We start from the raw sequence: 57,671 nt of genomic DNA, 5'->3' as shown, positions 1-57,671 counted from the left end.
TCAATGACATGTGAGTTTCTTTTCCCAAAAAAGTATCTCAGCAACCTTTATAGTGACGCTCATACATCGCAGGGCTTCCGTCGGAGTCTTTCTCGTGAATTTACTGTAGAGAAAATAGTTTCTTGCCTCTCTGCGAATAGTCGAAGCAAATTACGGCGAAGTCTTAAAGAGTTACAACTTCAATTTGGCCAAATTAATGTGACCATCGCTGAAGGTTTAAATCAAAAACTTTCATTTCTAGAGCAACTAAAAAAGCTTCACATCAAGCGATGGGGAGACTCTGATAATGGCAGCGGGTTTGAAAATGAAATATTCAAAGATACGCTAAAGAGCCTTTTAAAAAATGAAAGCAAGCTCTGTGAAATAGCAAAAGTTACAGCAGGAGACGCTTTACTCGGTTATACGCTCAACTTAATTCAAAAAGACACAGTCTTTTTTTACTGCTCTGGAATAAACCTTGATCTTGCAACAAAACATATAAGGCCCGGGTACGTTCTGCATCTTGCTTTAATGGAGTATTATGCTCAACAAGGTCTAAGTTGGTATGACTTTATGGGGGGAGCCAGTCAATACAAAAAAACATTATCTAATGACACAGTTGTATTTCACTCTCTACAAGTTCCAACGAAGACATTTAAAGGTATTCTTACACGATTGAAAAATTATCTGACTAATTTAAAAGTAATTACCTCAGAGTTCGTAAAATCTTGGCGGGGTTACCTCCCACTATAACCCCCTCAGGTACGTCATCAACAACTACAGAACCTGCTGCGACAATGCTCCCCTTCCCTACATTAGCCATGATTAGAGCGCCATTCCCTAACCAACAATTTTCACCTATTTCGATTTTTGTGAACGTGCCACCTTGGTCTTTTATCGGCTTGGTGGGATCATCGAAGTTATGCTGTCCTTTCCCGCTCATGATATGAACGCCGCTGCCGAGCAACGTGTTTTTGCCTAATACACATTTACCAATATTGCATTGAGGGCCAATGTACACTCCTTCATTAATGCTGGTGTCTTGCTGAGAAAACAAAGTTCCAAAGGAAATCAACGCGTCTGGGGAGCACTTTGTAAACACAAAGCGATAAAAACCGCTGCGCAAATAGCTGCCTAACTTGCCGGGTAAAAGCGACAAAAACTGACTGTAGCTCGCTATCAACGAATCTTTATTTGCAATCATCGACAACAACAGATAAGACACTGTTACAGGACTTATTAATAACGCTAGCAATAAAAAAGCAATAAGTTTAATAATTTGCTTCATATTTCTTCCAATGCATGTTTAAGGGGCTGCAACTGTTGCTGCCAACTGTAAGTACTACGTAGCGCATCAAAAGCTCGCTCTGCTTTTTGGCGGGCAGTGTCGGTTTCGTTTACGCACAAAACGCACGCATCTATAAACGCATCTTTGTCATCAGCAATGAACATAGTACTTTCATTAGCATAACTTATCCCCTCTGCACCCATGCTGGTGGTTACCACAGGCAACTTACATGCAGCAGCTTGTAAGACTTTGTTTTGGACACCTCTGGCTAATCGAAAAGGCGCCACAAATGCGGTGGCTTTATGAAAATGTGGCAGCATATCATCAACAAATCCAGTAACCTCGATAGCGTCGCCGTTCTCAGCTAACTGTTGTATTTCTTTTATTGGATTCATACCCCCCACAGTGAAAGTAGCATTGGGTAAACGTTGCTTTATTGTCGGCCAACAACATTCTACAAACCACATTACCGCGTCTACGTTTGGTTTGTAATCCATTACACCGGTAAACAAAAAGTTCATCTTATTTGTGGGCGCTGATGGAGGGAAAAAGGCAGAAAAATCTAAACCATTCCCAAGTACTTTAACCGGCTTCAAAGCACTCACTGACTTTTCGAATAGTCGGGTTTCTTCTTTCGCAATAAGAAATGTATCTTCAAACTCTTTGTTTGCTCTCGCTTCAAGTTTTCTAACTTGCTTACTCTCGCGACGGTATACTGCGCTCATGGGGAATGAACTAGACTCAGCGTATTGTCGCCATTTGTCAGAGTCTACGTCCATCATATCCATAAAAAGGGCACACGAACGACGTTTGTAATGAGCAGAGTTAAAAACGTAATAACCTAGGCTCGAAGCGCTAAGTAACAGCGCGTCACAACTACCACTCAGCCGCGCATCAACCTCTACCTGAAGCTCTTTGCTATAAAAAGCCCCAACACTAATGGCTTGCCCATTAAGTAGTGCCCAACTATAGCGCTTAATTTTGCTAGGAAGCGGAAAAACGGTTACCGAAATATTCAGCTTTTCACTAAGCGCATTAGCATCAACTTCGTCCTGTTCGCATTCACCTAAACTAAGCACTTCAACGCTATAGCCAAGTTGAGTTAAAAACTCAATTTGATGATAAGTACGAAGCTTTTCTCCCTTGTTAGGCGGGTAAGGCACTCGTTGTGCTACTACAGTAATATTGCGCGGCGTCGCCATCGTTTAGTCCATTAGCAAAATTTATATAATTCAACACTATAGTACGTTGAAGGTTGTAACTCGTCAAAACTACAAAATATAGATGTATTACTCCACTAATGCTCACAATTTCTTGGGCTAACCTTAATTTCCTGAAATAGTTACCTTGCCCAATTGCAAGGCGGCTTTGCGTGAGCGTCAAAAGTTAGCTAAGTAGTATAAAAAGGCAAACACATTGGCATTACATAACAAGTAATATAAAGTATCGACGAGTCATTACATACCAGTCATGGACGATAAATAAGTAACACAATGCAGCATTTTGTTTTTAGTTTACGTAACGCGAGTTCGCATACTCAACGCGGTTTTTTCAGCGTGGGAGTTCCCTGCCCAGAAGGAAAGTTTTCAGTAACTGACTCACTTGAGTTAATTGATGAAAATGATGAACATGTGAACGCTTCATTGGAAATAAGGCACTTGTGGCACGACGGCTCAATAAAATGGTTGTACATCACTGGAATAACGTCTTTACCCTCCAATTCAACGGCAAATTATTCTCTCCAGCTAACAACAGCTTCCCTGGCTCATTTCACTAACCCAGTGAAACATGTTGATTCGAAAAAACAGATAAAAATACTATTATCAAATGGCAAAACGATATCAATTGAGCGCAATAAGCCAGGCTCGATTGACATTAACAGCGAAATGTCAACGTGGTTAACTCACTATAACAACAATAAATATGATGCATTGCAATTCGTGAGTATTAGCGAGTTTAGTTATGAGGTATTGCGAAGTCATCGCCAGAATGCAGCAGTAAGAATCAAGCATAAAGGGCAGTTTCAAATTCTGGACAAAGTGCTAGATATTAAATTCCAAAGCACAATTTTTTTAGCTGATGGTGACGTGTTAAATAACGTAAGCATCACAAACCCTGCTGCATCCCTTCACCCAAATGGCCAGTGGGATTTAGGCGACCCTTCATCTGTTTACATCAATGAGTTGTCACTCGCTGTAAGTAAACAAGCCAATACTATAAGACTAAACGAAAAAAAGACTGTTGTTGCCACCGATGGAGATACCTTAGTTCATCAGGCTTCTAGCGGAAAGGTGAATTGGCAAAGCCCCGTTCACGTCAACGCTACAAACCAAGTTAACTTAACCCACAAAGGCGTTAAAGTTTTTTGTAATGACGAATTAGAATACGAAGCGGACCAATGCCAACCGTATGCCACGTTCGAATTAGAGGGAAACTCCTGTTTAGTACTTGAGGTAAAAGAGTTCTGGCAACATTTTCCTTCAATGATGACCGCCAGCAATGATAGCACGTTTGTGAGTTTGTTAGGCGCGAAGAATAGCGAACCACAAGAGTTACAGCCCGGAGAGCAACTGACTCGCAGCGTAACATTATCTAACACTCCAATTACAGCTTTCGAAGTAACACTCTGCAAAGACTGGCTTCAGTATTCTTCTTGCCTTCCTTTTGCGCCCTTTAATGTTCCTAAAAAACTTCAGCAACTGGTAGATAAAGGCGTAGATGGTGAAAGTTCATTTTTTCACAAGCGCGACGCCATTGATGAGTACGGATGGAGACATTTTGGCGAGTTGTATGCCGACCATGAAAAAGCATTAGCCCCTGATACTCTTTTTTTCGTGTCGCATTACAATAATCAATACGACCCTCTTTGTGGAATGCTTTATCAGTGGGCGGTAACCGGCGATCAGCGCTGGAAAACGCTGGCCGACAATTTAGCTAAGCATGTGGCAAATATAGATGTGTATCATACTACGTTAGATAAACCTGAATACTCTGGCGGATTGTTTTGGCATACCGACCATTACGTGCCGGCCCATACAGCTACGCACAGAACCTACTCCAAAAATCAGCCCATTGGAGTATACGAAGATCATGCGGGCGGTGGTGGCCCTGGTGGGCAGCATTGTTACACCAATGGTTTATTGCATCACTACTTGTTAACAGGCTGTGATACATCTAAACAAGCATTACTTAAAATTTGCAGCTGGATAGAGAGTTATTACGAAGGAGACGGCACGCTATTAAATGCGCTACTATCGATAAAAAATGCTGGCACGGAAGGCTTAAAAAATGTAAAGACAGGCCAATACCCTCTCGATAGAGGTACCGGTAACTATCTACAGGCCCTTATGGACAGGTACGCTCTACTTGATGATATAAGCGACATTAAGAAGTGCGCCCATATTATAAAATACACAGTATCTCCAAATGAATGTATTGCGCAGCGACGGCTACACAATGTTGAAGCCACCTGGTTTTATACTGTTTTTTTTCAAGCGGTGTGCCGTTTCATTACAATTAAAGAACAACTTAAGCAAACCGACAACGACTATGCCTATGCAGTAAGTGCCTTAACGCATTACGTAAACCACATGCTTGTTCACGAATATCCTTATTTAGACAAGCCCGAAATTTTAGAATTTCCAAACGAAACCTGGACAGGCCAAGACTTACGCAAACTCTGCTTGTTTGCTTTCGCAAAACCCTATATGCCAACATTCGCTCAGGCAATCGAACAAAAAAAACAAAGCCTTCAGCACCAAATTATCGACAGGCTAAGCAATACCGAAGAAAACCAAACCACACGCGTTTTATGTCTAATGATGCAAAATATGAATTTTGATGCCTACGAAAGCGCAGCTGCACCCAAAACAGAACTATTAAAAGAACTTTCACGAAAGCCTCATGAAAAAGAACAAGGTGCGTTAAATAACAGTAGTAGAAAGTTTCCAGTAAAAACTGCAAACCTCACTACTTTCATTTTGCATACACTTCGAAATTTTTCATTAAGCCAAGAGCGCAGCCAAGCTGTTAAACGATTCCCGAAATTACAGCAGTGGTTGGGTAAGCCATGATTGCCACAGCAACCAATTTAAAATAATGAGTAGCAATGTGAACAGCCCTATAAGCAACAGTGCAAGCAACACCAACATGCACAAAGTAGTCAGCTTTATTATTCCTCATAAAGGTCGCGAGACTATGCTGCTACAAACTCTAGAGAGTATAAAACAGCAAACGTTAGACGCTGACAAGTTTGAAGTGATAATTGTTAGTCAAAACGAAAATGTATCCCAAGGCTTAGCCGAGTACGAGCAGTATTTCTCGCTTATAGTAATACACAACGACGACGCCAATAGTATATCCCACTCAAGAAATCTTGGCGCTTACAGAGCTACAGGCACCTATTTAGCCTTTCTTGATGCAGATGTGGAAATAAACAAAGACTGGGCTGCAAAAATGATATCGGATATCGAAATAAGGCCTGGTACAGCGCTTTTATTTGGAACCCAAGTTAACAGTCAAGAACCAAAACCGATGGAAGTAATCCGAACCGCTTTAGCTTCTGCCACTTCAGGCGGGTTTACTGAGTCGGCCCCAGGTGCCAATTTGTTTTTACGAAAAAAAACATTTATCGAAAGTTCAGGTTTTCCAGAACACTTAAGAACTTGTGAAGACATTTACTTCACAAGTGAAATAACTAAGCTTGGGAAAATTTTTCATTACTCAGAAGCCTGCTTTGTGCATCTAGGCGAAGATCAAGATTTTGCCTCAATGTTTAAAAAAGAAATATGGCGTGGGCAATCTAATATTGCATCAACAAGCGGCAGGCCCATCCCCCTTCGTGAGTTACCTAGTTTTATTGTACCTTTTGCCGTAACTCTAGGATTGATAATTTTATTGCTTAGCCTACTGTATTCACGAACTAACTTCGCTATTATATTTAGTCTAATTGCAGGAGCACCTCTTTTGGCGTACACGCTTCGACTTAAAAAATTAGTAGGCAACGACGTATCGTTTTTTAATTGCCTGCGTTTTTATCTTGTGTACTTCCCAGCGAGAGCCATAGGAACATTACTAGGAGCACGCGGCGCGGTAACCACCAACACGCATAAATAATAATGAAAATATTGCAGTTTATTTGTTCTACAGGGTTTTATGGCGCAGAGCGCTGGGTATTAGCACTTTCTAAACATATGCCAAGCGATGTAACTAGCGAGTTGGCAGTAACCTTAGAGCCGGGTACGGAAGACTTAGAGCTGGTTAAGCAATTCCAATCTATTGGTAAAACTCATCACGTTCCTATGCAGGGCCGGTTTGATTTAGGTGCAGTAAAAAGGCTCGCCGCGCTAATAAAAGACAATGATATCGACATTATCCACACTCATGGCTACAAGTCGGATATTTTAGGGGTGATGGCCGCTAAAAAAGCCGGTATCCCTTGCGTGGTAACGCCACATGGGTTCGAAAATGCGGCAGACTTGAAGCTTCGACTTTTTATTTGGGCGGGATGCCAAGCCATGCGATTTGCCGATAAAGTGGTTCCTCTATCAAAGCAGTTATTGGCTGATGTAAAAAAATTCAACATTGCCGAGGACAAACTGTCCTATATTCAAAACGGTGTAGACCTTTCTGAGGTTGAAGCAGTACGAGTAACTAAAACCCCGAAACCACAAGGTAGTGTGAAAACTATTGGCTTTGTGGGCCAAATGATCAGCCGCAAAAACATTACCGCCATACTCGACTGTTTCGACGCTCTATATAAAAAACGACAAGACATTCGTCTAGTGTTTCTTGGTGATGGCGAAGACCGCCCTAAACTAGAATCCTATGCTCATACTCTCAGTAGCTCCGGTGCTATCTCATTCTTGGGTTTTAGAAACGATAGGTTAGAACAGCTACGCGATTTTGATATGTTTGTTATGACTTCTACTCTGGAAGGCATACCGCGCTGTTTAATGGAAGCGTGCGCAATGGAAATTCCAGTGTCGGCCTACGATATTGCGGGTATCGATCAACTCATTACTCATCGAGAAAGTGGTTTACTTACCCCTTTGCACGATAGCGAACAGTTACAAAAAGACTGGGAAACACTACTAGACGATACCCGCTATGCCCAGCAACTAGCACAAAATGCGCGTACCTTTGTACAAGAGAATTTTTCGGCTCAGCGTATGGCTGACGAATACTATGAATTATTTTCTATTATGCTGAATGAGAAACGCAATGGGTAAACCCAACGTTTTATTTGTTCTTACTATAGATACAGAAGAAGAATGGCGGTGGGACGAAGAGTTTCCACAGCATAACTGTTCGGTACAAAACGTAAAAAAGCTACCTGCATTCCAAACCTTTTGTGAAACGTTAGGCATAAGGCCCACCTATTTTGTCGACTACGCTGTAGCGAACGACGAACAAGGTAGCGCTATCCTTCGCGAATTTGTGAATAGAAAGAAAGCAGAAGTAGGTGCCCATTTGCATCCATGGTGCAACCCACCGTATTTCGGTAAAACTACCGAAGCCGAAAGCCACGTAATAAACTTACCAGAAGAGCAAGTAGTACAAAAGTTAGACGAACTGCACCGCGTTATAAATAAAAAAATAGGGGTAACGCCTCGTTCATTTAGAAGCGGGCGCTGGGGTATGAAAGGTAAAACTCTTGAACTGCTGGCCTCAAGAGGCATAACTGTAGACAGCAGTGTATACCCCTTTTACGAAAATGAATTTTTTCACTGCAAAGGTGCTCCGGTTACTCCTTACTACCCGAGTTTTGAGAATGCCTTGGTACCAGGTGAACAACAAAATATTATGGAATTGCCGGTAACGGCAGGGTTTAATGTGGCTGATTTCAGCAAAGCGGATAAAATCCATTCTAGGTTATCAAAACCGCCATTTTCAACACTAAGAGCTGTAGGCCTTCTTTGGCACACTAAAATTCTTAAGAAAATATATTTAAGCCCTGAGCTATCTGATACAAAAAGTATGATTGAGCTAAGTGATACCTGTTTGGATAAGCAACACAATGTAATTCACATGTACTTACATAGTTCTAGCTTAATTGATGGTGTTACCGGGCTTTTAAACGTAGACAATGCCTATGAGCTAATTTGCTCTCGCATCTCACGGTTTCTTGCACACCTAGAAGTAAGAGCAAACGTTTCGTATTGCACCATCTCTGAGGCGGCAACGCGACTTACGGCAAAAGAGGGTGCTGTTACAACACAGCTATCGCAAGGACAGCATTGTGAATAATAACAGCGATGAGCAAATAGTTATCCAAGTTGCTACTCTATCAGATGTTGCAGAGTGGGATACTTATGTGAGTGCGCACAAACTAGCCTCTGCATATCATAAATTTTCATGGCTAAATGCTGTAAAACACTCCTACGGGCACGAGCCATTAGGGCTATTAGCAACAAACCAAAGTTCAAAAAAAATAGTGGGCGTATTGCCAGCAGTATTAATGAAAACGCCTTTTTTAGGCAAACAAATATGCGCTTTGCCATATTGTGATGTGGGGTATGCGCTGGCAGATAACGACGATATAGCACTTGAACTGCAACAATTTTTAACTCAGCAGCTTTCTGCAACTGGCGGTAAAGCGCTCGAAATACGTAACATAAAAACTGAGCCACAATCACCTAGTAGTTTAGAAAATCAAAAAGTAAGAATGCTACTTCCATTACCAAATAGCAGTGAAAAATTGCTAGCAGGATTCAAATCTAAACTTCGCAGCCAAATAAGAAAGGCAGAGAAAAACAGGCTTATCGTTTCGCTTGGTACTAATCAGACATTAATTAACGACTTTTATACGGTATACACCAAGAACATGCGCGATTTGGGTTCACCCGTGCATGCAAAAAAATGGTTCGAACAAATAGTCGGTGCTTACGAAGAAAGCTGTATAATTAGCGTAGTTTATAAAGACAACACCCCCATTGGCGGTGGCCTAGTATTAAAAAACGCTGCTAGTGCGTCTATTCCATGGGCGTCTACCCTTCGCGAATACAATAAATTGGCCCCTAACATGTTGCTTTATTGGTCGCTATTAGAACACTGTGCAGATTCAGGCATAAACACGTTCGATTTCGGCCGCTCTACCTATGAAGAAGGCACTTACAAATTTAAAAAGCAGTGGGGCGCACAGCCTCAGTTGCTGCATTGGCAAAAGTTTGATCAACACGGTGCACTTATAAAAGAGCAGCTAGCAGCCACGTCGCCAAGTAAACTGCGCCCCATCGCTGAAAATATGTGGAAAAAGCTTCCTCTTACAATTACCGTAGCCGTTGGTTCGACAATCAGACCGCATATCAGCTTATAGGGAATTAGAAAACATGTGTGGTATCGCAGGTTTTAGTTTATTTAATTACAACGAAGGTGGTGAAGAAGCACTTCACGCTATGCACCACGCTATTTTGCATCGCGGTCCTGATGCCAGCGGCATCTACCTAGATGATCACATCGGGTTATGCCATCGCCGTTTGAGTATTCTCGACTTATCTGAGGCGGGTAACCAGCCTATGTATTCTGCCGACAATAATTTAGTTATTGTTTTTAATGGCGAAATATACAATTTCTTAGAACTACGAGCAGAGCTTGAGCAACAAGGCGTTGCCTTTAAAAGCCATACCGATACTGAAGTTATTCTAGAACTTTACGCTCGTGAAGGCGTTAAATGCCTTCAAAAACTGAACGGAATGTTTGCCTTTGCCCTGTGGGACAAAACAAAACAAGAGCTATTTATCGCCCGCGACCGTTTAGGCAAAAAGCCCGTTTATTATTTTTCTGACAACGGGCGCTTTGCGTTTGGTTCAGAAATTAAGGCAATACTTGCACTAAAAGATATTCCGCGAGAAATTCGGTTAGACGCGGTTTACGATTTTTTTGCTTATCAGTACGTGCCTGACCCAAAAAGTATATTTAAACACATACACAAACTCCCCCCCGCCCATTATCTTGTTTTAAACAAAGACGGTTTTAACATTCATGAATATTGGGATTTAAGCTTTAAGAATATTTCCTCAGCCAGCGAAGAAGCAAACAAGGTTCAGCTAAAAGCATTACTCGAAAAAGTGACCAAACAACGTATGATTAGTGATGTACCTTTAGGTGCCTTTTTGAGTGGCGGTGTAGATAGCTCGGGCGTTGTGGCGATGATGAGTGAGACAAGCGAAACACCGGTTAAAACCTGTACCATTGGATTTGATAATAAAGAGTTTAACGAAGCAGATTTCGCACGTGAAATAGCTGAGAAATACGAGACAGAACACCATGAGTTTACCGTACATCAAAATGTTGCAGAACAATTAGAATACATTGCTAGCTTTTTTGATGAACCCTTTGCCGACCCTTCGTTAGTACCCACGTTTTTTGTGTCTGAACTGGCCAGAAAGGCCGTTACCGTGGCATTAGCCGGCGATGGCGGCGATGAAATGTTCGCGGGCTATGAAAAGTACACTACGGATGACATTGAAAACAAACTTAGAAATAAGTTTCCTGAAAGCATTAGAAAAACGATATTCCCAAGCCTTGCAAAATTAGTAGGCGTATTGCCAGGGGCTATTGGAAGAAAAGGGAAGTCGCTACTTACCAGTTTATCGCACGACCCCGCCATGGGCTTTTTCATCACAAACAGTATGATGACCGACGATATGTGGAATAAGCTGGTTAAACCCAACGTAGCCACAACGCTTAACGGTTACCACCCAAGCCAATACACGCTTGATATGTACAACAAGGCTGATGGGCCAGATCACTTAAGTAAAATTTTGTACACCGATATTAAAACCTACATGACAGGCGATATCTTGGTTAAAGTAGACAGAATGAGCATGGCTAATTCTTTAGAAGTACGAGCCCCTATTCTTGACTATCAAGTTGCAGAATTTGCCGCTACCCTCCCCTCGTCACAAAAATACCGTTATGGGGAAAAGAAGTATTTACTGAAAGAAGTGTTTAAACCGTTTATTCCCGATTCTTTGCTGTATAGAAAAAAAATGGGGTTCAGCACGCCATTGGATGAGTGGTTCAGGGGCGAGTTAAAAGCATTGTCAGAATCAAGACTGCTTCAATGTAATGAGGGTTTAAGCGAAGTATTTAATACAGCCGCTATTAGTTCTATTTGGCAGGAGCATCAAAACCGCACGAAAGACCACGGCATTGTATTGTGGAGCATGCTGATGTACCAAATGTGGTACGACCGATATGCCGTTATACAAGAGCGTACATCATAATGAAAGTAATGCACGTTACCTACGATATGCGCATTGGCGGCACTGAAATGGTTATTAAGAACATCATTGAGGGAAATGTTAATGCAAATATCGAAATGTCGATTTATTGCATAGAAGCCCCTTTAGGCCCTTGGGGTGAAGAGTTAGCGCAATCTGGAATTTGCATTACCACAAAAGAACGCAAGCCAGGTTTTGATACTTCGCTAATTAAAGCATTAAGACAACACATTAAAGAAAACAACATAGATATATTACATTGCCACCAATACACCCCTTGGGTATACGGTGCGTTAGCAGCGGCCTTTACAAAAACAAAGGTTATTTTCACAGAGCATGGGCGCTTTTACCCCGACAGTACAAGCTGGAAAAGAAAGCTCGTTAATCCGATATTACTCTCTTTCACATCGAAGGTAACCGCCATTTCAAAGGCGACAAGTGAAGCATTGACTACCTATGAGTTCATTCCTAGTCGTAAGATTGACGTGATTTACAACGGCATTAAACCAGTAATGGTAAAGCAGAACGAAGTGCACATATTGCGCTCGCAGTTAGGGTTTAAAGAAACCGACATAATAGTAGGTACCATCGCACGGTTCGACCCGATTAAAAATCAGCTTATGATGATTAACGCATTTGCGGACGCCGCGAAAGACCAAAATGACCTTTATCTACTGCTGGTGGGTGATGGTGAAATGCGTGAAGCCTTGCAGCAAGAGGTAGATAAATTAGGTATTAACAATAAGGTTATTTTTACTGGCTATATTGCTAAACCTGCAAACTATTTAGCGCTAATGGATGCCTTTTTACTTTCATCACTAAGTGAAGGAACCTCGATGACGTTGCTTGAAGCAATGAGCCTAGGCAAACCTTGTGTAGTAACAAGTGCAGGCGGTAACGCCGAAGTCATTACTCATAACTTTAATGGCCTAGTGACAGAAAACGAAAACAGAAATGCATTTGCAGCAGCAATATCACAATTAACACAAAGTCATGGTTTGCGAGAAAATTTTGGTAAAAATGCAATCGAGAAATTTGAATTGCAATTTAGTGCACAAAAAATGAATGAAGCATTCCGAATTCAATACAATTACCTTATGCCGTCGGTTCAGTGAGAATTTAACGTGAAAGATAAACAAAAAGTAGAGTTGGTTTTCTCTGAAGTATTCCCACCAATGCATGGTGGAAGTGGTCGTTGGTTATGGGAGGTATATTCTCGCCAAGATGCCGACAAGTATGTTGTGGTTGCCGGTAACGCAGAAGGTGATACCCTTTTTGATAGTAAAGCCGAATTAAAAATTCATAGAATTTCTTTTAATTATTCGTCGTGGTCTGATTGGGCGCTATTTTCACTGGGCGGCCTTATTTTTTATACCAAGCTTTTCCTAAAACTTAGGAAAATTATTAAGCAATACCATGTAACGGCTATTCATTGCGGGCGGTGCATTCCTGAAGGCTTTGTTGCCATGCTGTTCAAGCTTTTCAAAGGTATTCCCTATTATTGTTATATACATGGTGAGGACATAGAGAATAGTGCGACTAGCCGAAGCATGACTGCCATGCTACGACCGGTGCTAAAGCGTGCAGACTTACTCATTTGTAATAGTAAAAACTCGCACCGCCTGTTATTGCAACATTGGGATGTAAACGAAACTCAGTGCTGTATTGTTAACCCAGGTGCGAATACAAAGGCGTTTGTTCCTACTCCTCGTTGCGAAGATACCCGGGCCAAATTAGGTTGGCAGGACCGCTTTGTATTGATAACCGTATCGAGGTTAGAAGAACGGAAGGGCCATGACATGATGATAAAAGCCATGGCTGAGATTGTAAAAACCGTACCCAAAGCGTTGTACGCAGTTATTGGTAGCGGACCTTGTCAGGAATACTTAGAGCAGCTAACAATAAAACTAGGATTAAGCGATAATATTTCGTTCATGCCCAATGTGAGCGACGCTGACATGATTACCTGCTATCAGCAAGCGGATGTATTTGTGTTACCTAACCGCGATATAGGCCGAAATATCGAGGGGTTTGGCATTGTAATGATAGAGGCGCAAGCCTGCGGCATACCCGCTATAGGGGGTATGTCGGGTGGCACACCCGAAACCGTGATCCACGGTAAAACTGGATACAGTGTAGATTGCAGCACACCAAACTTGTTAGCGGAGCACGTTATAGTGCTGGCACAAGACGAAGCCAAACGAACTCAAATGGGCGAGAATGCGCGCAAACACGCAGAGCAATTTGACTGGGGGATTAAAGCACCAGAAGTCGCTGCCATGATCAAAAAAATGGAGCAAGCTCTGTGATATCTGCCCTGCTCTACTTAATCCCATTTTTAACAGGCCTTCTTATGGCGTTTCGTCATGGCCCCATCCTGATATTTATGGTGTATCAGCTGGATTACTTTTTGAATCCACAAAACAAGTGGTGGAGCAGCTACCTTCCCTTTGTTGGCGCCCAGTTCTATTTGGTACTGGCCATGATCATTGCCTTTATTATCGGGTTTGGTAAATACAATCAAAATCCGGCGTTTAAGCATCCACAATTTAAGTTTATGTGCTTAACCATATTGATGTATTGCCTGGCTTACTTTAATGCGCCGTTTACTGAATATCATTTAGAAGCTGTTGATGCATTTTTGACGATGCTTGTTGTCACTTTTTTAGTTGTGAAGCTGTGTAGTGAAAAGAAGCATGTTTATTGGATCATAGACACTTACCTTTTTAGCGCATTCTTGTTGGGTTTCTATATTTATGGGTGGGGTCGCGACAGCTCAGGTAGAGTATCAAATGTTGGCATGGTGGATGCCCCCGGTGCAAATTTTATCGCAGCGGCTTTAGCACCAACAATTATATTGTTTATAGCTAAATTAATTGCTGACAAACGGATAGTTGCCCGAGGCTTGTATGCCATAGGTTTGGTTTTTGTTTTAAATGCTCTAATTTTAATTAATAGTAGGGGTAGTTTTGTTGGGGTGGCCGCTGGTATTAGCTATTTTATGTTTATTAGCTTTAGGAATAATGCCTTCACCATAAAAGAAAAACGCGCAATATTTTTTGGTATATTACTATTTGCTGGCGCGCTTTTTAGACTTGCTGATACTACATTTATCGACAGAATGATGAGCGTAAAGGAGGAAGCAACTTTAACCGAAGAAAAGGAATCGGGTTCTACTCGCGTTTTCTTTTGGCTTGCAGCGATCGATATGGTTCAAGACCACCCATTTGGAGCTGGCGCAGGCGGTTTTCAGTACTACGCGCCAAACTATATACCCAGTGATATAAACACGGGAGAATCAAGAAACCGTGCGGTACATTCCACATGGTTCGAAACCTTGTCTGAAGCAGGGTATTTAGGCTTTATCTCTTTCTTTTTAATGATTTACTGTACATACTCATCATTTCGAAAGACACGGCTTTATCTCTGGGCCAAAAAAGATTTTGTGAACAGTGCAATCGTGCTTTCTGTTTCAAGTGGTTTTATCACTTTTGTTGTTGCAATGACGTTCATTAACCGACTAAGGGGCGAAGTATTATATTGGCTTATTGCACTTTCAATGTGTTGCGCCAATGTGTTTCTAAGAGAGGAAAGTTTTGGAAAAAACAATGCATACAGTTCAACAACAAATAAACGTATCGGGTAAGTGTTTTGGCTAGTCAATATATTAACTTTATTGATGGCTTGCGTGCCATTGCAGTAATAAGTGTACTGGTGTTTCACATTGAGCCGGCTTGGTTACCTGGTGGCTACATTGGCGTTGATATTTTTTTCACAATATCGGGCTTTCTTATTACACGAATACTTATGCAACGAAGCGATAATAGAGGGTTCTTTTTTCAATTCCTAATTGGTCGTTGCCGTCGTTTGTTTCCTGCTTATGCCGTTGCGATAGCATTTACAGTTTTTGTTGCTTCATATTTGTTGTTACCTAATGAAGTAATAGAGATTTCGAAGGCTGCTTTTACTTCAAGTGCGATTGTTTCTAACATATTTTACTACTTGAGTTCCGATTATTTTGACGCGACATTAAGTAACCTTGCGCTCTTACACACTTGGTCGCTTTCAGTCGAATGGCAGTTCTATCTGGTTTTCCCACTGTTGTTTTTTAGCCAGCACTTTAAAAAGTATATTATACGGTATTTAATTGCTTTCACTGTCATTTCAATATTCATTACTTCGTATTGGGTGACGGTCGATAAAAGTGCAGCATTCTACCTTACTCACTTTAGGGTATATGAATTCGCAATCGGAGGGTTACTAGCATGTGTTTCATCGTCTATGCTTTCCAGAATTGACGAAACTATCAGTAGCAAGTGGAAAGAATTTGTAGGCTCTGTTTCATTGCTATTACTTATAGCCATTTGTTTTGTCTATGATAAATCTACGGTTTTCCCCGGATATACCGCTGCACTTGTTAATGTATTAACTGCAATAGTTGTGTTAGTAGGTATGAGCAGTTACAAACCATTGATCTTTCGCTCATTCTTAAACACCAGACCAATGGTTTACTTTGGTCAGCTGTCATATTCATTGTACTTATTTCATTGGCCTATTATTGTTTTCAGTGATATGTATTTCTTGGGTGAGAAAAGTCTTAGCTTTTATTTTGTAGTAATCATTTCCACATTGTTACTGTCACACCTTACATTTAAAATCGTGGAGAATAGATTTAGGAAAAACACAAAACAAAATACTAGAGCCACAATTACAATCGCTGTTTCGTCAGGTATCGTGTGCTTCTCTTTTTTTCTTGCGACAAAATTCACCAATGGCTTCGACTTTAAATACACAACTGAACAATTAGAGGTGATCAACTACGAACGATGGGGAGCATTCCCTGGAGAGTGCAGTGCAACTCACGCCAAAGACGAGTACTATTTGTGTCAATTGGGAGAGTTGGAAAAAGCCCCAACAGTCATTATCTTAGGTGATTCTCACGCACAAACTTTAGTTTGGGAACTTGACCATATTTTAAAACGAGACAGCTTATCAGCCATTTTTATCACGAAAGGAGGCTGTCCTCCTTTGCTTGAAGGTGTTCCCGCTACAACAAATATTAGCAAAAGCAACTGCCTTATAGCGCAAAATAAAATTCGCGAAATAATAGAGTCTACGCCGTCGTTAAGACATGCGTTATTTGCTACCCGTTGGTCGATCTATAAAGACGCCGAGTTTGATGCATCGCCAAATTACCAAACGAGAGAGTTTAGTGTACGATTCAAAGATACTTTGCGGTATGTCAGTGACCACGGTATCGAAATAACACTTGTGCAATCAATACCAGAACCTGGTTATCCCGTACCCGAGTACCTAATCAGAAGCGCTAAACTCGGTAAACAAATTGAACCGTTTACGTTTGATAGTGCTAGTCAGTTAAAAATTGCGAAGTACAGTGAGTATTTAACAAAAGTTATCGAGCCACAAAAAATATTCTGTAATATTGAATTAGTGTGCGAAACAACAGCTCATAGCGTTCCTTTGTATTTTGATTCAAATCATCTAACAAAAACAGGCGCGAGTATGCTACTAAAGGATTTAACATTTAGGACGTTGCAATGATTGATGCAAATAGCTTTGACAAAAAACAAACCTATAGATTTGATGTTTGCATAATAGGGGGAGGCGTAGCAGGCACCATTATTGCTCGAGAACTTATCAATACAGGCTTAACGGTTGGGCTCTTCGATGCTGGAGAGAAAAACTTTACAGCAGAGTCACAGAAATTTTATGCGCCCGAAGAAAAACCAACGCACTATGAAGATACGTCCTACAATAGACTCCGTTTTTTAGGTGGTTCAAGCAACCATTGGGAAAATGGCGTGTCGCCTTTGAATCCTCATGACTTCAAAACCTGGCCAATTTCATACAACGACGTTGCTCCCTACTACCCTGAGGCAGGGGAGTATTGCAGCGTTGGGAATAAAGACTATAGCCTTGAAACATGGCTAAGCACGCTTCAAGGTGACGACAGTTTAAAACCTTCTGAAGCAGTAAAGCTATCAATTGCCAAAGGCGCAAAAATCCCTACCCGTTTCTATGCCAAATACGGTGGAGATTTAGAAGCCGCTCAAAATATTACGGTAATGGGAAATGCCAATTTAATTGATGTTGACTTTGATGGTGAAAAGATAACCAAAGCGTACTTTAAAAACTATGGTTCAGTTGAAGTTGTAGTGGAAGCGAGCACTTTCGTTATGTGTATGGGTGGAATAGAGAATGCCCGTTATATGCTTATGTTCAATGAAAAATATGACAATAGGATAGGTAACCAAGGTGGTAACGTTGGCCGTTATTTCATGGATCACCCTGTTATTCCGGCCGCCCGATTTTACCCCACGGAAAAATTTAATAGAAACCTAGTTCAATCGGTCATGCTCGATGATGTAGGTCATTCAGTCGTCGCATTCATGGAGCTTACCGAGAAGGCTCTTGAAACCAACAACCTGATAAACATAAGAATGCCATTAATGGCATCCTCTAAATTCAGTCTTGCGACCGGAACTGACTCAATGCACGTTATTGGCCGCGCCATTTCCGATCTCGAAATTCCCGATGATATGGGTAAACATCTTGGAAATATATTCTCTGACTTTGATATGGTACTTGAAGGAATATCAAGGAAGTTGTTTGACGAAAAACTATTCGACGATGCCGCAGAAAAGGTCGGATATAACATTTGGGCTATGGTGAATCAGTCACCTGAGAAAACCAACAGGGTTGTACTGGGGACTGAACGAGATGATTTAGGGCTCAAGAAGCATAAAATCGAGTGGTCGTTGAGTGAGAAAGATAGGAACAATGTTTGGGACAGCTTGAAGTTAGCCGCATTAGAGTTAAGTAAATTAGGTCTAGGTAAAATGCGTGTTATGGAAGAGTTCCAGTCACGTATTTTCTCAGAACAAGTCTTTTTTGCTCATCATCATATTGGCACTACAAGAATGGCACAATCTCATGACCAAGGCGTTGTAGACACTAACTGTAGGGTCTTCGGTACAAGTAACCTGTTTGTGGCAGGCAGTTCTATTTTCACATCTGGAGGGCACGTGCCTCCAACTCTCACAATTGCAGCCTTTGCACTTCGCTTGGTAGAACACATAAAGGATCAGTACCATGTCTAGTAAAAAGTTAGGAATTAGCGAACATACAACCCGAAGAGACATATTAAAATGGTTAGCAATGCTTCCCTTACCTGTTGTTACAAAGCTGGGCGCATTTACTAGCACTCAACCTACACTGTCAGGCGTAATTCCTAGCAATGTATTTTTGACTCACTGGCAAGCTAAATATGACGGTACGCCTCTTAGTCATGTTCAAAAAATTAAACAAACAAAAGTAGAACTAAGTAAGTGTGTACAATCAGAATATTTAAATGAAGACGTGGTGTTTGTAAAGGGCATACCTTTATCAAAAACCGAGTTAGCGGTAGCGGCATTGCTTACCTAATCATTTATTAAATATTGAGCACTTGCTCGTTTGAGCATGCTGAAACGGATAGCCAAAAAATGCATGATAAACACTTTTCTTACCGTCCAGACATTGATGGTTTAAGGGCAATTGCTGTACTTTCAGTAGTTATTTATCATGCTTTTCCGAGTCTAATTCCTGGCGGCTTTATTGGCGTCGATATCTTTTTTGTTATATCAGGTTTTTTAATCACCAGCATATTACAACGTGAACTCATTGATTCTACATTCTCAATAAGGCGCTTTTATGAGCGTAGAGTCAAACGTTTGTTCCCAGCACTAATTATGGTACTTCTTTTTGTAACAGTTTGCGGTTGGGTTTTACTACTTTCTCACGAATTTGCATCACTGGGCAAATATCTGGTGGCCAGCGTTGCTTTCTTTGCAAATATTTCATTCTGGCACGAGTCGTCGGACTATTTTAATACTGCGTCAGAACTCAAACCTCTTTTACACTTATGGTCTTTGGGCGTTGAAGAACAGTTTTATATTGTTTGGCCACTAATCCTAGCGATTGTTATTAAATTAAAGTGGCGTTTTGAGCTGGTAGCATTAGTTCTTGCTACTGGGTCATTTATACTCAGCATTGCTACTGTTAAAGAGTATCAGTCCTTCGCATTTTACTTGCCGTTTACACGATTTTGGGAGTTAGCTGCAGGCGGAATTTTAGCAGCTTTTAGTTTTTCGAAGTCAACTGTATCGATAACCCCGCAAAACAAAACTATACAAGATGCAATGTCATTATTAGGCTTAGCTCTCATAATTATGACATTAGCAGTTATAAATCACTCGTCTGTGTTTCCAGGTTGGTGGGCGGTACCGCCCACATTGGGGACGGTACTGTTAATCTGGTCTGGTCCCGAAAGCTGTGTTGCAAAGCTATTTACAACCCATAAAGTTTTCGTTTTTATCGGGTTAATCAGCTATCCACTTTATCTATGGCACTGGCCTTTACTCTCATTCGCCAGGATTGTGTATGAATCCACGCCGCCCGCAACTGTTAGCGGTATATTGGTGATTACATCAATACTTCTCGCATGGTTAACCTATCAATATATTGAAAAACCATTGAGGCACTATTCAAAAAAGCCAAACACAACAAAAAAACTACTTATTTCGCTGTGTTATGGCATGAGTATATTTTTGATTATTGGCCTACTCGCCTATACAAAGTCTATACCCGTTAGACTTCAGTCGTTGAGTAACACAATATCCACAGCTGTAGAAGACTGGGATACCGTTGAAAAAGGGGTGACAGTAATAAAAGAAGGAAGCGAAAACGGCGTTTTATTTATAGGTGATAGTTATATCCAGCAATTGTCCCCGAGGGTTTCAAAACTGTATGCAGACGCTCCAGAGTCGCTAAGACCCGTCACATTCAGTGTAAATCCTGGATGTGCGCCTATTACAGGAATCGAGAGAGTATCAATTTCATGCGCTGATGATGTTCGCAAAAGTTATGAGCTCGCAAATAAAGAGAGTTTTTCAACCGTTGTAATAGGTGGCTCTTGGTGGGGCCTTCAGAAGCGAGGTGACTACTATCTTGCGGATCAAACAAACACTAATATGCTTAATTTACAATCGGACGAAATACTTACCGAAATTCTGAAATTACTTTATCAAGATATTGAAAAACTAAAACAATCTAGAAAAAAAATCTATTTAGTTATGAATCCACCTGGTGGCGACCTAGCAAACCCTACACGTTTTATTGACCGCATAATGTTCACTCCTAAACCGGCGGTAAAAATGGTCTCTCTCAGTCAGCACCAAGAACGTGTTATATATATAAATAGCAAGCTGGCTTCCTTAGTTTCACCATTACAAATTGAATTAATTTACCCCGAAAAATGGATATGTGACGATTTGCGCTGTCACTTTACAGATAGCAATGGCATTCCCTATTATAAAGATGCAACACACTTTAGGTCGACGTTCGTAGCTACCGAAATTAAAGGGTTTGACTCTATTATCAAGCGATGAATCGTAGTGGTTTTATACCAAATTATCTTTTGCTGGCACTGCTCCTCTATTAGCTAATGGCTGTTGTCTGGACTAATTGAACTTACAACGAAGTCGTTATTATTTCTACTTGTTGAACAGCATTAAATTCGACTAGTTTTTGAGCACTCTCACACGGTATTATACCGTTTAACCTTACCGTTGCAGTATAAGAGACTTTATCTGAAGTGCCAAAGGATGCTTCACAAGTAGCAGCATAATTAACCATGTCGGAACAAGTACCACCAGATAAATCCCGAGCATCATATAATTGTCAAAATGTTCATTGAACTGTGAAATAAAAAGCGTTACTGATGAGCAAATCAATGAAATAAATAACGTTTTCTTAATTGAAAATAGATAATCAAAAGGATTTAAGTGTATTTGCTTATACAAAAGCCAAGATATGAGAATGTAATCTATTATACCTGTTGCAACAAATGCTAGTGAAATATATCTAGGTTCCATAGCGACGCAAAAAACTATGGCTACGATCAAGAAACCAAGTGTAATGGCCCGCGAATAAAACAGCTCTTTTTCAGCTCTATTCGTTATCAACGTAGGTATTGCGAAATATGTTAGAGTCTTTAATACAATCCAAACCCCCAATACTTTCGCCAAGCCTACAGACGCTCCCCATTGATCGCCAAATAAAAACATTATCAATGTTTCAGCAGCGATAGTAGCGCATATTGCAGGAGGAAGAATAAAGCCAAGTGTCATTTCACTCGCATTCTTGTACGTATCTTTCATGCACTTGTCAGCTCGTTTTTGTTCAGAGATATAAGGCAAGGCTATCTTAGATATACCATTGCAGAGTAACTCCTGAATAAACAGATGCAAACCTAACGCGCGCGAGAAAAAGGCAACAAAAGACGTACTTGCTAGTTTGCCCAAAATGAGATCAGGTATCGTTGATTCAAATCGAGTAAACATATTGATTAGAGAAGTGTAAATTCCAACCCTGGCAACACTTTTTAATCGATCGAATTTTGGTTTCCATGACATAGACTTAGGTTTAAGAACCCTACCGATCAATAAGTCCACTAAATATCCCAATGTCTGACCTACCGCTAAAGAGTAGTACGAGTAATCAAGGTTTATTAATGTTACTGATACGAAAAGCGCGATTACAGGTCCTACGTTCGTTAAGAAAAACAGGCGACCAAACGAAAATTCCCTAGAGAGCAGTGCATGCGTGCAACTCACAAATGGGGCAAAGAAAAAACTGCCTGATAAAATTACGACTAAGTACATTAACTCTTTTTGCTCATAAAATGACGCTACTAGTGGAGATAAAGTGACCGCAATAATTCCAAGGCCCCAAGAAATAATGAGAGAAAGCCCCAATGCATTAGATACTTTTTGTTCTGAAATTTCTGCTTCGCTGATTAAGTAAGTATTAGTACCGAGCATTCTAACTTCACTCGCTAACACCATAATTGATGAGGCAATAATGAAAACGCCAAGCTCGTTTGGAGATAATAAGCGAGCAAATAGTAAAACAGACAGTAAGTTAACTAATCTGTTGAAAATTTCCGATCCGGAAGAAAGAAAAAGCGCTCTTCTGACAGCCAATGTAAGCCTCGTAATGTCGTCCTGAACTACTGAAATACCAAATAGACTGATGATAAAATACGCATTTATCCAATACTATTTAGAGATGAACACAAATAATACTAGATAAACTGAATTACACCTAGCAGAGCTATCGTTCGATAATATTAAAGTTGAACCCTCGGCATAATAAATGAAATACTATCACCATACTTACTAAAAGCACTAAACAATGAAATTCACAGTAGTCATACCAACGTTCAATAGAGCGCAACTGCTTAAAAAATGTATAGACAGTATCGTTGTTCAAACCCATCCAGCAGATGAAATTATTATCATTGATGACGGCTCCGATGATGAGACCGAACAAATCATATCTAGCTTCCAAATTCGACAGATCAAATACATTCGTCAGCAAAATACCGGCCAGATGATCGCGAGATTCAATGGGATAAATATGGCATCTAACAAATGGATTGCACTTTGCGACAGTGATGACATTTGGGAACCAAATCATCTTGAAGTACTTAATAATGTCATCAAAAGTTATAGTGACCTTGATCTTGTTTATTCTAATTTTTACGAGTTTGGCTCTGCGTCAACGCTTGAAAATAAGTTACAAACCGCGCCAGCTCAATGGCTAGAAAAATCCATAGCTGCACGCGAAAATAACACATTTTTTCATCAGGACCTTTTCAAACATTTATTGTATTTCACACCGATATTTCAATCGTGTTTGGCATTTAATAAAGAGTCATATTTTGAGTTCTCTGCTTTCTCAGAAGAAATATCTAAACAGAATTTAGGGGCAGAAGACTTCTATTCAATTTTGATTTTTGCATTAAAAGGGAAAGTTGCTGGCACTTTCAAAAAAACAGTTGGGATACGGAAGCACATGGCAAATCACTCTGCCAGTGCAGCTTTTTCGATGGAAGGTGAAATAACCATTATTCAACAAATATTGAAGGAAAATAACAGACACCCAGTTGTTATTGATTGTTTAGAAGAAATCAATAATGCAATAATCCAAAGGCAACGTGCCCTATCATATCTATATTATGAGGCTCGGGATTATAAACGGTTTAATGCTGTACTTCGTGCGATACCATTTGAATTCAAAAATATGATAAAGAAATGCCACCTGCATCTGTTGTCATATTTCATCTCCGATAAACAATAAGCTTAGGCCTAGAACATGAAATTTAGATACGATATCAATGCCCTTCGTGCCTTGGCTGTAATTCTAGTTGTTCTTTATCACTTTGACATTCCTGGTTTCAAATTCGGTTATGTAGGCGTAGACATATTCTTCGTCGTGTCCGGCTTTTTAATGACAAAGATCATCGCTGAGGGGATTTCAACAAGTAGTTTCTCTTTTCCAGTATTTATGTATAAACGCGCGAAAAGGATACTGCCCGCATTGATTACAACAGTTCTAGGTACAACAGTTATCGCGTGGTTGTTGTTGCTGCCTAGTGAGTTTAAAACTTTTGCAGCACATGCAATCACCAGTACTTTATTTTTTTCAAACGAATACTATGCATTAAGCTTTGGGTATTTTGATGCAGCGCCCCATACTAAGTGGCTTTTACATACATGGTCATTATCAGTTGAGTGGCAGTTCTACCTTTTTCTACCCGTACTGCTACTTTTTTTTAAAAGCGCCAAAAAAAGCAGCGTCCTACTCACAATCTTTTTCATGACAATGATCTCATTTGGCTTTTCATTATTCTACAATCAAACGTCCAATCCCAGGCTTTACTTCGGACTTGAGACTCGGGCCTGGGAGTTACTTTTTGGGAGTCTTGCTTACTACACAAGCGCCCTTTATACCTTAAAGCAAATCAGACGTTTCCGTTTTTTATTGCTGTTAACACTTTTATTGGCATTACCAACCATTACACTTATTGATGGGTGGCCTAATCCACTAGCCTTAGTTCCCGTGGCAACTACTGGGATGTTAATTGCCATAAAATTTGATTATCAATTTTTTAGATCGAGAGGCATTTTCTTTGTGGGCCTTTGGTCTTATTCCATTTATTTATGGCATTGGCCAGTATTTGCGCTTTATAGGTATTTCGGAGCTCTCGACAGCATAGACAAAGTTCTTGGTATTTTAATCTCATGCATTTTAGGAGCTATATCATACGAACTAGTCGAAAAAAGACTTACTAATATCGCACTGTCAAGCAAACGCAACTCTCTGAACTCTATTAAAATACTATTTGCTGGAGGTTTGACGACTTCGTTTCTTTTAATCGTATTTTTTTCCAATGGCGCAGAGTTTCGGTATTCAAAAAAGGCACTCGCAGCATTAAGTGCAATTAACGATACCAACAAACATTTTGAAAAATGTACAAAAAAATTAACGTCACTTGAGCACTCTTGTATATACGAAGGAGAAACACCAACCATTACAGCCATAGTTTATGGAGACAGTCACGCTTCAGCATTAGCATCATCGGTTCATAGTGTAAATCGAGTAAGAGGAAGCACTCTAGTACTATCACTGCCAGGTTGTCCTTTGTTAAGAAATATTAAAATAAAAGGCTCTTCACAACCAAATCAGTGTGATGATTGGAATAGAAATGTAATAAACACTGTAAAAAACTCATTCAGTAGTGTCCCGATAATTGTCTCAAACAGAATATCCGTCTACATTCACAACCAAACTGATAACTCACGTAAAACAAGTGATGGACCTTTGGTATTACTAGATGGCATCAGTTTTGACGAGTCCAGCAGCCTATTCATCGAAACTTTTTACGACAATTTATTTCGAAATATTGAAGATTTATCCAAGACGAACCCAGTTTACTATGTGCTTCCCATACCAGAATTCCCGTACAGTGTTCCCAAAAAACTGGCTCTTATATTATCCTCCTCTGAGAAGCCTGTAGAAGATCTTAGAATTTCTGTTGATAGTTACAAAACTAGAAATGCAGAGTTTTTTGCTGCTCAATCTAAACATTCTTTTTCCGAAAATGTCATTTTTCTTGACCCAAGATCCTTGCTTTGCAACAAATCATTCTGCGATGGAACTCGTCAAGGCGTTCCTCTATATTCGGATAGCGATCATCTAACAGAGAGTACAAATAAACTAATAGCACCTTTGTTTCACAAATTGCTTACGAACGCAGATTGAAGGATACTATGCAGAGAATGATAAAAAGATACAGGGATAAAGAGGTAAAGGATGTTATTCAATTCATTTGAGTTTATTTTTTTATTTCTGCCGATAACAGTGCTTGTTTATTACGCTTTGGCAAAACGGGGAGCAATCGAGCTCGCGCTAATCTTTCTACTTGCAGCCTCACTATATTTTTATGGTTACTGGAATCGTGTTTACTTAGTTCTTATTGTCGCCTCGATCATTATTAATTTCTTTTTGGGCCGAAAAATTGGACTAGCAACTAACAAACGCAGAAAGACCTGGTTAGTTGCAGGTGTCGTGCTAAACCTCGGTCTATTGGGCTATTACAAATACTTTAACTTCTTCATTTCTAATATTAATGCTGTGCTGGATGTGGGCTGGAACACAGAAAAGATCATATTGCCACTAGCAATCTCCTTCTTTACGTTTCAGCAGATTTCCTACTTAGTAGATGCTTATAATAACAAATGTAAGGAATATAATTTTTTACATTACTCTTTGTTTGTTTGTTTTTTCCCGCAGCTTATTGCTGGGCCTATCGTTCATCACAAAGAGATGTTGCCTCAATTTTTCCAAAAGGAAAATTTATCGCCCAAACTCATAAACTTTGCCGTCGGCATTAGTATCTTCGCATTGGGCTTTTTCAAAAAAACCGTAATTGCCGATAATCTGTCAGTCTATGTTGGCCCCACCTTTGATACGCAGATACAGGTTGATCTCATTCAAGCATGGGGCGCTTCACTGGCTTACACGTTTCAGCTGTATTTCGACTTTTCTGGTTATTCTGATATGGCCATCGGGTGTGCACGCTTGTTTGGTATTACCTTGCCTGTGAACTTCTTTTCACCCTACAAATCTACCTCCATTGTGGAATTTTGGCGGCGTTGGCACATTACACTTTCGCGCTTTTTGCGCGACTATCTTTACATCGCACTAGGTGGTAATAAAAAAGGGTCATTTCAGCGCTATCGCAATTTGTTTTTAACCATGCTGTTAGGTGGGCTATGGCATGGTGCCGGCTGGACATTTGTGATTTGGGGTATGTTACACGGTATCTATTTAGTGATTAATCACGCCTGGCGCTGGTTGTTAAACATGCTGAAGTGGGCGCCTACCTCACGCCTTTATTTAAGCTTTAGCTGGCTAACTACCTTCATAGCGGTGGTATTTTCATGGGTCTATTTTCGCGCGCCTTCGTTACAACGCGCCAATGATATTGTACTTGCCATGCTGGGGAGCAATGGCGCAACGATTCCCTCCGGTATTGCCTATCGGCTCGGCGAACTCAGGCATACACTTGCCGAAGTTGGCGTGAATGTCGGCCAGGGCAGCGGCAGTTTGTTAATGGGCAATACAATTTGGGTATTAATAGCTGCTGCCATCGCGCTTTTATTGCCTAATGCTGCACAGATGTTTGATCGGCAAAACGGCGTACTTTTCGAAAAGCCAGGAGCGTTCTCTATGCAAAATCCTGTGCTAAATATTATCTGGCAGCCCAGCTTAAAATGGAGTGTTGGCACTGCATGCTTACTCGCGGCGGGCATACTCACGCTTGGTCAGATTTCTGAATTCCTTTACTTTCAGTTTTAACCATTATGACTATTCAACGCTATGTAAGCTTAATTGCTGGTTTCACCATACTGATTCTGACGTTAATTGCAGGGTTTAACTATGTGGTCAACCCTTATCTCATATTTAACAGCCCTCGAATCGATGGAGTAAACGCGATTAAGGCTGATATTAGCAATTACGTCAGGCAAGCAAAAACCTACCATCCTCTGAACGTACAAATAGATACATTGCTAGTCGGAAATTCACGTATTGAAATGGGGTTTAATCCAAACCACCGCTGTTTGAGTTCTTCTACCTACAATTTAGGTATTCCTGGCGCAAGTGTAGAAATGCAAGTGGCCTATGCCCTGAACGTGTTAAGGCAAAAGCCAGGTATGAAACGCGTTATCATGAGCCTGGATTTTACAGACTTTATTCATGAGCTCAATCAAGCACCGTCTTCATCATTTAGCTTTAGTGGGCAAAACAGCCTCAGCTATTTCATTGATGGGCGAGAAAACGAAGACTTCTGGTTTTATTCGTTAAAAGATAAATACATGGCGTTGCTTTCGCTTGATGCGACGACCAGTAGCCTGAAAACTCTAGTTTTACAACGAGAAACATCAGCAACCAGAATGGAAAAAGGGTTTAACCCGGCTAGAGACCTAGCCAGCAGTACAAAAATTGAGGGGCCGTATCGCATCTTTGAACATACACTTGGCATGCTAAGAGACATACTTCACAACAAAGCCTACCGAACGGTGGCTTTAGAGCAAAATACACATTATCTGGCGTTGCAGGCAATGGTCGATTATACAAAGACAAACTCGATAGAACTAAAACTGTTTATTAACCCGCTGCACAGTTCTTTTTACACGCTTATTGATGAAGCCGGTTTAAATGATGACTTAACCCGATGGAATAGCGATATTAAGCAGTTTGTTGCTAACAATCGGTTAAATTGTCATTTTTATGATTTTGGGAGAATACCGGGCAAAACAGATGAGCCGTACCCAGATCAAACACAGACTAAAGCGTTAAACTGGTTTTGGGAGCCTGCACATTACAATGAAGCGTTTGGCGACACGCTAATTGAAACGATCACTCAACCGTCGTGCAGTGCGTTGTAAGCCGCCACAGCATGATAACCCAACACCTTATTTAAGCTATCTCGCGTTCGCTTAGATTGTTTTTTATTCATCCAACCGCCGTGCACCTGATCAACGTATTCATTTACAACAAATGCCATGCTGCGAGAAAACCGCTTAGAGTTTTGCATTGCATCATAGTTGTTATTTTTAAGATAGGCTGTTAAACGCAACCACTCAGCCTGTGCCCACCAAACCGGTTCTGGCTCAACAACCTTACCGTCGTAGTTACTTCTGGCAGCAAGACTACCCTGGTTTTGGTTCCATCCGGTTTTTATCGCATAATCGTAAAGTGTCTGCGCAACATCTCTAAAACGGCTATCAAGGCCGTTATCTACTGCCGTGTGAAGCAGGTAAGCCCATTCAATTTGGTGCCCAAGCTCAATGTAACCGCCATTGTTTATGGTAAGCGGTTGATTAACTTGTTCATAGTACTCGGCAATGTAGCCTTGTGGTTGCAGTAAATCGTCTTCAACAAACTGGGCAATAAATTCGATATCCTGCCAAACACTTGGGCTTTGAGTAACATCATACAGGGCTAGCAGCGCCTCAAACAAATGCATTAGAGGGTTAATCGACCAAGCTTTGAAATAAGTTATATTGGACTTTTGCAATTGTGAAGCCCTGGCAAGGGATAGCCCAACTGACACCTCTCCTATCATCCAAGTTTTAAGGGCTGCATCTAAATAACGTTTATCCTGCGTGATACGATATGCATGTACCATCGCGAAAATTGCGAACGAGGTGCCATATTCTTTTGGTCCATAGCGTGTTTGCGGTTGATTGCGTGCAATACTGGAATACCAGTTTCCGGTAGTAGAGTCATACATATCTCGCAGCATAAGATCTGCGCTGTAGATGGCTGCGTCACGATAATGCTGCCTTTGCGTTATATCAAAGCCTTTTGCAAACAAATATACTTGCCTTGCTTGAGAGTATAGCTCTACCGTGTCAGTGGGAGTAGCGTGCCAGTCGGCATTAAAGGTTTGCACCATAAAATTCTGGTTTTGTACTGCCCAGTTAAGCCGGGGATCAATTACCTGAAGCATTTGTGCTTTGGACTGTTCAGGGCTAATCATCAGCCCCTGCCCTTTGGGTTTAGCATCACACCCCGTTAGTATTAAGCTATAGCCGCATAATAACAAAATGATAAAAGGCGTTATTCTCATCACGTATTCCTAAACCATGTAGCGGGTAAATACTGCAGTATTAGCTGCTTAAGTCTTAACAGCTGATAGTGCTTACTATAGGTGAGTAACAGTGCAAACATGCCGCTGTAGAGCACAGCAAACATCGCGAGTTCTGCTGCTGACTGAATATAGTGAGTAAGCGTAGAGTTGCTGTCGGGAAAGGGTTTGGTGTCAACTAACCATATGGGCATCATAGCAAGCCCCGTCATACTAGTAATAACTATTGCCAACATGAGCAAGGGTTTTAAATGCTGCCAGTAGCCACTAAATACCCAGCCTAACAATACAAGCGCGCTGATTAAACCTGCAACCGCACGTGCCCAGGCTAATTCAAACAGGCTTAACTGATTACTAAGCGCCCAGAGTAACGCCAACGCAACCAACGCCAGCGACAGCACGTCAAACACAAACACCAGGCGAACCTGATTTAGTGCAATAAGCGCAGCATCTAATACCTGCACAATGCACCAGTAAAAGAACAAAATCGCTAATACCGGTAGCAATTGAGCTGCTACCGACCACTTTTCACCCAGCAATAAAAAAACGAATGGTTTGGCATAGAGGGCTAGCACCGCTAATACGGGTATACTGATCGCAAACACCACGAGTAGTGAAAAGGCGACATTGTTTAAAAGCTCCGCTTTGTTATCCCTGTCGTTTTTATACACCGCCAGTAACGGTTCTATTGCAGGGTTTAACAGGTAATGAGCAGGCATCATAGCAAGGTCGCGAGCCATATGGTAATTACCCAACAACGAAGTACTGAACCATTTTGCAACGACAAATGTGTCAATTTGCGAACGCGCATAACCTAACAAATGTTTACCCAACATCCACTGTGAAAACGCCCACTGTACCCTGACCTGTTTAAGCGTAAAGAACGGCCTGCCACGCACCAGTAAATAGGAAAAGATCAGCCCAAACATGGCAACCAGCACATCGGTAATAACAAATGCCCAGTAATTACCTAACACGAGTGCAAAGGTGATCAACATAGGCAACGCAAATACACGCTCCGCCAGTGATAACCAAAATAACGGTTTAAAACGAAGCTGACGCTTGAGTAACATAAGCTTGTAAGACTTTAACGCCTGCAGCGGCAGAATGATGGCACTTGCCATAATTGCCAAACCCAACTGTGGTTTGTCGAAAAATGCAGCGATCCCGTTAGCACATACCATAATGACCAGCGCAATAATCAGTTTTAACAACAAATTAAACGACCAGGCCGTCTGCAAATCAAAATAGCCTACGCTGCGCTTTTGTACGATGTACTGTTCTCCCGCCGCGTGTGAAAGGATATCAAACAGATACAATGCCATACTTACAATGGCAATAAACCCGAAGTCCTCTGGCGTTAATATACGTGCGACGATAAAGGTGCTCAAAAGGCCAAGTGTCTTACCCAGTAACTTAGCCGCTACAGATAAAAAGGCGCTGTTTACAACCCGGCTGGCATCCGACATCCCGCTAAGCATCCGGTTTACTGGTTGTAACTAACGGAGTTAGTGCACCGAACAGCATAAAGTAAAACCACATACTGGTGCGCGCAGAATCGGTTGGGTCGCCAAACAAGCCAAATGCAAACTGACCGGCTAAAAAAGCACTAAAAATCGCCGCAGGGAGGCTGAGTAACTGCTTGCTCTGATAAAACGCCATAAACCCCGTTAGTATCAATACCACAATTAATAACGTACCCACTACGCCGAACTGATAAGCGAAACTTAAGTAAATGTTTTTTATATGCCACACTAAGTGCTCAAAGTCATAATAGAAAAACCAAAAATCGCTGCCCGTTTCAAATGAAGGGTTGTTTAGCAGCTCATTGCCACTGGCATCAACTAGCGACACCGACTCTACAATAAGCGGCACCTTGCCCACTGTCGCTTTTAGGGTAAGTGCTGCCGGAAGTGAAAACACACTATCGGGTGTAGCCGTAAGACCCATTAAATAAGAGCGGCTTTCACCCTGTGGCGAAGCGGGAAGGTTCTGGCGCACGGTATTACCGCATCCGCCCGCCCAGAACTCAAAAATAATCATATTTCTGCGGCACAGTGCCACCGCTACGCGAACATCTTCCTCGGCCTGATAAGTGATTTCGAATAAATACGCACCGTCATTATCTAAACTCAGCCGTTGAGAAAGCATAAGATCAGAGCCGGGAATAATAACCAGCGACTGATTTTGTTTATCTACTGCGAAGGTACCAATTTTATCCAGCTTGCCTGCGCCAGATAGCGCGTAATCGGTAGGCATTGCTCCTAAACCGTGCCCGAACAAGATATCGGAGGTTGACCAGCGGCCACTGTCTACTATGCCCTGCCAGTGCGACAGACGCATATCTAAATCGCGGTCAGTGGTTTCGGCGCGAATCGTAATCCGCGCGCCAGAAAATGCGGCAGCAATCAACACACTTAGCAGCAAAACAACCAGTGTCTCAATACTCAAACGCACAAAATCTGGCTTATTTTCGGTGGGTTTTCGCGCCAGAAAAAGCAGCACAAACGCTGTAAGCGCTCCACAAATCGCCAAATACACTTCTTGCATTGCTACGTTATTCGCATCTACCCACTGGCTATTCTGCAGGCTATCCACGTTTATATAAGCAAAACTAATAAACGCAACCACCAGTGCAGCTGCTCTTAACCCAAGTAACGGTGTCCGACTTACTCCACACAATACGCTAACCGCATACACTACTGCTGCTGATAACTCAGCAAAATACCCAGAATACCCGTGTAGCCTATACACTGAGTAAAAAAGCAGACTATAAGCAACAGTTAACGCCACAGCCCTTCCCCACGGAAATGCTGCGGTAGCGCTGGTACTTTTGTTATTAAGCTGTCTTTTAAACAGATTGATAAAAAACATACCGCTTAACACCGCCATAGCAATAAAACTGGCGGCATATGTGGCGCGGGTGAACCCCATCAACACGCCATACATCACGCCAACAACCGAGGCAATGGCGGCAAAGCGATAAACGGGCTGGTTAAGTAAGAAACAGGCACCTAATGTAAGTGGCAGTAGAAATAAGTACATGCCGTCAATACTCTCACCGCCTGTGTGCATACCACTTATAATGCCTGTAGTTCGATAAGCCGAGCTAAGGTTAAAGAAGGTATTAACCTTGGTATAAATATCTGCGCTAGAAAACAGCGTATCAAGCACTTGCTTTTCCCACATAATAACCACAAACATTACAAAGCCACCCAGCATAGCGGCCAGTAATAAATGCTTTAACGCTTTTTCTGGCTCATCTGCCTTTTGTTGATAAAAAATCCACGACAGTAATAATGCCCAAAGTAAGCCTTTAAAAATAACCAGCCCATTTAACGGTGAAACATAAAAGTTTGAGTACGTCGGGCCAAATGCATTTATCCAACTCGAGTCGAAAGACGTCAATAAACAGAGGGCTACCACACCACTTGCAATGTAAAAATGCCGTGTATTTTTATGACGCGTTTTATTAATTAATAAGAAATAAAACCCTGTAGCGGCAACAAAAAAATCGAGTTCGTCTAGAATGTAACGGCCAGTCCAAGGGGCTAAGTTAACCGCTATCGTTATGAATAAGAGAACGTATAGCCATAGAAACGGAAGTATTCTTAGAGCAAACAAGTACGCGACAATTGAAGCTGTCAGTGCTATTTGATAAGCAGGGAAAGTAACCATTCCATAAATCATGAATGTTAACAATAACAACGAAAATATTAGGCTTATCATATTGCGCCCATACAATGTGGCGTTAATCATGCCGAATTGAACTCATTAACTTTGGTAGCGTTACTGTGTTTGATAACATTTACTCAAAATCCACTAATAATGGCTGTTATTGCATTCTCTAACCCATCAGAATCATGCCCCTCTGCGGCAAGTACGTACATTCTCCCGCCACTGGCATTTCCTAACAATATATTCTTCAATTGATGTACTTTGGTGTTTACGGAACTCGTGAATCGCATATCGTCGACGTTATACCACCTTACAATACTGAGCTTCTCGCCATTTGAAGATACAACATGATAAACAGTGAACGTTAACCCGTTTGTGCTTATATTGGTGGTATGGCTAAGTGAATACTGCTCGGGGTCAAATAAGCGATGTAAGTCGCTTACCAGCTCGTTATCGGTTTCACTAAACCACGCCGTATAAAGCTGTACGCTACAGTTAACGTTTAAAAGGTAAATGTGTGTTTGTGAGTCTGGTTGATGTACTTTTGGAGACCAGCTTGCCATACCACAGGCTTCGTCGTTAAGCGCATTAAGGGGTATAACTTGCTCCGCAGGCGATGCTGACGGTGTGCGCGTAATGGCCGACAACCACAGTAACCCTAATATTAGTAAGCTTATTACGCCTATCAACACTGGTTGGCTTACCACTAGCTTTGCTAATTTGCCGACATCAGCTTCCTCCACTTCACCGTGAGTGTAACTGACTATGCTGCCAGTTACAGGCGTTCGCAATAACTCCCCAATACCCAACAAACATATAATAACGAACGCAAAAAAGAACCACCCATAAATTAAATGGTCAGCGCCTGCTGCGTGCTCCATGTCGGTCCAGTACGCGATAAGAATGATACCGTACACACGAACTATGTTGGCTAACACAGGGAAAATTAGGGAAATAGCAACAAAAACAGCTCTACGTTTAGCCGAAACTAAATTCAAGTAAGCATACAAACTACCAATAACAAAACTTGCAATAAAAAAGCTAACGCCAGAGCAGGCCTCGGCCACCAAAAAGCGCCCTTGCGGTATTTCTATATACAAGCCACTTCTAAAAAGCGGGACGCCCGACAAGTGCAGCAGAGCAACGGAACCGTCTGCTGCAATTTCCTGTAAGTAAGGAATTAACTGCTCGCCCACGGGAATACTAAACAGCATAAATACAAGCGGGAATAAAATAGTTCTAGCTGCCTGAGTACCAATTAATAGCCAAATAAGCGCAGGAAGTAACGTAAAAGTGGCGGCATGCAAAAAAAGCTTAATGTCACCGGCAATACCGATTACGTAAAGAAATAAGGCTGGAATTATTACAGCAAGCGATAAAGCGCTTGTTTGTATAGGCTTGCTCAGTAGTTCGTATCGCTTCAGATAAATAAGATAAAAAGCACCCGGTACAATAAAAAAGCCATGGTTAAATATTTCGTTTCCGTACCAAATTTCTACAACGGTGGTAAGGCCCTGCCAACAAAACGTTAACCATAAGCTAAGTATTGCAAAAGCTGAAATGTAAAACGCTGTATTTTTAGCGAACGAGAAGTCCGCTAAGTGTTGCTGTTTTTTATCTTGCGTTTCGCCATATTTCATCCGCAATTCCCTGCTTTTCATTATTATCGTTTTTTAAGGCTTACTTTATTTCATAAGCATCGCACATGCTTATCCAATTAAAGTCACTCAATAGTTTTTCTACCTTTCCTTCCATTTTAGAAAGGTTTATATAGTGCCGTGCTTTCGACTTCCATGGTGCATTTTCAAAGCGCGGCTGTTGTGCATCAATCTCCCAAGGATGGAAATAAAAGCTGTAAGGAGCGTTTTCGGCTTTCATGAATTCAGTAATGCGACGCTTCGACAACCAATAGGGATATAAACGGAAATATCCTCCGCCACCAATACCAACATTAACTCCCTTCTTTCTAATAGTTGGGATAGGGATTTCAATAAGGCCATTTTCACGCTCATACTTAAAACGTGGCCACTCAGGAACGCCATAGAGGTCGTGATTGATTGGGTACGTACTTGATGAATAAACAAACCCAAGGTCTTTGAGAATGTCGTACGCCCAAGTATTAGAGTCGTTGATAGAAAAACTCGGCGCTCTATATCCCTTTAATGCTACGCCGCCGATATCTTCAAGAATATCTTTGCTTTGCTTTATGTCGTCATAAAGTTCTTTTTCGCTCATAGTGGTAGCGCGCTGGTGTGCTAGACCATGACTGGCTAGCTCGTGCCCTTCACTCACTATTCGTTTTATTACGTCAGGACAGCGCTGTGCTACCCAGCCAAGCGTAAAAAAGGTAGATTTGACATTATTCGCTGCAAATAAATCTAACAGCCTTTGGGTGTTGTCACCTACTCTGAGACTAATGTTATCCCAGTCTTTTTTATCAACTACACCTTCGAAAGCAGAAACTTGAAAGTAATCTTCCACATCTACTGTCATAGCATTAAGACGATTATCTAGCTTCATGATTATCGCCCTTTGCCAAACAGTACAATCTCAACTGTACGAATTAGAATAAGGATATCTAACAGTAAACTTTGATGCTTTACGTAATAAAGATCGAACTTAAGTTTTTCCATAGAATCTTCTACGCTAGCGCCATAAGGGTAATTGAGCTGTGCCCACCCAGCTAAACCTGGTTTAACATTGTGACGTTGATTGTAATAAGGCACTTCGCGTACAAGCTGCTCTACAAATTGAGGCCTTTCTGGACGGGGGCCGATAAACGCCATTTCGCCTTTGAACACATTTAAGAGCTGTGGTAATTCGTCAACTCTATATTTTCTGATGAAGTGGCCAATGCGGGTAACACGGTCATCGTTTTTACTTGCCCACTTAGCGCCATCTTTTTCTGCATCAGGCCGCATACTTCTGAACTTAATGATTTTGAAAAGTTTACCATTTAAACCTACCCGTTCTTGTTTATAAAAAACAGATACACCTGTACGTCTTCCATCATCGCAATAAATAATGAGTGCTGTAACCAGCATGATTGGCCAAACGAAGAGAAAGATAAAAAAGGCTAATATCGCATTAAGCGTATAATCTAGCGCATCTCGCAAGTAATTCTGGCTCTGAAAGCCATTGGAATAGATAACCCAGCTCGGGTACATCAAATTTACTACAATTTGCCCTGTTTCCCTTTCCATGAAGTCTAAGAGCTCGGTAACTTCAATCCCTCTAAGCCTACAATCGAAAAGTACTTCTACCGGAAGTGTTCCTCGCCGTTGGTCGCAAGCAATAACTATTTCTTCAATTTCATTGTCTGCAATAAACTGCTGAAAGCTTTCATCCACTTTTAGGTGAATTATTTTTTCTTTCTTAATACCGTCTTCGCGGTTGTCACCCGGAATAGGAATGAAACCAACTAATTCAAACCCTATTCTGTCTACGTCTCTACGCATACGCTTTTCAATAATTGAAGCTCTTTCTCCTGCTCCGAGCACCAATATGCGTACTTTCCCAAGGCCCAACAAGCCGAGACGGTTTGTGAAATACCTGAAAACAACTAAGGTTATAATAATTGAACAAACTGATGCCGGCAGGAAATAAGAATCCATGACCAAGTCATCAAAAAATGCTCGACTTAAGACTTCGACTAAAAAATAACTCAATCCCACGCTTACGAATATGCGACGGATAATACCTCGGAATGTTTCTCTTAACTTCGCTTCATATAACCCGACAGAAAGCGAGCATAACAAAATAGAAACGGTAAGCATTCCTACATTTATAACTAGCTTTTCAACCGAAACGTCTGGCGACATTCCAATTTGCGTGAGAATAAAATGAGAAATATAGCCCATATAAGCTATGAGCAACGCTTCTGTTATTACTAGTATATTTGAGCGTTTATTTTGATTGCGCTTGTTTATTGCCACCCCTGGCCCCCTAAAACTGCGGCGTTTTTCCCATCATAAAGGGATTTATTCCAATAGACTACAATTGATATTGGCATTATAGTGACATTTCCCGTAGGGTAAACGACAAAAGCCAACTATTAACCATAATGAGTGTAGGATGATCTCTTATGTTCCGCTTTAGAACGCTAATTACATGCTGTGCCCCCATTTTATTTATTGGTCTTAACGGTTGTAGTAACACTGGGGTTTTACCTGAAGCAACTACTCGACCTTCTCTAACTACCGATGTAAACGATTACCAATACCTAATCGGCCCTGGCGATTCGTTGACAATCTTTGTTTGGCGTAACCCAGAAGTATCGGGCAACTTCATCGTTCGACCCGATGGTAAAGTAACTACATCACTAGTTGAGGATATTGATGTAGCCGGAAGAACGCCTACGATGCTTGCTAGAGAGATTGAAGAGCAACTTTCCACATACATAAATAACCCTAGGGTTACTGTCAGTGTAAACAATTTTACAGGTCCTTTAAGTGAGCAAGTTCGCGTAATTGGTGAAGCGACAAACCCCAGTGCTGTGAGTTATTCCGAACACATGACCTTACTGGACTTAATGATAGCGGTAGGCGGACTTACTGAATTCGCGGATGGAAATAATGCGAAATTAGTAAGAGTCGTTAGTGGAAAACAAGAAACCTTCGAAATAAACATTGACGATTTAATTAGAGATGGCGATATCTCGAAAAATGTCGATATGTTGCCTGGCGATATCGTGATCATCCCAGAAGCTTGGTTCTAGTTGTAAAGTAGTAAACGGAACAAATAATAAAATGCAGGACTTACAACAAACGTTAATCCAGATCCTTGATTATGTTAAAGGAGTATGGATTAAAAAGCGTTACGTGATTATTTTTTCATGGCTTATTTGCCCTGTTGGCTTTTTGTATGTGGCCAGCCTTCCCGATGTCTACTCGTCTAAAGCGCAGGTATTTGTTGATACTCGCTCGGTTTTACAGCCGCTGCTTCGTGGTCTTGCGATTCAAACCAATCCCGACCAAGAAATTCAGATGATGGCTAAAACGTTACTTAGTAGAAGCAATGTAGAAAAAATAGCCAGAGAAAGTGACCTTGATATTACTACGACAACAGAAGATGAGTTTGAATCTCTGGTAACATCACTTTCGAAAGAAATAGAGCTATCTTCAACTGGACGAGATAACATTTATAACATTTCATTTTCCAATAAAGAGCCCACAGTTGCTCAGCGTGTGGTTCAAGAAACGTTAGATTTATTTGTTGAAGGATCTTTAGGTAACAACCGGAAAGATACGGATACCGCAGGCCGCTTTTTAGATGAGCAAATTGCAGAGTACGAATCTCGCCTTACAGAAGCAGAACAGCGTTTGGCTAATTTTAAGCGGCAATACAATGATATATTGCCACTAGCGGGTTCATATTACTCAAGCTTACAAAGCTTAAATGATGAGCTAGAAGCTACACGCCTTCAAATAAAGCAAACGCAACAGCAGGCAGAAACACTTAAGAAACAAATTAGCGGAGCAAAACGAAATGACAGTTTTGGTGTAACCAATCAAGACGAACCGGTTCTCCGTACTCGCTACGATGACCGTATTCGTGCTTTAGAGGAAAAACTAGACAGGCTTACTCTTCGCTTTACTGATTTGCATCCAGACGTTGTTGAAACAAAAGCACTGTTAAAAAGCTTGGAAGAATCTAGAAACAAAGAAATAGCAGCATTTCTTAGTGCTGATGAGGGGGATCAAAACCAACCCCTTTCAGAGTTAAATCGCGAAATTAAACTTGAAGCGAGTCGCTTAGATAGCCAAATAGCTTCGTTTAAAGTTAAAGAAACGGATTTATTGCGTAAGATTTCTGAACTAGAAAGTAAAGTAGACTTAATTCCTCAGATTGAAGCAGAGTCATCTTCTTTAAACCGAGAATACGGTGTCACCAAACAGAAATACGAAGAGCTACTTTCTCGCCGTGAATCAGCGGACCTATCAAGAAGAGCTGATGTCTCGGCAGAAGACCTTCAATTCAGGATAATAGAGCCACCGTTATTGCCTAAGAGACCTTCTGGACCGAACCGTTTGATTTTTTATACTGCTGTTTTGGTTATAGGTTTTGGGTCAGGTATTGGCATTGCATTTCTAATTAGCCAACTCAATCCTATATTGATAAGACCTAAGCAGTTACTAAATGTGTCAGATTATCCAATCTGGGGCACGGTTACGCACTTGAACATTGAGCAAATTAACAAAACTAACAGAACTCGACTCATCGTATTCTTACTCTCTAGCGGTACTATTTTGGCGATGTATGGCGCATTAGTTGCGGCTGAAATTATGAACATAGACTTATTTGGAGGGCTTATTTAATGAAAAATACTATTGAGAAAGCACTTCAAAAACAAAAAGAAGCGAAAGCCGCAAAGCAAAGCGCAATAGGTGACGAAAAACTGCAAGACACTGTACAGTCAAATGTAACTGAAGACTCGAAGGTCACAATTGATATGCCGGCTGCTGCTGAACTAGAGCCGCCTGCTGAAAAAATTGTTGCTGAGGAAAAGGAGTTTACCAATAAAAAATCTCCTCTCGACGAATTTGTTATCGATTTTGCACGTCTTGATAAGAATGGGCATATTTCACTTAACGGTGAAAGGAAGCAAATTAACGAAGAGTACCGAGAAATAAAGCGTAAGCTTTTAGCAAATGCTTTTGGTTCACTAGCGAAAACCCTTCACAACCCGAACATTATTATGGTTACCAGTAGTCGCCCTTCTGAAGGGAAGACATTTACTGCAACCAACTTGGCAATGAGTATTGCATCGGAGCAGGATAAAACCGTACTTCTTGTGGACGCCGATGTACTTAAGCCTAATGTATTAAATACTTTAGGGTTAGAGCGTCGTAAAGGGCTAATGGAATACTTGACCGGGGACGTTGACGATATTTCAAATGTGCTGTACCCAACCAACATCGATAAGCTGAAAATTATCCCTGCAGGAAAATCGCACCATTTGTCTACCGAACTGCTAGCAAGTCAGAAAATGCATGACACTGTTAATGAATTTGCTAACAGATACCCAGATCGGATAGTTATTTTTGATACACCGCCTCTCATTGGTATAAACGAGAGCGCGATCCTCGCAAATTTCGCCGGCCAAGCGGTTGTGGTCGTAGAAGAAGGCAGAGCGAAAATAGGCGATATTAAAATGTCTGTGGAGCGACTGAACCCAGACATGGCGATAGGTTTTGTAGTGAACAAATCTGTACATAACGACACCGATGGAAGCGGATATTATGGGTACTATTACTCAGAGCGCAGTGAATAGGCAATATACAATGCCTACGAAGAGAATATTAAAGCTAACACTTGTTGCAGCAGCCGTTGCAACAAGTTTTCCAGCTTTCGCCAAACTCGACATCAACGCTCTAGCCACTACCGATACTATTCACCAAAGTGTAGAGACTGAAGAAAATGGTAATCGTTCACTTACAACTTTAACTATCACTCCGCAAGTAAACGCGACTTATCAAACAAGAACATTCCAAGGTCTTTGGTCTGGTACCTATACCCATCTTGAGCGCGATAATGATGATACTAGCCAACGTCAAGATTATGCAGAATACAGTTATTCGGCACAGTGGGTACCCTTTGAAAATCTATTGTCTTTTCAAGCAGCCGGAGCTTTAAACTACCAAAATACTAATTCAGCTAACTTCTTAGTGAGTGACTTTATTGCAAACTCTGACAGTTTGGCGAAAACTCGCTCTAACAGACTTTCATCTACGCTAACACTTGAGCAAGGTGATTGGATCAGAGGACAAGGCACGGCATCATACTCAGACACCGCATCAGAGCGTTCTCTAACTAACAATAACGCTTTAGACAATGACAGTTATCAACTTACTGGTAATTTAATTAATGGTGATGAAGCTAAGTACTTCATCTGGTCAGTAACCGGCACTTATCAAAATACCGAACGAGGCCAGGCGAACATTGGCGATTTTGAGTCACGAACTGGTGACGGTTACATAGACACTCGAATTTATGGCGACTGGGCAATCCGTTTAACCGCTAGGCACGAAGCAAATCAAATATCAGACAGAGACGATACTACTAGTTTAGTCAGAGAGTTCAATTCTTATGGTGCTGGTTTAACTTATCGCCAAGCAGAAAATCGATATATATCCGTAACGGCAAATAAAAGTGACTCAGATTTAGAAGAAGATGACGACGAAACCTTCATAGGTCTAGATTTGCAATGGGCGCTAAGCACCCGTACTCAAATTGCTGCCACTTACGGACGTCGTTTTTACGGGGAATCGGCTTCAGCAAGTATTGGCTATAATTCTAAATATTTGCGGACGTCGTTTAGTTATTCAGAAGATGTAACTAATACCTCTAGGCTTCTTGCCGACCCAGAGAATTTAGGCGTATTCGTTTGCCCTACAGCAACGACATCTATCGCTGACTGCTTTCAGCCTGACAGTTTAAGCTATACGCCCAATGTCGGCGAGCAACTGGTCCAACTTACGTCTCAAAACGTAGAGTTCGACGACAATATCATTTTAAGAAAAAGTTCGAATTTTCAGGCAGGCTACGATTTTTCTCGCGTTACCCTCGCTTTTTCATGGCGCTACTCTGAAGATGATTATTTAGATGAAGATAGACTAAGACGCACTTACTCATTTGGTACCAACCTAGCCTATAAAATTGGTAGCTATACAAACATAACTAGCAGTATCAATTATGCGAATGTTACAGGTCGGGGAGCACAAGAAACCTTCAGAGGCGAAAGCGATAACTGGAATGCATCTATTGGTCTAGAAAGAGAGTTTGGTCGTCGCTTGAAGGCAAGTATTGATGCTAGGTATCTTGAGCAAGAAGGTGATTTGAACACGGGGGTGACTCAGTTTGGTAACAACTACACTGACCGTCGTATAAGTGCTTCTATCACTTATACGTACGACTAACCATTTGACATCTATTGACCAGTAGGTTATCCACTTAGTATATAAGTAGCTTAGCCCTATCCCAAAAACGCCTCAAAGAGGCGTTTTTGAATTATACTCAAATTTCAGTGACCAACTTAACCATCACTCTTTCTTATCATCACTCTTAAGCCGCACGTAAGTCTTAAACTTCTTCTTCATAAGCTTATCTACGTACTGTGTCATTTTCACTTTCTGCGAGATTGCATCGTCTAAAGCATCGACTAATTCAGCCAGCATATCCAAATAATATTTGGTGTCGCGAATAACATTGCCTTTCGGCGTCATAATAGTCTGGCTTTCTGGGTGGTCGGCAAAGCCCAGATGTTCGGTGACTTCTGCGCCTGTTTTATCCGGCTCGAACATCTCGGCTTTTACTTCTTCAATCACCTCGTTTACCGCTTCAGCATCGAAGCTCTCTAGTTCTTCTAAAAAGCCATAAAGCATTACCCTGTCCATAAGGGTATTAATTTTACGAGGTATGCCACGAGAGAACATATGAATGCGTTCTAACGCTTCGTCACTAAACAACGCAGACCCGTTCCAACCGGCGTGATGCAAACGGTATTCGATATATTCTTTACACTCTTCTAAGGAAAGTGGTGCAAGATGACACGACGCCACAATACGCTGCCTAAACTGCTCCATATTAGGCGCACGCAGGATAGGCTGAAGTTCCTCCTGACCAAGTAAAAAACTTTGGATAAGCGGCTTGCCGTTCAGCTGAAAGTTACTCAGCATTCTAAGCTCTTCGATAGTTTCAAGAGGCAGATTTTGGGCTTCATCTACAAGTAATAAAGCACGGCGACCCGCTTTATTTAAGTCGTACAAGAAAATCTCTAACGCTTTGAGAATATCAGCTTTTGAACGCCCCTCAGTAGGGATATCAAATTTGGAGGCGACCATTTTTACTAGTTCGTCTGGCGAAAGCTTTGGCGTAACTATTTGCGCTGCCGCAATATCATCTTCAATTTCTTCAAGCAAGCTGTTTGCTACGGTAGTTTTACCCGTTCCAATTCCACCGGTAATAACAATAAATCCCTCGGCTTGAGAAAGGCCATACTGCAGGTAAGACATAGCACGCTTGTGCCATTTACTTGCGAAGAAAAATTCAGGGTCTGGGGTTAACTGAAACGGTTTCGAGTTAAGTCCATAGTAACTTTCGTACATACTATTTGCCGTTATTCCATTAGAAATATGTGTTCAAAACCAAGGCTTAAAGTTGCTCAAGGCTAGCGCGTTATGCTTTACCTATGCTTTTAATCCATATGGTAACCAACAACGCGCCGTTATCGAAGTATTATCTTTATAGCTTCCACTAAAGGCTTATCGCAGTTTGTTTTCAGTAATACGCTCAATGATACCCGTAGTCGATACACCATCTTCAAACGTTAGTACTTTTACCTCACCACCATTTGCCTGCACTTCAGTGCCACCTGCAATCTCTTCAATTTTGTAGTCACCGCCTTTTACCAATACATCTGGCAATAATCGAGCAATAACTCGCTGAGGCGTATCTTCTTCAAAGGGTACAACCCAATCGACTGCGCTCAAGCCTGCCAGCACCGCCATACGTCTGCTTACGTTGTTCACTGGGCGACCTGGGCCTTTTAGCTTGGTCACAGACGCATCAGTATTAACAGCAACAATTAGACGGTCACCAAGCTGTGCCGCTTCTTCAAGATAGGCAACGTGACCAGAGTGCAAAATATCAAAACAACCATTGGTCATAACTATCCGCTCTCCTCGGGCTTTAGCTGCTTGAAGCGCAATTTCTAGCTGGTCTTCATTCATCACGCCGCCATCTAAATGCACCGACTGTTCACCTAACGCCAATGCTAGCTCTGTATTGGTCACAGTTGAGGTTCCCAGTTTTCCAACAACAACGCTTGCTGCTAAATTAGCAAGCACGCAAGCTGCTTGAAGCGGTAACTTACAGGCTATAGCAACTGCTAAAGTTGATACTACCGTATCTCCTGCCCCGGTTACGTCATACACCTCTTTCGCTTTTGCTGGCAAATGAAATTCGGTGTTGTCGCCGTCAAACAATGTCATGCCGTCTTCTGAGCGCGTTACAAGAAGTGCATTTAACCCTAGCTTTTCTTTTAATTCAGAAGCTTTACTAACCAGTGCTTGTTCACTTTCAATTTCGCCCACAACACTTCGAAGTTCATCCATATTAGGAGTGATCAAAGTCGCACCAGCGTATTTACTAAAGTCACTTCCTTTGGGGTCGACAATCACACGCTTGTTCTTACTGCGCGCTTTTTCAATTAATGCTTGCGGGTTGCTTAAACAACCTTTTGCGTAGTCGCTTAAAATAACGACATCAGCATTGTCTAGCGCCTTATCGAAAGCTAATTCCAATGCTGATTTATCCGTATCTTCAAAACTCTTCTCAAAATCTAAACGCAGAAGCTGCTGATTTCTGCTCATCACCCGAAGCTTTGTAATAGTATCGAAGCCTTCAACTTCAAAGAACTCACAGTGAATGTTGTGAGTCTCTAATCGCTCTTTCAATATGTTAGCGTTTTCGTCTTTACCGCACATGCCGAGCAGGGTTACCTCTGCACCTAACGTTGCTACATTCACTGCAACGTTGGCCGCGCCGCCAGCTCTATCTTCAGAACTATTAACGTTCACTACTGGCACAGGAGCTTCTGGAGATATACGCCCTGTACCACCGCTCCAATAGCGATCTAACATAAGGTCGCCAACAATAAGCACTTTTGCTTTACTAAAATCTGGTAATATCATACTGAGAGTAACTTTTTAGACATTGAAAACATTGGCACAGAGTATAACAGCCAAGACAGGCAATACCCACCAACCAAACGCAAATCCGCTTTGGTATCTTTATATGGTCGAAAACAAGTTCGGGCAGATTTATACGGGTATTACTACCGACCCTAAACGTCGAATAGCCCAGCATAGAGGACTGTTAAAAGGTGGCGCAAAGGCCCTTAAAGGTAAGTCTCCATTAATTTTCAGGGCCGTATTTGAGATTGCCGACAAAGCAAAGGCGGCAAGACTTGAATATGCGGTTAAGCAAATGAGTCGTGCTCAGAAGAACGGCATCATTCAAAAAAAGCAGCTCAACGATTTGCCATGTATAAAGTCAGCGTTTGAGGACTAAGTGTTTGGCGACTGATTTGCCGCCAAACATCATTTAATATAAGCCCAGAAAAAAAGAATTTTAAGAGCTAGGTTCGTGAAAAACCGCCAAACTGCTTAACTAGCCTCCTAAAACACCATTGATGATCATAGCGTTACCGATGCTTAACGTAAAACCTAACGCCGCTACGCCAACATTGTGCTGATGGTCCACTTCTTGTCGAAAGTTCATCCCGAAAAGAATGATTTTTTTATTCACTAGAACCAATAAATGAAGCGCGATAGCCAAACACACACTCACAATCAACCATCCCGTTACGTTACTCACATAACCCGATGGGTTGTAAATAAGTAAGTTCTTTGCTGCTGAAACAATCATAGCCGTACCAAGCAGATTACCGCTATGCTCAATAGCGAGCGCTAACTGCCCTTTCTCTAATGCTCCCTGAAACGAGTCATTTTGATTATCACGCGCATACCTAAACTCTAAAATTCGTGTCATCACTAGTAGCATAGTCAAAACTACGGTAAAGCCGGTTACTATGGCAATCAGCGCGTTCATGTCGCTACCATCAACCCATATCATAATATTGCGCAGCACTATTGCACTGGCGACCAAGCTCGCAGCATCAACAAGTGCCACACTCACACTTCGTTCGGCTATCATTGTGTGGGTGTCTAGCTTGTTAAGCACTAATTTATCATGAGCAAAGCGCCCAAATTTCACTAGCATGATCCCCACAAAACCAAAAGTCACCATGCCAATGGCTGCCTCTTGGTACCCTACCCCTATGTGACGCCCTACTACTGAACTTAATACAATGCACAGAGACAACATGCCTCCAGCAATGCTAATCCCAAACGCAAAGTTATCTTTTACACCAAGTTCTTCGGTTACTGAGTACTTTCTAAATGCGCCAGTCAGCCATTTCATAATCATCAGTAGCACTAACGCTATTGCCACATCCATGGCGAGGTAGATCAAAAGTTCCTGCGTTAGAGGTACTAGTTTTAGTAAGGCTTCCACGTTATCTTTGCTCCTTGAACATACGAAGTTCTATGCTGGTTGTCCCTAGAAATTAAAACCGTTGAAGTAATTACGATAGGGGAAATAGCATCCATCCTTGCTAAATGGGTACAAGGATGACAGCGAACTTGTTCAGATTTATTTTAATAAATGCCTGCAGAAGTCACTGCCATTATCCAAGGCAGCAAAGAAAACAGGCAACGAATACTTTTGGTAAAACCGTGAGTATTCATTATTTTACACGATTGATTTCTCTTGAGACGCGAGCATTATGCCAATAGATAACGAAAATAGCATGACAAACCTAGAGCAAGCCGACAAATTATGGCAGCAATTGCTAGATTCACCTGCCTTAACCGAAACCGATCAAGTCATTGTAGAAAACCATCGCGAAGCACTTTTAAGCGCTTTTGCTCGCTCCGCTTTCCTAGCTGAAACATTGATACAAAAGCCCGCGTTTATTTCCAGAGTCGTTGACCCCTTGTCTAATTTAACTGATTCTGACTCGACTATTACTCACTTCAGCACTGAATTAAAAATAAAACTTGAAGCACTTAAGAGCGAAGACGAATTACTAAAGATACTCCGTGAATACCGCAATCAAGAAATGGCACGTATCACCTTCTTAGATGTGCTAAATAAACAAAATATTGAAGATTCACTTGCACAAGTTTCAGCATTGGCAGATGCGCTGATAAATAGCGCTTACCATTGGATTTACCAGCACTTAGCTCTCCGCTACGGAACGCCAAAGAGCGACAACCAAGATATGCACATGTACATTCTTGGTATGGGCAAACTCGGTGGGCAAGAACTCAACTTTTCGTCAGACATTGACTTGATATTCGCTTACCCAGAAAAAGGCGAAACTCGCGGAGGCAAGAAATCATTAGAGCATCAACAATTTTTTACCAAGTTAGCCCAAAAGCTTATTCAAGCGCTGAACAAAGTTACTAATGACGGGCAAGTCTACCGTGTTGATATGCGCTTACGTCCGTTTGGGGACTCAGGCCCCTTAGTCTTGCATTTCGCTGCGCTTGAGGACTACTATCAGGACCAGGGCAGGCACTGGGAACGCTTTGCCATGGTGAAAGCAAGGGTCATTAATGATGACAGTTCAGATAATGCTTCGTGGCTAAAAGGCATTCTTCACCCGTTTACGTTTAGACGATATTTAGACTTCACCACGCTAGATGCGCTACGCAATATGAAGAAGCTTATCGCTACCGAAATTCGCAGGCGACGTTTAAGCAACAATATTAAACTGGGTGCTGGCGGTATTCGAGAAGTTGAGTTTTTTGCCCAAAGTTTTCAGCTTATACACGGTGGTCGTGAGCCTGCTCTGCAAAGTAAGTCTTTACTTCATACCCTAGACGTTTTAAGCGAATTAGATATTGTAGAAAGCGAAGTAACAAAGCAGCTTAAACAAGACTATTTATTCTTAAGAAAAGTAGAACATACATTACAGCAAAGCCAAGACCGTCAAACTCAAACATTGCCCGACGAGCCGTGGCAACAAAATGCGCTGATTGATGTTATGGGCTTTGCTGATTATAGCGACTTCTTAACCCATGTAGACGAAGTCATGGCTCGCATTCACGGTCATTTCAACGAATTAGTTGAGGAATGCCATGACACACATTCAGATGAAGACCAGCTCTTTATTGCATGCCAAGACGCATGGCGTCTTTCTTTGCAGGAAGATGAATTTACTGAAACGTTTAGCGACTATCTTTCCAGTAGGGAAAGTAATCAAATCTTCACCATTCTCGTCGCCTTTAAAGATAAACAAAGAAACTATCGCATAGGTCAAAGAGGCGAAGATACGCTGAACAAACTTCTTCCAGAAATTTTATATGTATTAATTAAGCAGCACCCTAATCACACTGCACAAGTATTGAGCCGATTATTAGGCGTGATTGAAGCAATTACCGGACGCACAACCTATCTTGATCTCTTACTAGAAAACCCTGATGTACTTAAGCAGTTAGTTAGGCTTTGCGAGAGAAGTGACTGGATAGCGCAAGAAATCAGGCGATTCCCGCTTTTATTAGATGAGCTACTTACCCCACTCTATTTAGGACAGCAAAACACAGACATCAAAACCAGTAAACAGGAATACCAGCTCGAGCTGCGCGAGACTATGTTGCGTATAGAGCAAGATGACGTGGAAATGTTGATGGATGGGCTTAGGCAGTTCAAACTTTGCCAGCAGCTTCGTATCGCAGCCAGCGACATCAGTGAATCCCTGCCCATCAACAATGTAAGCGATAAACTAACCGTTTTAGCAGAAGTCATTTTAGAGCATGTCGTTAACGCAGCATGGATGCAAATGCGACAGCGCTTCGGCGTTCCTTCACACCTTGAGGGTAATGACAAAGGCTTTGCCGTTATCGGTTACGGTAAATTGGGTGGCTATGAGCTAGGATATGGGTCGGATTTAGATTTAGTTTTTATACACAATGCGCCCCGTTCAAGTAATACAGACGGCAAAAAATCGATTGAGGCACAACAGTTTTATATTAAGTTGGCCCAACGCATTATGCACCTCCTCAATACTAAAACACTGTTTGGTCAGCTGTACGAAACTGACTTGCGTTTGCGCCCTTCTGGTAACGCAGGGCTATTGTGCTGTCACATAAACGGTTTCGAAAAATATCAAGTTGAGGAAGCTTGGACATGGGAACACCAGGCGCTGGTGAGAGCAAGAGCTATTTACGGCGACACATCACTATTGAACGACTTTTCACAGGTAAGGCATTCAATTCTCAGTCAATCTAGAGACCCCCAAACACTGTCACAAGATGTCTGCAAAATGCGGATAAAAATGCGTGAACACTTACTGGCTAAAAATAATGAAAAAGTAGATTTGAAGCAATGTGAAGGCGGTATTACCGACATTGAATTTATTGCGCAATACCTTGTGTTAGCAAACGCTTGTACTGTGAAAGCAATGACGGAGTATCCAGATAACCTTAGAATTTTCGATGTTGCAGCCAGCGCGGACATCATTGATACGCTAACAGCACAAAAACTTCAAAAGGCCTACTTAAGGCTTCGTGAGCAATATCATCATCTCACCCTGGCGGACACCAAGTACGCTGATCAAAGTGAAGAGCTAGATATTATACGCGAGCAAGTGAGGCAACACTGGGATACATTATTTGGCAGGCGCAGTGACTGAGCCTGCCAACGAGCTACCCCCGTACTCGACGACATTGATTTTTTAGAAAATCGGTCTCTTGGGCCGTAACAACTAAAGAGCGCTGCTCTGCACAAAGGTAAGCTTGAACTTCGCCTTCGAAACTACTGTCAATTGCGCTTGCGATCTTAGCTAAAGAACCGGCAACTGTATTGTCTAGTTGAAATTGATGTTTGATAACAAAGTCTTGTTCCAGGTTCCAAATTAGCTGCATACCTTCCGCTTGCGCATATTGTGAAATAGCCTCGCGAAGCGTATTGCCTTCGTTGAAGGTGCGATATTTGTGTTCACCAGTCCAGTTCTTTTCAACTGGACGTGTTTGACTGGACATCTTGGCTAACTTGCTGTCTAGGTTAGGATCTACACCAGCAATATCAAGCACGAAATCCCCCTGTTCATCCTCTAATGGATCAGTTGAAGACATACGAAAGTCACGGTAAAACTCGCTAAGGCCCTTTGAAACAGATTTCTCTTCTTTTTGTGACTCAGGTGTAGGTGACTGTTCGTGTGTCTGTAGCATATAAATCAGTACGCCTGCGGCAATAACAAGCACTACCGCAATACCTATTTGCTTTGCCCAAAATGAAGAGCTTGAATAACTCGTCTGTCCCATAACCTACCAATCTGTGATCACACTAAAACTCGATATAAGCTGATTAATCTCTACTTATATCTATCTGAATATCTATACTTTAGCCGAACCTGTTTTAAAGTGCCTTTATCCTATTTATCTATTTTTGTAAGTGCAAACTGGTTGTGACAAGCCACGGCATATACAGTTATTGTGCTCTTTGGTTACCTACTGCCATTTATAAAGTTCCATTCTTTGCAAAGTGCTGGCGACTCGTTCGCTCTAGTTAACCGCTGTACCCTTCTTCGCTCGGATGACTTTTTGTTCGGCGTTTACAATGATTTATAAAGCGATTCGGGATTACTCTCGGGGCGCGTCTTGAAACGCTTATGCATCCATAGGTAGCTCTCTGGCTGTTCCTTCACTGCACTATCAATGTGCTGATTTAAGAGAGTTAACGCCTCTGCATCTTCCATTGCGCCCAGTTCAGAAAGTGGTGGGTATATTTTTATCTTATAGCCACGTTTTGTGTATTGAGACGTTATGATCATAGGCTCAGAGTTTGTGCGTCTTATAAACATAAGCGTCGCCGTTGTTGTAGCCGTTTCTTTTACGCCACCAAATGGCACAAAAATGCTCTGTCTAGGGCCGTAATCTTGGTCGGGCAGATACAGGCATAACTCTTTATCATCAAGTGCTGCAATAAGCGCCTTAGCATTTCGTTTATCAATCATGTATTTGTTAGAGCGGTTGCGCCCGTGATACTGAAGATAATCGACTAACGGGTTGTTGTGCTTTCTGTAAAAGGCAATACTAGGGTGGTAAAAACCTATGCCACGACACGCAAACTCTAAGTTCATATTGTGTAGCGCCATACCAAAAACGCCTTTACCTTCAGCAAGGGCTGCTTCCACGTGCTCGGTGCCCTCTATTTCAATAGCGCGTTTGACCCGCCAGTCAGGCCACCACCAGCCCATGGCTGTTTCAAACAACGCCATACCCGTTCTGCGTATGTTTTCTTTATAAAGTGCTTCAATTTCACTTTCTGACAACGACGGGTTCCAAAGTTGTAAATTTCGTTTTGCAACTTTCGCTCGTTTAGGCACTGCAAAAGCAATTAGCTTTCCTGCGCCGCCCCCAATAGTTCGGATTACAGGTAAAGGTAGCCAAGTAATTGCGTATAGGATAAAAACGCCCAACCAAACGGGCCAGAATTTAGGGCCAAGAAATGCCAACTTAAACTTAGGAGCTTTAATTGCCGCCGCCAATGTATCTTTCCTAGTAAATGAAGTGGGCGGCATTGTAGCAGAAGGTTTTTATCGGGGCTAATTGGGCCAGTTGAACAACAAGATGGTTAGGGTAAACGGTATGACAACCAATATAAGGCAGGCAGCGACTGGATTACATTATTTGTTAAACGTCACCACCTAGCCTTTGGGTTTGGTTTTGGGTTTGCCGAACCGCTTGTTATTAGCTTGCTGTAGCAAGAATAAAACGAACTGTAGCTCAGTACTCTTTGTCTATCTGCTTTAATTTTTTTTCAAAAGATTCGTACTGCTCTTTTGAATCATAATCAAAGTGATACTGATTATGGAAACCAAACTGAAGCTTTACGTTAACGTCTTCGATGTACAGCGTATAGCCGTCATGGTCAGTAAACGCTGTTATTCCGTTAAGCTTATATTGTTCGTTTTCTTTTGCCCCATGTTGGCGAATCTTATCGAAAACCTGAAGTAAGAACTTGCTGTCTAATTCGTTTTTCATCGTAAATCCATAGTTGTGAATTTACTTATTTTTACATGAACAAACGTCTTTTGGATTCAAATGAACTACGAGTTCTTTTCTATGCTTTGAAAACAGACTCTAGTCGTCATATTGTGAATAATGATTAGTAATGTGGTCAGAGACAGCAAACATCAGCCTTGTTGTAAATTACCGCTCTCACGCTTGCTCACTATTTAGAAGTTGTAACGAAATCCAAGGTTAACGATATGAGCTGAAAAATCATCTTTACCACCAAAATAGGTGTATTCAACACGAACCATTGACTGCAAGCCAAGATAATAGTCAAAGCCTAGCCCTGCTAGCCCAGCAATAATAGTGTCATCGTAACCGCAAATAACTGCTTCGCTACCACAAGCAGAACTATCTACGGACGCATGTTCAATATCAACACTTGCAACGCCCAGCTTGTAATAGAGCTCTCCTTTTTGGCTGCTTGCTTTGCCCAGTAGAGCCAAATATGGGCCTTTCGATGAAATTGATTGCTCATCGTTGTCCGTATCAATGAGAGAGATATACCCCCCTTCTACATACCACTGACGATGGAACTGATAGCCTAGAGCAGCAGAGTAGCTAACGTCTGCTTCACTATCTACTTCAGTATCTACATTTCCATATCCAATATTCGCCACCGCGTAACCGTTAGCTGAGGCCAGCCCAGGAAAGGCTAAGCTCGCAAGGAACGCACTACCAATAGCAATTTTGGCGAAAGATTGTGAAAGACTACGCATTTTTTACTTCTCCTTGTTAAAGAGCGCTAACTATAAAAGACAATGAGAATAAATAAAACGCGCTTCGAAAAAATTAGTGGACTGTAAAAGCAGCTTCACCCCAAAAAATGTCATGGACCTACGAAATGTGTATTTTTTGACCATTAAATTTGAGCAATGTTAAACGTTTGTTTAAAACTATCGTACTAATATTGCACGGTTATCAAAACTAACCATTTATAAACTAAAGCGTTTTTACAAAATTTGATCTTTTTCAAATAAGGTGTAGTATTAACTAAAACAACTGGTCAGATGAGCGGATGAGTTATTATGAGTATCAGAACTAGCTTAAAGAAAGTATTACCTCCAATTTCAGTTACAGAACAAGAAGCCCTTGACGCGGGTGACGTGTGGATTGAATCTTCTATTTATCAGGGTAAGCCTGACATGCAGGCGCTACGCGATATCCCTCAGGCAAAACTGAGCGCGGATGAACAAGCATTCATGGATGGTCCAGTAGCCGAACTGCTAGACATGATTGATGATTTCGAGCTTGGTAACGGTAAACATATTCCTCAAGAAGTTTTAGACTTCCTTGGTAAGAACCGTTTCTTCTCAATGATTATTCCAAAGAAATTTGGTGGTCTTGAATTCAGCCCTTATGCAAACTCGACTATCGTTGCAACAATCGCTGCGAAAAGCGGTGCAATTGCGGTAACTGTGATGGTACCTAACTCGTTAGGCCCGGGTGAGCTTCTAATGCATTATGGTACAAACGAGCAGCAAGATTACTGGTTACCTCGTCTTGCGGACGGTCGCGACATTCCTTGTTTCGCGCTAACAAGCCCAGAGGCAGGTTCAGACGCAGGTGCTATCCCTGATGCAGCTATCGTTACTAAAGGCGAATTTAATGGCGAAGAAGTTCTTGGTCTTCGCGTAAGCTGGGACAAGCGCTATATTACGCTTGCTCCAATTGCGACTGTACTTGGTCTTGCATTTAAAGTATTTGACCCAGACCAACTACTTGGCGACAAGTTAGAGCTAGGCATTACGTGTGCCCTTCTTCCTAAGTCGCACCCAGGTGTTGAGCTAGGTAACCGTCATGACCCTATGGGCGTACGTTTCTATAACGGTACTACTCGTGGTCAAGACGTGTTTATTCCTATGGATTTCATCATTGGCGGTCAAAAGAACATTGGTCGTGGCTGGCAGATGCTAGTTAGCTGCCTAGGCGCGGGTCGCGGTATTTCACTTCCAGCGATGGGTGTGGCTACAGCACAATCTGCATTTAAAGGCACAGTAGAGTATTCATTCGTACGTGAGCAGTTCGGTCTTCCAATTGGTCGCTTTGAAGGTATTCAGGAAAAAATGGCAGATATCGCAGGTAAGACGTTCTTACTTGAAGCGATGCGTGTATTAACTACTGAAGGTCTTGGTCTAGGCGTTAAGCCATCGGTAGTAACGGCAATTGCTAAGTACCACATGACTGAACTAGGTCGCGACGTGATGAACTCTGCAATGGATATCCAAGCGGGTAAAGCGATTCAACGTGGTCCTCAAAATACATTGGCGGGCGGTTATGCTGCACTTCCTATCGCAATTACGGTAGAAGGCGCGAACATTCTTACTCGTAACCTAATGATCTTTGGTCAAGGTGCAATGCGTTGTCACCCTTACCTTAAGGACATGGTTGACCTAATCCACAGCAACGAAAGTTCAGCGGACGCAGAGTTCAACAAGGTCCTTCGTAAGACAGTGGGCTTTAGTGTTAAGAATGCGTTCCGCAGCTTAGGTAAAGGCTATCTTCCTTTCCTACGTGAGAGCGAGTCTGCGCTACCTGAGGTTCGCAAATACGAGAAGCGTGTAAACAGCATATCTGCGAAACTAGCGCCATTGGCTGACCTTTCGCTTGCAGTACTAGGTGGTGACCTTAAGAAAGCTGAGCTTCTATCTGCGCGTCTTGGTGACGTAATGAGTTACCTATACGGTGCGATGGCAGCAATTCGTTTCTACGAGCAGCGTATCGAAGATAGAAAGCTTGCGCTTCCGTACTTTGAATACGCAATGCAGTGGTCTTTACAGCAAGCTGATCAGGCAATTGTTAATTTCATCAACAATTTCCCGAACACAGCAACACGCGGTCTAATGCGTCTTCTTACTAATACTTACACCAACAGTGTTGCGGGTATTAGCGACGACCTAGTACGTGAGTTATCAATTGCATCTATGCAAGACAACAGTGTGAAAGAGCAGCTTACGCATCTTGTGCGTGTTAGCCCAGGTGATGGTAACGATATTAACGAGCAGGCGTTTAAAGCGAAACACGCAGTAGCGCACCTTCTTAGTAAGGTGCAAAAAGCACTTCGCAAAGAGCCAGTAGTGCCGTTCATTTCGTTTGAACATGCACTTAACAAGCTGCAAGAAAAAGGCGTAGTAACGGCTGATGAAGCCGCTAAGCTTCACGACTACAACGAGAAGCGTAAGCTAGCGGTTCGTGTAGACGAATACACCTTCGATATGGAACTTGTTCCTGCATCACAAACGCTTAAAGCGATTGATGGCGGTCAAAACGCGGCTTAAATAGTAACAGCACAAGCGGTGTCAAATTGAAAAAGCCCTGTCAGATTTCAACTGACGGGGCTTTTTAATTCCTGTAATCAAATTTAACGCTCATTAACTTTTCCTTTGTTTAATCTGTACCTATCCTTGAATTAACGACACTTCTATATGCAAGGATTCTCGCCATGAAAAAGGCGCAAATTTCGGTAAATAAAGGCATTTCATCGTTCTTTTTTTATCTATTTTCATCGCTATCAGTTGTCGCTTTTGCAGAAGATAACGCGCAAAATTTTATCATTGGCGAACTCAATCATCCTCGAGTTTCCAGCTACTATAAACCTTTAGTAGAGCGCGCTTATCTCGACCTTGGCATGGAAGTAAGGTTCGAGAAAGTCGGCGGTGAAAGAGGGCTAAGACTTTTAAACGAGGGAATGACAGATGCAGATGTTGTTCGCTACGATGTTGTCGCACAACCCGACAATAATATTGTTATTGTCCCACCTGCTCTCTCTCATGGCGCATCATTTTTATTATGTATTAGGGGCGCAAAGTGCGATAAAAGTGTTTTGCAAAACCCAGACAAAGCAATAGCCGTTACCACACGTTTCTTCTTCAATATGGACGTAAGCCCAGATGAGCTGAGTGCTAATATCATTGAGTTTGACAATTTTAATCACGTTATCGATTTGCTGTTAAATGGCCGATTCAATTACGCGATTATACCCAGTGATTATTCAGAAAAAGCTATTTTTGAGCAGTCTGGAATAGAGTTCATCCCACTTGTAGAGCACGAGATAGTTCATGTTATCCACAAAAAACATTCTCATTTAGTCGAGCGCCTTTCCGCTGCCCTCGCTAAGCAACTTGAACTAGGAAGAAATAATACCAGTCCGCAAATGAAAACGCCCGCTTCAAGGAAGCAGGCGTTTTGATTGGATGGGTATTTAACGCGTTTTTTATGTTTTAACTAGATAAAATCTATACATATCACGCATCAAATTACCTCGTTTTAATCGAACATATACTTAAGAGAAAGTACTGTTGTACGACCATTAAGAGGACGTGCACGTACATAGCTTCCTACTGCGGCAGAACCTTCTTCTGATTCAGTGATGATAAACTCATCAGTCGCATTGTTCATGTTAAGTGACACTGAGAACTGATCGTTTACCCAGTATGTAGCAAATAAGTTTACAAGGGTATAACCGTCTTGCTTAAGGTCATTGTTATCTTGAACATAATACTCAGTAGAGCCTTGTAGTGAAGCACCAACAGACCACGTGTCAGTAACGTATTCTGGAGTAATAGTCCAGATCCAATCCGCTTGACGGCGAGGTGTATTACCTTCTAATGCTGGGTTGTTAACATCGTCGCTAATCTCTGCATCTGTCCACGTTAGGTTACCAGACATGACAAAGTTATCCGTTGCATTCCAGCGACCTTCAAGCTCAAGACCTGTCGCTTCGTACTCACGCATAAACGTAAGACCGCTAGTTACCTCAGCTTGTGTATCTTCAGTAACCGTGTCGAACAAGGTGGCGTTGACCATTAGGTCTTTCGTCCCGTACTTATAACCAATTTCAAACTGCTTAGTTGTGTCGTAACCTGAAGTCGTACTTGTTAGACTACCATCTGCATTTAGCGTACCGCCAATTTGTAGTAGACGGTCAGCAATTGCACGGCCACCTTTTGAGTAACGAGCAAAGAAAGTTTGGCTGTCGCTTAGAAGGTAAGAACCACCAATTGAGTAAGACGTGTTATTCGCGCTGTAATCTACGATTTGAGACGCCGCACCAGCACGGTTAAGGTTAATCACACCACCGCTGATAAATCCGCTGTTAGTTGCAGAAGCATCTTCAATTTGCTCAATTACGCCGTTACCGTTTAGGTCGAAATCAGTATTACCACCACAGCAAGAGCTAATAAGCTCGCCAGAAGCTTCTGTGGTATCGTGACGTACCGACGCATCAATCAGAATGTTGTCCGATAACTCAAAGCCAACGTTCATGTAAGGTGCTTTAGTCACATAGTTAAGGTCCCATTCCCAAGAAAGGAAGCTTGCCGACAGTAAGCCATCAGATACTAGCTCTACACCGTCTGCATCAGTAATGGTTAGTAACTGAGAATTGTCACCGTCAAGTGTTTGAATAAATGTCTGCCAGCTAGACCAGCTTGTTGCGATGTCTTGATTTGAGTAGTAGTAACCAACCGTTAGATCGATACCGTTATCAAACTCTTTACGCAAGCTGAAATCGTTGATCATGTTGCCAAGATCATTGATACGCGTGTCAAACTGAAGGTTTGTGAAAGCTTGCCCCGTATATACATCACCAGCGCCAGGACCATTAGCTAGTACCACGCTTGTGCTGTCACAGTTTAGCGCATTGCCGTCACCATCTGTCGCGCCGGCGCAAAGTGCTGAAGCAAAGTTTGAAACATCGCCAGGGCCCGCTGGGAAGCCGTCAGTAAATGGCGCGATAAAACCGCCAGAAATATCTGAAATGCGGAACTTGTTAAGTAAAAACAGGTTTTCCG

Annotated in this window: 43 protein-coding genes (2 of these 43 cut by a window edge); 26 read left to right on the top strand and 17 right to left on the bottom strand. The window is 41.8% G+C overall.

Features of this window, described 5'->3' with window-relative positions:
* A protein-coding gene (locus tag V7R55_RS02600) for a GNAT family N-acetyltransferase (protein ID WP_334057085.1) crosses the window boundary here: on the top strand, positions 1-732 show its 3' portion. 381 nt of this gene lie to the left of the window's left edge; the window shows 732 of its 1,113 coding nt (coding positions 382-1,113); its start codon lies beyond the left edge, outside the window; it ends in the stop codon at positions 730-732.
* On the opposite strand, the gene V7R55_RS02595 is transcribed toward V7R55_RS02600, so the two are convergent.
* Positions 686-1,267 (bottom strand): acyltransferase, encoded by a 582-nt coding sequence (locus V7R55_RS02595; protein ID WP_334057083.1) that lies wholly within the window; start codon positions 1,265-1,267, stop codon positions 686-688. The two genes, V7R55_RS02600 and V7R55_RS02595, sit on opposite strands and share 47 nt — an antisense overlap.
* A complete protein-coding gene (locus V7R55_RS02590; RefSeq protein ID WP_334057082.1) occupies positions 1,264-2,469 on the bottom strand; it encodes a glycosyltransferase in 1,206 nt (401 codons plus the stop codon). The genes V7R55_RS02595 and V7R55_RS02590 overlap by 4 nt, the downstream gene beginning before the upstream one ends.
* A gap of 291 nt (positions 2,470-2,760) precedes the next feature.
* On the opposite strand from V7R55_RS02590, the gene V7R55_RS02585 reads away from it, so the two are divergent.
* Genes V7R55_RS02585 through V7R55_RS02525 form a run of 13 tightly spaced genes read left to right on the top strand, consistent with a single transcriptional unit; the run spans position 2,761 to position 20,942 of the window.
* Positions 2,761-5,340, top strand: coding sequence for a hypothetical protein (locus V7R55_RS02585; RefSeq protein WP_334057080.1), 2,580 nt, complete (start codon positions 2,761-2,763; stop codon positions 5,338-5,340).
* Positions 5,341-5,377: 37 nt separating this feature from the next.
* Positions 5,378-6,382 (top strand): glycosyltransferase, encoded by a 1,005-nt coding sequence (locus tag V7R55_RS02580; RefSeq protein WP_334057078.1) that lies wholly within the window; start codon positions 5,378-5,380, stop codon positions 6,380-6,382.
* A 2-nt stretch (positions 6,383-6,384) separates the two neighbouring features.
* Complete coding sequence (locus V7R55_RS02575; protein WP_334057076.1) at positions 6,385-7,497, top strand: glycosyltransferase; 1,113 nt, start codon at positions 6,385-6,387, stop codon at positions 7,495-7,497.
* Positions 7,490-8,515, top strand: coding sequence for a polysaccharide deacetylase family protein (locus V7R55_RS02570; RefSeq protein WP_334057074.1), 1,026 nt, complete (start codon positions 7,490-7,492; stop codon positions 8,513-8,515). The genes V7R55_RS02575 and V7R55_RS02570 overlap by 8 nt, the downstream gene beginning before the upstream one ends.
* Positions 8,508-9,584 carry a GNAT family N-acetyltransferase gene (locus V7R55_RS02565; protein WP_334057073.1) on the top strand — a complete coding sequence of 359 codons (1,077 nt, stop codon included), beginning with the start codon at positions 8,508-8,510 and terminating at the stop codon, positions 9,582-9,584. The genes V7R55_RS02570 and V7R55_RS02565 overlap by 8 nt, the downstream gene beginning before the upstream one ends.
* A gap of 13 nt (positions 9,585-9,597) precedes the next feature.
* Positions 9,598-11,496: an asparagine synthase (glutamine-hydrolyzing) gene (asnB, locus tag V7R55_RS02560; RefSeq protein ID WP_334057071.1), complete on the top strand. Its 1,899-nt coding sequence runs from the start codon at positions 9,598-9,600 to the stop codon at positions 11,494-11,496.
* Complete coding sequence (locus V7R55_RS02555) at positions 11,496-12,608, top strand: glycosyltransferase family 4 protein (RefSeq protein ID WP_334057069.1); 1,113 nt, start codon at positions 11,496-11,498, stop codon at positions 12,606-12,608. Before asnB ends, V7R55_RS02555 begins: the two co-directional genes overlap by 1 nt.
* Positions 12,609-12,617: 9 nt before the next feature.
* Complete coding sequence (locus V7R55_RS02550) at positions 12,618-13,802, top strand: glycosyltransferase family 4 protein (protein WP_334057067.1); 1,185 nt, start codon at positions 12,618-12,620, stop codon at positions 13,800-13,802.
* Positions 13,799-15,139 carry an O-antigen ligase family protein gene (locus V7R55_RS02545; RefSeq protein WP_334057066.1) on the top strand — a complete coding sequence of 447 codons (1,341 nt, stop codon included), beginning with the start codon at positions 13,799-13,801 and terminating at the stop codon, positions 15,137-15,139. Before V7R55_RS02550 ends, V7R55_RS02545 begins: the two co-directional genes overlap by 4 nt.
* A gap of 5 nt (positions 15,140-15,144) precedes the next feature.
* Positions 15,145-17,055 carry an acyltransferase family protein gene (locus V7R55_RS02540; RefSeq protein ID WP_334057064.1) on the top strand — a complete coding sequence of 637 codons (1,911 nt, stop codon included), beginning with the start codon at positions 15,145-15,147 and terminating at the stop codon, positions 17,053-17,055.
* Complete coding sequence (locus tag V7R55_RS02535; RefSeq protein WP_334057063.1) at positions 17,052-18,614, top strand: GMC family oxidoreductase; 1,563 nt, start codon at positions 17,052-17,054, stop codon at positions 18,612-18,614. Before V7R55_RS02540 ends, V7R55_RS02535 begins: the two co-directional genes overlap by 4 nt.
* Positions 18,607-18,939, top strand: coding sequence for a hypothetical protein (locus V7R55_RS02530; protein WP_334057061.1), 333 nt, complete (start codon positions 18,607-18,609; stop codon positions 18,937-18,939). Before V7R55_RS02535 ends, V7R55_RS02530 begins: the two co-directional genes overlap by 8 nt.
* Before the next feature lie 59 nt (positions 18,940-18,998).
* Positions 18,999-20,942: an acyltransferase family protein gene (locus V7R55_RS02525; protein WP_334057059.1), complete on the top strand. Its 1,944-nt coding sequence runs from the start codon at positions 18,999-19,001 to the stop codon at positions 20,940-20,942.
* Between the two features lie 174 nt (positions 20,943-21,116).
* Here V7R55_RS02525 and V7R55_RS02520 read toward each other — a convergent pair whose 3' ends face one another.
* Positions 21,117-22,538, bottom strand: coding sequence for an oligosaccharide flippase family protein (locus V7R55_RS02520; protein ID WP_334057057.1), 1,422 nt, complete (start codon positions 22,536-22,538; stop codon positions 21,117-21,119).
* Positions 22,539-22,749: 211 nt separating this feature from the next.
* On the opposite strand from V7R55_RS02520, the gene V7R55_RS02515 reads away from it, so the two are divergent.
* The 4 genes from V7R55_RS02515 to V7R55_RS02500 are packed head-to-tail and all read left to right on the top strand — an operon-like array spanning position 22,750 to position 28,352.
* Positions 22,750-23,697: a glycosyltransferase family 2 protein gene (locus V7R55_RS02515; protein ID WP_334057055.1), complete on the top strand. Its 948-nt coding sequence runs from the start codon at positions 22,750-22,752 to the stop codon at positions 23,695-23,697.
* A gap of 15 nt (positions 23,698-23,712) precedes the next feature.
* The gene (locus V7R55_RS02510) at positions 23,713-25,662 is read left to right on the top strand and encodes an acyltransferase family protein (RefSeq protein WP_334057053.1); all 1,950 of its coding nucleotides are present in this window, start codon (positions 23,713-23,715) and stop codon (positions 25,660-25,662) included.
* A gap of 51 nt (positions 25,663-25,713) precedes the next feature.
* Positions 25,714-27,261, top strand: coding sequence for an MBOAT family O-acyltransferase (locus V7R55_RS02505; RefSeq protein ID WP_334057051.1), 1,548 nt, complete (start codon positions 25,714-25,716; stop codon positions 27,259-27,261).
* A 5-nt stretch (positions 27,262-27,266) separates the two neighbouring features.
* Entirely contained in the window at positions 27,267-28,352 is a 1,086-nt protein-coding gene (locus V7R55_RS02500; RefSeq protein WP_334057049.1) for a hypothetical protein, read from the top strand.
* Here V7R55_RS02500 and V7R55_RS02495 read toward each other — a convergent pair.
* From V7R55_RS02495 to V7R55_RS02470, 6 genes are all read right to left on the bottom strand, one after another.
* A complete protein-coding gene (locus V7R55_RS02495) occupies positions 28,328-29,539 on the bottom strand; it encodes an AGE family epimerase/isomerase (protein WP_334057047.1) in 1,212 nt (403 codons plus the stop codon). The two genes, V7R55_RS02500 and V7R55_RS02495, sit on opposite strands and share 25 nt — an antisense overlap.
* The gene (locus V7R55_RS02490) at positions 29,539-31,026 is read right to left on the bottom strand and encodes an oligosaccharide flippase family protein (RefSeq protein ID WP_334057044.1); all 1,488 of its coding nucleotides are present in this window, start codon (positions 31,024-31,026) and stop codon (positions 29,539-29,541) included. The genes V7R55_RS02495 and V7R55_RS02490 overlap by 1 nt, the downstream gene beginning before the upstream one ends.
* 4 nt (positions 31,027-31,030) lie before the next feature.
* Positions 31,031-33,235 carry a hypothetical protein gene (locus V7R55_RS02485; RefSeq protein WP_334057042.1) on the bottom strand — a complete coding sequence of 735 codons (2,205 nt, stop codon included), beginning with the start codon at positions 33,233-33,235 and terminating at the stop codon, positions 31,031-31,033.
* 134 nt (positions 33,236-33,369) lie between these two features.
* Positions 33,370-34,875, bottom strand: a complete 1,506-nt coding sequence (xrtA, locus tag V7R55_RS02480; protein WP_334057040.1) for an exosortase A — start codon at positions 34,873-34,875, stop codon at positions 33,370-33,372.
* Positions 34,876-34,915: 40 nt separating this feature from the next.
* On the bottom strand, positions 34,916-35,755 hold the full coding sequence (locus tag V7R55_RS02475) for an XrtA system polysaccharide deacetylase (RefSeq protein ID WP_334057038.1): 840 nt from the start codon (positions 35,753-35,755) through the stop codon (positions 34,916-34,918).
* A 2-nt stretch (positions 35,756-35,757) separates the two neighbouring features.
* Entirely contained in the window at positions 35,758-37,170 is a 1,413-nt protein-coding gene (locus V7R55_RS02470; RefSeq protein WP_334057035.1) for a TIGR03013 family XrtA/PEP-CTERM system glycosyltransferase, read from the bottom strand.
* Positions 37,171-37,319: 149 nt separating this feature from the next.
* On the opposite strand from V7R55_RS02470, the gene V7R55_RS02465 reads away from it, so the two are divergent.
* Genes V7R55_RS02465 through V7R55_RS02450 form a run of 4 tightly spaced genes read left to right on the top strand, consistent with a single transcriptional unit; the run spans position 37,320 to position 42,153 of the window.
* Positions 37,320-37,952: an XrtA/PEP-CTERM system exopolysaccharide export protein gene (locus V7R55_RS02465; RefSeq protein WP_334057033.1), complete on the top strand. Its 633-nt coding sequence runs from the start codon at positions 37,320-37,322 to the stop codon at positions 37,950-37,952.
* A gap of 31 nt (positions 37,953-37,983) precedes the next feature.
* On the top strand, positions 37,984-39,552 hold the full coding sequence (locus tag V7R55_RS02460; protein ID WP_334057031.1) for an XrtA system polysaccharide chain length determinant: 1,569 nt from the start codon (positions 37,984-37,986) through the stop codon (positions 39,550-39,552).
* A complete protein-coding gene (locus tag V7R55_RS02455) occupies positions 39,552-40,508 on the top strand; it encodes an XrtA-associated tyrosine autokinase (protein ID WP_334057029.1) in 957 nt (318 codons plus the stop codon). The genes V7R55_RS02460 and V7R55_RS02455 overlap by 1 nt, the downstream gene beginning before the upstream one ends.
* Positions 40,477-42,153, top strand: coding sequence for a TIGR03016 family PEP-CTERM system-associated outer membrane protein (locus tag V7R55_RS02450; protein ID WP_438823565.1), 1,677 nt, complete (start codon positions 40,477-40,479; stop codon positions 42,151-42,153). Before V7R55_RS02455 ends, V7R55_RS02450 begins: the two co-directional genes overlap by 32 nt.
* Positions 42,154-42,276: 123 nt before the next feature.
* On the opposite strand, the gene V7R55_RS02445 is transcribed toward V7R55_RS02450, so the two are convergent.
* Together V7R55_RS02445 and hldE are read right to left on the bottom strand one after the other, a co-directional pair.
* Positions 42,277-43,341: an XrtA/PEP-CTERM system-associated ATPase gene (locus V7R55_RS02445; RefSeq protein WP_334057025.1), complete on the bottom strand. Its 1,065-nt coding sequence runs from the start codon at positions 43,339-43,341 to the stop codon at positions 42,277-42,279.
* A gap of 156 nt (positions 43,342-43,497) precedes the next feature.
* Positions 43,498-44,928: a bifunctional D-glycero-beta-D-manno-heptose-7-phosphate kinase/D-glycero-beta-D-manno-heptose 1-phosphate adenylyltransferase HldE gene (gene hldE, locus V7R55_RS02440; protein ID WP_334057023.1), complete on the bottom strand. Its 1,431-nt coding sequence runs from the start codon at positions 44,926-44,928 to the stop codon at positions 43,498-43,500.
* Between the two features lie 103 nt (positions 44,929-45,031).
* On the opposite strand from hldE, the gene V7R55_RS02435 reads away from it, so the two are divergent.
* A complete protein-coding gene (locus V7R55_RS02435) occupies positions 45,032-45,307 on the top strand; it encodes a GIY-YIG nuclease family protein (RefSeq protein WP_334057021.1) in 276 nt (91 codons plus the stop codon).
* Positions 45,308-45,406: 99 nt separating this feature from the next.
* On the opposite strand, the gene V7R55_RS02430 is transcribed toward V7R55_RS02435, so the two are convergent.
* Positions 45,407-46,312, bottom strand: coding sequence for a DUF350 domain-containing protein (locus V7R55_RS02430; RefSeq protein ID WP_334057019.1), 906 nt, complete (start codon positions 46,310-46,312; stop codon positions 45,407-45,409).
* Positions 46,313-46,583: 271 nt separating this feature from the next.
* Between V7R55_RS02430 and glnE the strand changes: the two genes are divergently transcribed.
* Positions 46,584-49,496 carry a bifunctional [glutamate--ammonia ligase]-adenylyl-L-tyrosine phosphorylase/[glutamate--ammonia-ligase] adenylyltransferase gene (gene glnE / locus V7R55_RS02425; RefSeq protein WP_334057017.1) on the top strand — a complete coding sequence of 971 codons (2,913 nt, stop codon included), beginning with the start codon at positions 46,584-46,586 and terminating at the stop codon, positions 49,494-49,496.
* Positions 49,497-49,509: 13 nt separating this feature from the next.
* On the opposite strand, the gene V7R55_RS02420 is transcribed toward glnE, so the two are convergent.
* The 4 genes from V7R55_RS02420 to V7R55_RS02405 all read right to left on the bottom strand — a co-directional run bounded on the left by V7R55_RS02420 (position 49,510) and on the right by V7R55_RS02405 (position 52,598).
* Positions 49,510-50,127, bottom strand: coding sequence for a TcpQ domain-containing protein (locus V7R55_RS02420; RefSeq protein ID WP_334057015.1), 618 nt, complete (start codon positions 50,125-50,127; stop codon positions 49,510-49,512).
* Between the two features lie 290 nt (positions 50,128-50,417).
* On the bottom strand, positions 50,418-51,353 hold the full coding sequence (gene lpxL / locus V7R55_RS02415) for an LpxL/LpxP family Kdo(2)-lipid IV(A) lauroyl/palmitoleoyl acyltransferase (RefSeq protein WP_334057013.1): 936 nt from the start codon (positions 51,351-51,353) through the stop codon (positions 50,418-50,420).
* Positions 51,354-51,591: 238 nt separating this feature from the next.
* Complete coding sequence (locus tag V7R55_RS02410) at positions 51,592-51,849, bottom strand: DUF3081 domain-containing protein (RefSeq protein WP_014999118.1); 258 nt, start codon at positions 51,847-51,849, stop codon at positions 51,592-51,594.
* Between the two features lie 194 nt (positions 51,850-52,043).
* Positions 52,044-52,598 carry an outer membrane protein gene (locus V7R55_RS02405; RefSeq protein ID WP_334057010.1) on the bottom strand — a complete coding sequence of 185 codons (555 nt, stop codon included), beginning with the start codon at positions 52,596-52,598 and terminating at the stop codon, positions 52,044-52,046.
* Between the two features lie 309 nt (positions 52,599-52,907).
* Here V7R55_RS02405 and V7R55_RS02400 point away from each other — a divergent pair, with 309 nt between their 5' ends.
* Positions 52,908-55,157, top strand: a complete 2,250-nt coding sequence (locus V7R55_RS02400; RefSeq protein ID WP_334057008.1) for an acyl-CoA dehydrogenase — start codon at positions 52,908-52,910, stop codon at positions 55,155-55,157.
* Between the two features lie 164 nt (positions 55,158-55,321).
* Positions 55,322-56,068, top strand: coding sequence for a hypothetical protein (locus V7R55_RS02395; protein WP_334057007.1), 747 nt, complete (start codon positions 55,322-55,324; stop codon positions 56,066-56,068).
* Between the two features lie 77 nt (positions 56,069-56,145).
* On the opposite strand, the gene V7R55_RS02390 is transcribed toward V7R55_RS02395, so the two are convergent.
* Positions 56,146-57,671, bottom strand: partial view of a TonB-dependent receptor gene (locus tag V7R55_RS02390; protein WP_334057005.1) — the 3' portion only. The gene runs 985 nt beyond the window's last position; 1,526 of the gene's 2,511 nt are visible here — the last part of the coding sequence; its start codon lies beyond the right edge, outside the window; the stop codon is at positions 56,146-56,148.

It is taken from the genome of Alteromonas sp. S005, assembly GCF_036864475.1.
Lineage (GTDB): Bacteria > Pseudomonadota > Gammaproteobacteria > Enterobacterales > Alteromonadaceae > Alteromonas.
The sequence above is the reverse complement of the archived record's forward strand: the minus strand, read 5'-3'. Positions and strand labels throughout refer to the sequence as shown.

Excerpts from the sequence above, each read along its gene's own strand:
- V7R55_RS02450 (WP_438823565.1), top strand. The coding sequence starts at position 40,477 with ATGGGTACTATTACTCAGAGCGCAGTGAATAGGCAATATACAATGCCT.
- xrtA (WP_334057040.1), bottom strand. The coding sequence starts at position 34,875 with ATGAAATATGGCGAAACGCAAGATAAAAAACAGCAACACTTAGCGGAC.
- V7R55_RS02510 (WP_334057053.1), top strand. The coding sequence starts at position 23,713 with ATGAAATTTAGATACGATATCAATGCCCTTCGTGCCTTGGCTGTAATT.
- V7R55_RS02460 (WP_334057031.1), top strand. The coding sequence starts at position 37,984 with ATGCAGGACTTACAACAAACGTTAATCCAGATCCTTGATTATGTTAAA.
- V7R55_RS02505 (WP_334057051.1), top strand. The coding sequence starts at position 25,714 with ATGTTATTCAATTCATTTGAGTTTATTTTTTTATTTCTGCCGATAACA.
- V7R55_RS02495 (WP_334057047.1), bottom strand. The coding sequence starts at position 29,539 with ATGAGAATAACGCCTTTTATCATTTTGTTATTATGCGGCTATAGCTTA.
- glnE (WP_334057017.1), top strand. The coding sequence starts at position 46,584 with ATGCCAATAGATAACGAAAATAGCATGACAAACCTAGAGCAAGCCGAC.
- V7R55_RS02400 (WP_334057008.1), top strand. The coding sequence starts at position 52,908 with ATGAGTATCAGAACTAGCTTAAAGAAAGTATTACCTCCAATTTCAGTT.
- V7R55_RS02575 (WP_334057076.1), top strand. The coding sequence starts at position 6,385 with ATGAAAATATTGCAGTTTATTTGTTCTACAGGGTTTTATGGCGCAGAG.
- V7R55_RS02585 (WP_334057080.1), top strand. The coding sequence starts at position 2,761 with ATGCAGCATTTTGTTTTTAGTTTACGTAACGCGAGTTCGCATACTCAA.
- V7R55_RS02410 (WP_014999118.1), bottom strand. The coding sequence starts at position 51,849 with ATGAAAAACGAATTAGACAGCAAGTTCTTACTTCAGGTTTTCGATAAG.
- V7R55_RS02490 (WP_334057044.1), bottom strand. The coding sequence starts at position 31,026 with ATGTCGGATGCCAGCCGGGTTGTAAACAGCGCCTTTTTATCTGTAGCG.
- asnB (WP_334057071.1), top strand. The coding sequence starts at position 9,598 with ATGTGTGGTATCGCAGGTTTTAGTTTATTTAATTACAACGAAGGTGGT.
- V7R55_RS02590 (WP_334057082.1), bottom strand. The coding sequence starts at position 2,469 with ATGGCGACGCCGCGCAATATTACTGTAGTAGCACAACGAGTGCCTTAC.
- V7R55_RS02570 (WP_334057074.1), top strand. The coding sequence starts at position 7,490 with ATGGGTAAACCCAACGTTTTATTTGTTCTTACTATAGATACAGAAGAA.
- V7R55_RS02485 (WP_334057042.1), bottom strand. The coding sequence starts at position 33,235 with ATGGTTACTTTCCCTGCTTATCAAATAGCACTGACAGCTTCAATTGTC.
- V7R55_RS02500 (WP_334057049.1), top strand. The coding sequence starts at position 27,267 with ATGACTATTCAACGCTATGTAAGCTTAATTGCTGGTTTCACCATACTG.
- V7R55_RS02515 (WP_334057055.1), top strand. The coding sequence starts at position 22,750 with ATGAAATTCACAGTAGTCATACCAACGTTCAATAGAGCGCAACTGCTT.
- V7R55_RS02420 (WP_334057015.1), bottom strand. The coding sequence starts at position 50,127 with ATGGGACAGACGAGTTATTCAAGCTCTTCATTTTGGGCAAAGCAAATA.
- V7R55_RS02535 (WP_334057063.1), top strand. The coding sequence starts at position 17,052 with ATGATTGATGCAAATAGCTTTGACAAAAAACAAACCTATAGATTTGAT.
- V7R55_RS02395 (WP_334057007.1), top strand. The coding sequence starts at position 55,322 with ATGAAAAAGGCGCAAATTTCGGTAAATAAAGGCATTTCATCGTTCTTT.
- hldE (WP_334057023.1), bottom strand. The coding sequence starts at position 44,928 with ATGATATTACCAGATTTTAGTAAAGCAAAAGTGCTTATTGTTGGCGAC.
- V7R55_RS02595 (WP_334057083.1), bottom strand. The coding sequence starts at position 1,267 with ATGAAGCAAATTATTAAACTTATTGCTTTTTTATTGCTAGCGTTATTA.
- V7R55_RS02465 (WP_334057033.1), top strand. The coding sequence starts at position 37,320 with ATGTTCCGCTTTAGAACGCTAATTACATGCTGTGCCCCCATTTTATTT.
- V7R55_RS02525 (WP_334057059.1), top strand. The coding sequence starts at position 18,999 with ATGCATGATAAACACTTTTCTTACCGTCCAGACATTGATGGTTTAAGG.
- V7R55_RS02530 (WP_334057061.1), top strand. The coding sequence starts at position 18,607 with ATGTCTAGTAAAAAGTTAGGAATTAGCGAACATACAACCCGAAGAGAC.
- V7R55_RS02445 (WP_334057025.1), bottom strand. The coding sequence starts at position 43,341 with ATGTACGAAAGTTACTATGGACTTAACTCGAAACCGTTTCAGTTAACC.
- V7R55_RS02435 (WP_334057021.1), top strand. The coding sequence starts at position 45,032 with ATGGTCGAAAACAAGTTCGGGCAGATTTATACGGGTATTACTACCGAC.
- V7R55_RS02405 (WP_334057010.1), bottom strand. The coding sequence starts at position 52,598 with ATGCGTAGTCTTTCACAATCTTTCGCCAAAATTGCTATTGGTAGTGCG.
- V7R55_RS02555 (WP_334057069.1), top strand. The coding sequence starts at position 11,496 with ATGAAAGTAATGCACGTTACCTACGATATGCGCATTGGCGGCACTGAA.
- V7R55_RS02475 (WP_334057038.1), bottom strand. The coding sequence starts at position 35,755 with ATGAAGCTAGATAATCGTCTTAATGCTATGACAGTAGATGTGGAAGAT.
- V7R55_RS02455 (WP_334057029.1), top strand. The coding sequence starts at position 39,552 with ATGAAAAATACTATTGAGAAAGCACTTCAAAAACAAAAAGAAGCGAAA.